We start from the raw sequence: 57,671 nt of genomic DNA, 5'->3' as shown, positions 1-57,671 counted from the left end.
AGGTGTATATCTCCGTGGTCTTGCTGGAGTTGTGACCCAAAAGCTGCTGAATATACCGCAGATCCGTACCCCCTTCCAATAAATGGGTAGCAAAACTATGCCGCAGCATGTGGGGATGAATGCGCTTTTTTATCCCCGCCTCCCTGCCATATTTACGGGTAAACTGCTGAATACTGCTGCTACTGTACCTACCTCCAAATTGTCCACCAAAAACGTATTCTCCCGATCCTGAGACTGACAGATACCGACTTAGCCTGTCCAACACCTGTAGCGGCAGTAACGTATAGCGGTCCTTTTTTCCTTTCCCCTGCCGGATCCGCAATAGCTTCCGATCCAGTTCCAGGTCTTCCTTTCTCAGTTGGATCAATTCCCCAACCCGTAAGCCGCCTCCATAGAGCAACATCAGGATCAGGTAATGCTTTTCGTTGACTTCACTGGCTTTTAGCAAGGCTTTTACCTCTTCCTTGCTCAATACTTTCGGAAGTACCTTTTCCTTCTTTGGACGACTGATATCGGAAAGTAGCAATTTACCCCTACCCAAATGGGTAAAATACAACCGGAGCGCATTCACCGACTGATGGATAGAGGCGGCGGACCCTCCCCGGGAGGACCATTCCTCGTGGTACTGGTTGATGTCAGACACGGTTACCTCACCCATATCCCGATCCAGCCATCGAGGATCATTGATAAAGCGCTCAATCATTTTCTTATACGTCACCAGGGTTCGCTCACTGTAATTGCGGGCCTGCATCATCTCCAGAAAATCCACCCGACAACTTATTCGATGGTCTCCCTTGTGCCACTGTGCCTGATACTGTTGGAGCAATTCCATGTCCCTGATCTCGATCCCTTTTCGGAAATTCAACAGGGCTATCCCCTTAAGTTCCCGAATGAGGACCTTGAAATCGCCGGAGTCGTTATTGCCCACAAAACTCCGGTATTGTGCACTCCATTTTAAGAAGGATTGGGCTTTAAGGAGTCGGTAGATGGGCTTGCTGTAGGAAAATGAATACTTGATCAGCGTATGCCCCTCGTGGAGTATGGGCATCGCCCATAACGTAGGTAAATCCATTCCATCTCCACCGGCCTGCTTATCCGAGACGGGTTTCAATACTTGGCAGCCCGATGAATAGGTCACTGGTTCACGGTTCAGGTAATACGTATTTACCAGGATATCGGGAAAACATAACTGTCTGAGCAGTTGAATACTGTGATCCGAATAGTCCATTTCCCAGCGTACCTGATCCGCCTTGAATTCCAACCAGGCATGACCGGTAACCTTGCTTCTTAGCGGATGGTCTGCCTTAAGCCGAAAATACACCCGGTCCTTGTTGCTTTCCTCGCAGAAATTCAAATAAACGTTGGCTTTCTTTTCCATCTTGCTCTTTTTTTGTGGTAAAAAAAAGAATCCTAAAAATAATTTCCGTATTATTACACGTGTATAAACGTTTATACACGTGTAATAATACGGATATGGATCGAAAATGCCCCGAATGTGGAGATGTTATCCATGGTAGAGAAGACAAAATTTTCTGCTCGGACCAATGTCGCTTTCAACGACATAACCGAAACAAGCGGAGAAGCGAAAAAACCATTTTGGATATCAATAAGATCCTGCGAAAAAATCGGCGGATCTTGCAAAACCTCAACCCAATAGGACTTACGGCTGTACGTAGGGAAATTCTTACCCGGCAGGGATTTGACTTCAATTTCTTTACCCACCAATACATCACCCAAAAGGGCAACTATTATTATTTTTGCTACGAATACGGCTACGCATATGCCGAAAAGGAAAAAATCAACGTGGTGACCTGGCAGGAATACATGAACCAACAGTTGGTCAGGTACCAGATTACCACCGTTGATCCGGAGACCAATCGGCCGTAGCTGCCCGATTCCCCCTACAAAAACCCCAGCACCTGCAGTGCCTCCAGCGTCAGCCCTTTTCTGGCCTGAAGAAAATCGGCATCACTGACTCCCGGTCCGGGGGCCAGGTTGCTGGCAAAAAAATACACCGCTCTCCCCTGCTCCAGATAGCCCACAAACCAGCCATTGTCTACCCCCTGATCCACTGACCAGCCGGCCTTGCCGCTGAGCCGGTAGTCTTCGGTATCTTCCATGACCATCATCTCCCGAAAAATCGACATGGTTTCCGCAGACAAGGGCAAATCCCGCCTATAAAGGCGTTTTAAAAAGCGGATTTGTTCCATCGGACTGATCCGGGAATCACCCCGCAGCCAAAATTGATCCAGGTTGTCGGCGCGCACATCCATCTGACCGAAATCAAGCCGACTCAGGTAGTCCTCCATCCGGTCCAGCCCTATTTTCCGGGCAATTTCCTGGTAACAAGGCACGCAGGACAGGTGAAAGGCCTGCTTAAAGGTCAAATCCCGCTCCCATTGGGACATGGCCCGGGCTTCCCCATTCCAGGGAAATTCCGTTGCCTCATCTTCAGCGATACCCAGTTCCAGGGCAATCAGGGAATGGGGAATTTTATAAGTAGAAGCGGGCAACTGACCTTTTTCGGCATGGTCAAAATCATTGGAATAATACCTGTCAGCTTCAGCGCTATACACCAGGATGCTCCCGCTGAGGCCTGCCTTATCCAGGATTTCCTGCAGCTCCGCAGACCGTACCTGCTGACCATAGGAGGATTCGGATAAATACCCGAAAATCAATCCCATCAAAAGGATCCGGAGAATGTAAAACCTGGTACTTTTGTTCATCAGCCCAAGACCTTATGGCGTTCAAAGGGTTTTTCCCGGTCAAAGAGGTACCGGTATGTATGGTGGGTTTTGTAGATGCTGGCGTTTAGTTGCTCACAGACCCGCATCATTTTCGGATTGAAATCTCCGATCCAGTTCATCTCAATGGTCTCGTAGGACAATTTCTTTTCGGCAATGTTATCCCGGTATTCGGTCACCATGGCGCTTTCCACGCCCTTTCCCTGAAACTCAGGCACCACCCCAAATACCAATCCCAGCATCTTGTCGGGTGGATTCATCGCTTTGTGCCAGAGAAATTTCAGTTTTCCCATCAGGTCCAGCTTTCCGTTGACGTACTTGAAGACCTGATTGATTTCCGGAATGCTCACAAAAAAGGAAATGGGTTCCTCCTTGTAAAAGCCAAAATAAACCAGGTACGGATCCACGATGGGCTTCATGTTTTTCAGGATCAGCCGGGCTTCCCTTTCGGAAATGGTCTTTCCCATATGGGCTGCCCAGGCCTTGTTATAGACCTTCATGAAATACTCCGGAAATTTGTCCCAGAGTTCCTTCCCCTTCAGGTAGCGGAAGGTGATATTCTTGTCTTCGCGGATGATTTTGGCCCGGGCTTCAATTTTGGGATCCATCACCACGCCCCGCACCTTGCGCATGTAGGTAAATTGCCGGAAATAAATCTGAAAGCCGTATTCCTCGAAAAAGGAGCGGTAATAAGGAAAATGCCAGTACATATTGTAGTTCGGCGGAGAAAATCCTTCCACCAGCAGGCCCCACCATTTGTCCCGCTCGCCAAAATTGACCGGGCCATCCATGGCCTCCATCCCCTGCGCCTGCAACCAATCCCGGGCCACATCAAAAAGCAAAAAGGCAGCCGCTTTATCGTGAATACATTCAAAAAAACCCATGCCTCCGGTGGGCTGCTTTTCTTTCCATTTGGGGTTGACAAAGGCCGCATTGCGGCCAATGGTATTTCCCTGATCATCCAGCAATAGCCAGCGGATGGCCTTCCCGCCACTTTTATACAATTTATTCGTTTCGGGATGAAACAGGTCCTCTATGTCCTTATCCAGGGGCCGGATCCAATTCTTCTCCTCCCGGTACAGCCGGACGGCCATTTCAATAAACTCCTTGCTCTGTGCTTGGGTACTTACTTCTACTACACGCATGAATGTATGTCAGTTTATGGTCAAAGAAAAAATAAATGCCTGGCTCCTGTGCTCAGACTACATCTCCATATAGGTCAAACTCCGTGGCTCCGGTGATCTTGACTGAAACAAAATCCCCCACCGGGCAATAAAACTTGCCGGCATCTATCAGGACCTCATTGTCTACCTCCACCGAATCATAGGCCGTTCGCCCTACAAAATGTCCGCTTTCCTTTTTATCAATGAGCACTTTAAAGGTTTTGCCTACTTTCTGCTGATTCAGTTCGAAGGAAATCTGTTCCTGCACCTCCATGATCCTGTTGGCCCTTTCCTGCTTCAGCGCTGCCGGCACATGGTCTTCCAGGGTATGGGCGTGGGTGTCCTCTTCATGGGAATAGGTAAAAACCCCCAGGCGCTCAAAACGCATCCGCTGCACAAAGTCCACCATCTCTTCAAATTCCTTCTCTCCTTCCCCGGGATGACCGGCGATCAGGGTGGTCCGGATCGCAATATCCGGTATTTTTGCCCTGATGGTTTGAATCAATTCCTCCTGCTTCTCCCTGCTGGTACCCCTGCGCATGGTTTTCAATACTTCAGTAGATCCATGTTGCAAAGGGATATCCAGGTAATTACAGATATTTTCCCGTGCGGCCATCACATCCAGTACATCCATCGGAAAGCCTGTCGGATAGGCATAATGCAAGCGAATCCATTCTATGCCTGCTACATCGGCAAGTGCGTTCAGGAGATCGGCCAACCGCCTTTTTTTATATAAATCCAACCCATAATAAGTGGAATCCTGCGCAATCAGGAGCAACTCTTTCGTCCCCTGGGCAGCCTTGTGCCTGGCTTCTTTCACCAGCTCCTCTATGGGCCGGGACACATGGCCCCCACGCATCAGCGGAATGGCACAAAAGGAGCAGGGCCGGTCGCAGCCCTCGGAAATCTTCATATAGGCATAGTGCGCCGAATGACTCAGTAACCTTTCCCCCACCAATTCATGCTTGTAATCCGCTTTAAATTTCTTCAGCAAAGCCGGTAAATCCCGGGTACCGAAAAAAGCATCTACCTGGGGGATCTCTAGCTCCAGGTCATCCTTGTACCTCTGAGACAGGCATCCGGTCACATACACTTTGTCCACCAATCCTTTGTCCTTGGCAGCAGCATACTCCAGAATAGTATTGACCGATTCCTGCTTGGCATTGTCGATAAAGCCGCAGGTATTGATGATGACGATGTTGTTGTCCCGGGCATTGGATTCATGCCGGGCATCAATACCATTTCCCTTCAGCTGGCTTAACAGCACTTCAGAGTCCACCAGGTTTTTGGAACAACCCATGGTGATGATATTGACTTTATCTTTCTTTATGGTTCTTGCTTTCATAATTTCCTGTAAAAGTACAAAAATAACCGTACACTGAGCCATCAATAAAGGCGCTTTCCCAGGATGTTACTGAATTATTAATATTGCACGGATTAAATAAAGAATCCTTAACGGTCAATGACCCGAACGAAAAAAAATAAAGGCATACTTTTGAAGCAGTAATACAGCGACAATTTTTTTATTACTCCTTACAACATTTTTACAAAAGGCTTCAGTGTCCACTGGGGCCTTTTTCTTTTCCCTGATGCCAATCCTGAAAAGAATGGATATAAAACTTTATCTTTGGAAAGGGAAAACGATGATCGATGATGACTCAAGCCGGTGAAAGGAAACAAAGCCTGAAGGAAGAATTTGCCAACAGCATTACCCACCTGATCGGGATATTATTCAGTATCGTGGCCATTGCCCTGCTGGTGGTTTTTTCGGTGATGAACGGAACGGCCATTCATGTGTTCAGCTGTAGTATTTTCGGGGCTACTATTTTGCTCCTATATACCTTTTCTACCCTCTATCATGCCATACCATCCGAAACCATCAAACCCCTGCTCCGGACTTTTGATCATATCAGCATTTACTTTTTGATAGCAGGTACTTATACCCCTTTCTTGCTGATCGGGTTGGGAGGGCTCAGCGGTTGGGTCTACTTTGGCATCATTTGGGGATTGACCCTGATCGGCCTGGTATTCAAAATTTTCCATACCCATCGGTTTTCCAAACTCTCCCTGATCCTTTACCTGAGTATGGGCTGGATGCTCTTGTTCTTTATCCGGCCCTTAATGGCCAATCTTACCCAGGACATCATTATCCTGGTGGCTGCTGGGGGCCTGGCCTATACCACCGGAGTGATTTTTTATGCCAACAAAAAAATGCGCTATGCCCATGCCGTCTGGCATTTGTTCGTATTGACCGGTACTGTGCTTCACTTTATAGCGATCCTATTGATGATCACCTGATTGGCTGTTTATCATTGGGGCTCGCTTGAAGTTTAGTCCCTTAGGTTTAGGTTTAATAAATGGTACCAATAAACTGGCTTTTCGAACATTTATTAGCTTTGATTGAAAGTCAAGGGTTGAGAAAAGCGAGTGGGCCGGCACAAAACCTGCCTGTCTTGAATTTTCTCAGGAGGGTGCGGGAGGATTGCGGGGGAAAGGATTTTTGTACCTTGACTTTTTGGTCAAGCAAAAAAGTACCAAAGGAATTAGCATTTACTACACCCACCAACCTACAAATCACCAAATTATTCCTTCATTACCTCCTCCCTCAGTCCCATTTTTTGGTCATGAATTAATGGCTGGTTACAGGGAGCGCTGTTCAAATTGGGCATTAGGGCTCGCATGAAGTTCGGTCTCTTAGTTTAAGGGTTAATAAATAACCGTCACCGGAAACCCGATAAGGACACCAGATAAAAGGGGATTTGTAATCCCCAAAACGGTCTCGAATTTGTTTTTAGCTGGGTGCAATTTATTCACGGGCACAACAGCAGGATGGCAAATCCTGCGTTATCTGAGTTCGACATTGCAAATGTCAAACAGCACGATCGATAAGAATACCTCCACGCAGGCGGACAATGTGACCATGGTCACCGTTCTTCTACCATAGATTCACTATCTTGAAGTTTCAACACCAAAAAACACATACTATGAACTATCACATGGATAAAATATTGGAAGCAAGTTCTATGGAGTCTGTCAAAGAAAAAGTAACGGCAGCCCTTAAATCAGAAGGCTTCGGGGTATTGACAGAAATCGATATCCAATCTGTCATGAAGAAAAAATTGGATAAGGATTACAAGCCCATGTTGATTCTTGGTGCCTGTAACCCTGTTTTTGCGGACAAAGTGCTCAGTATAGACCCCCACATGACGGCCATGCTTCCCTGCAATGTAACCATCAGGGAATTACCGGACGGGAAATTTGAGGTATCCGCAATCGATCCCGAAACCGCTATGGTGCCATTGGGCAATGAATCCATCAAGCCGCTGGCCAAAGAAGTGAAAGAAAAACTTTACCGGGCAGTAGCAGCAGTATCCTGAAAAAAAGGGGATTAAAAAACCCCCTTTTTATATTTTTATTGCTCAAAGACCAAAGCTTCCGGATTGGCTCCCAACTCTTTGAGGGCTTTATCTACTGCTGTCATAAATCCCTCGGGGCCACAGATATAAAAATGTTGGTTTTTGAAATCATTAATTTTACTTTTCAGATAAGCCTTATCGATCCTACCCTGGTCATAGGCAGTATCTGCCTGTTTTTCAATGATATTGTAAAACTTATGGCCCAGAATGGTCTTCAACTCCTCAAATAAAATGATATCCTCATTTGTTTTGTTGGCGAAAATCAGTTGATTGTTACCAATCTTATTCTTCTGCCTGAGGTCTCTGAAAATGGAGATGAAGGGCGTGACTCCTGCACCTCCGGCAATGAATACTCCTTCTCCCTTATATTCAATCGCACCCCAGGCATCTCCTATTTCTACCTGATCACCTGGCACGGCTTCTCCCAGCCTCTTGGTAACCCCCTCATGGTCATCGTATGTTTTTATGGTAAACTCCAGAAAATCGTCGGATGGTAAGCTGGTAAAGGTAAAGGGGCGTTTCTCTTCCTCCCACCCATCTTTGAGTAAACTCAGTTCCGTAGCCTGTCCCGGCTGAAACCTGTAGCCACCTGGTTTTTCAACTTTAAAAGAATAGGTGTCATGTGTTACTTGTTTTTTCTCTAAGATCTGCAATTGGAAAGTATCCATGTTTAAAAGATTTTTTTCTTGTTAAAACTGCTTTAGATTACTGCAAACATTAAACCAACAATGTAAATTTAGCTTTTTAATTTTAATTTTAGCAACTACCTGATTTTCATAATTCATGAGCGAAAAGAAAGAACTGGCCGAAAGGGTCTATGAGTGGATCACAGATGAGGGTGAATTACGGGTTTGTGATAAAATTTCAGCATCAGCCTGTAAAGAGACGCCCTTAAATTTTTTTAAAAACACCTTTAGTGGCTCCGTTTCCAAATTAGCGGAGCAGCTGGTCAGCCCGGGAACCACCCTTCCCTGGATTTTCTCGGCTTTGGGAGTGCCCAATGCCTTTACGGGGGCATTGGTTCCGATCAAAGATGCAGGCTCCTTATTGCCCCAATTGTTTGTCTCTGCTAAAATACGCTCCTTTCCCCGAAGGAAATGGTTCTGGGTGATCCCTGCCTGGATTCAGGCATTGGCCTTACTGGCTATGGCCTTTACCGTACTAAAGCTGGAGGGCAGCACAGCCGGTTGGCTGATATTGATTTTGCTGGCATTGTACAGCTGCTGTAGCGGAGTGGCCAGTATCGCCTTTAAGGATGTGACAGCCAAAACCATCTCCAAGGGAAAAAGGGGGCAAATGCTTGGCATGCGGGCTACACTCGGTGGGGTATTCACCCTCCTGGCCGGTGGGCTCATTCTCGCAGATCTATCCGGGGTAACCGATCGGAATCCCCTCTTTTTATTGGTATTGTCCGGGGCCCTGCTTTGGGTAATTTCGGGTTTTATTTTCAGTTTGATCAAAGAAGACAAAGGGGCTACATCGGGGGGCAGGAGCCCTGCAGAAGAGGTCAGAACTGCCTGGCAGTTTTGGAAAAACGATGCCAATTTACGGCGGTTTATCCTTGCCAGGGGACTTTTAATGGCCATTCCCCTGGCCCAGCCCTTCTTTGTCATTCTGGGAAAAGAGGAAATTGGAAGTGAGGTGGCCAACCTGGGCATTTTGGTCATCGCAGCCGGGCTGGCCAATGTGATCAGCAGTCCCTTTTGGGGCAGGTTTGCCGATAAATCCAGTAAAAAAATGATGGTGGTCGTGGGCCTGCTTGGTGCCTTAAATATTGTCCTCATGTCGCTATTCCCATTTTGGCCGGAGCCGCTGCAAAACAGCTATGTCTTTGCTTTTTTATTTTTAGTGCAGGTAATGGCGCATGGAGGTGCCCGGTTGAGCAGAAAAACTTACCTGATAGATTTTGCTCCAAGGGAGGAAAGGCCCTCTTATGTTTCCCTGGCCAATACGGCCATTGGCATTTTTACCCTGATCGGAGCAGGTCTGGGTGCCCTGGCCGGGATTTTGGGCGTACAAATCACCCTCTGGGTGTTTGCAGGATTACTCCTGCTGGCCAGCGGTATCGGCACTCGCTTAAAAGAAGTCTGATGGGCTTGGGCTGAAACTCGGGGAGAATTGGATTCAAACTGCCGAAGACCAAAAACTCCCCCGTTATTTGATAGATGAAATTATGAAATACAGGCCATGTTATTTGCATTTTATTATAATAATACAATGTTTTCATAATTTTATTTTATTATTACCAAATATTTGATTACTTTTCATTGTTTTTTAGTGCATTCACTAAATTTTAGGGCTAGGTAAAATTGATTTTGACATGAGGGATATTGCAATTTTGGGAGAAAGCAAACTGGCCAGGACTTTGGGAAACCGGTACATGGGCAGGGGCATCAATGTGACTTTTGGCGTTAAAAAAGGTTTTGAAATCACAGATATTGAATGGAAGATTTACAACAAACTTTCGGACAAGGTACTTCCATATAAAGAAGCCATCGAAAAGTCAGAAGTGGTGTTCATTTGTTGTGAAAACGATTGTTTGAAAACCATTTGCAACCTATTGCAACAGGCGGAAAGTCAAAAAAAGATGATCGTGGATTGCACCAATGGGGTATATGGAGCAGGGTTGGAATGCAATACCTCAGCCATAAAAAAACTTTTGGGCGGTAAAAATTTATTCAAAGCATTCAATAATTTAGGCCTGGATTATCCCAATTCTGATCCTTTGGGAATCATTCAGGAAACGTACTATTGTGGGGATAACAACGAGAATAAGCTAAAGCTCAAAAAGTGGATCGAACTGGCGGGATTTAAAGCCATAGATGCCGGAGCGTTTGAAAATGCCACCCTATTGGAAGCCTTTTATCACCTCAAAATGAAAATATCCCACCAGCAGGAACAAAGAAACAATTGCCATTTTAAATTGATATCGGTTTGAGATAAAACTTGCTTTAAACCTGAAAAAAGATTTTTATATTAACGAAAATTTATACTCAGGTTTATTTATTATAAGCAATGCATTATACCCTTAATCAGTTACAGGTATTTCTAAAAGTAGCCCAAACCCAAAGTGTAACCAAAACGGCCGAAGCCCTTCACCTTACCCAGCCGGCCATTTCCATCCAACTGAAAAACTTTCAGGATCAATTCGATATTCCCCTCACAGAAGTGGTGGGAAGGAAAATTTATATTACCGACTTTGGAAAGGAAATCGCATTGGCCGCCGAGCAAATCATCAATCAGGTCAATGCCATCAATCAGAAAACACTGCAATACAAGGGGCAGCTGGCCGGTAGAATGAAAATCACCATTGTCTCCACCGCCAAATACGTCATGCCCTATTTCCTATCTGATTTTTTACAACGCAATCCGGGAATAGAATTGCTAATGGATGTCACCAATAAGCAAAGGGTAATCGACAGCCTGGCAGACAATGAAGTGGATTTTTCCATGGTATCCATTTTGCCGGACAAGCTGCAATTGGAGCACATAGACCTGCTGCCGAATAAACTTTTCCTGGTGGGAAGTGCCAAAGCCCGTTTCGATGAAAGCCGCCCCCTGTCCGAACAATTGGGCGAATTGAATTGGATATACAGGGAAAAAGGCTCCGGAACCCGGCAAATGATGGAAGCCTTCGTGGAGCAAAACCACTGGGCCATCTCCAAAAAACTGGAGCTGACTTCCAACGAAGCGGTCAAACAAGCCGTTATTGCAGGGCTCGGGTTTTCCATCATGCCACTGATTGGAATCAAAAATGAGCTGAATAATGGTGACCTGAAGATTTATCCCATTCAGGGCTTGCCCCAATCCACCATGTGGCAACTGGTATGGATGAAGGGAAAAAATCACAGTCCGGTAACAGCAGCCTTTATCTCCTACATCAAACAGGAAGTACAGACTGTCATCGAGAAGAATTTTGAATGGTACCTCAAATACTAACGGGAGTTCGACCTATTTTCATAATAAAACCGCCATTCCGAGAATTATTTTTTTTTAACCCGGACCAGCCATTAGGAATCGTAATGAGCGCTTAAACGGCAAGAAAATCAGGCGGTTTGGTGATTGAGGCATAGCATCGCTATGGTGAAATCGAAAACAGCAGCGTAGCGGCTGATTTTGAAGCATTTTAAGGTCGTAATGAATAGGCTAATGCCTATTTCGGATTTAAACGCAAAAATCAAATCACATCCCCCAGCCCCCACCTGTTTTCTGAAGGGAGAGAGAGGGGCTTGTTAAAATCTGTCACCGGTAGGGATCCAATTGATCTCCGTAAGTCAATCATTTCTCCTACTTCCAAGTGCAAGAGGTACTCTATCAAAGTATTGGCATTCAATACCTTATAATACATCCTTTCTGATTCATAAAATTATTTAATCTTTTAGATAAGAATTATAAATTTTCATTTATGAAATACGGCCTTTATTTTCGCAGGAAACAAAAATAAAACTCCATGCAAAAAAATCTTTATTTAGTTTGTCCTACCCATCAGCTGGAAGCCTATATCCAAAGTAAATTTGGAAGTCACCATTTATTTTTGACGGCATTGGGAAGTGTCTTTCGATTCGAGGAAGTCCGCTTTGTCGAAAAAGTAGCCGATTTCCTGATGCAGGATGCCATAGATCGCATCACCATTGTTCATGACCTGAACTGTCCTTTTAAAAATAAGATCATCAACCACGAAAAGGGCCTGCACTCCTATGCCGAAGAGTATCTTTTTGAAATATACATTGATCACTACTACCGCATCAATCAATTCGAATCAAGGAAAGAAAAAGCCAGAGAAATGGCATTGATCCATTCGGAAAACCTGACCCATACCCTTTACCATCACCCCTTACTTGAAAAACCCATCCGGCAGAAAGGTATCGCCATCAACAGTTTACTGGTGGACTGGAAAACCAATCAGTTGGAAAAGGTGAACACAAGCTTTTCCACCGCTGGTACTGCCGCCTGACGATTGTCTGTTTTCAAACTCAATATTAGCAACTATGGATATAAAACTACTACTGGAAAGCCTTACCAACCCCGCTTTATTGTTCTTTTTTTTGGGAATATTGGCGGTTAAGTTTAAAAGTGATTTAAAAATACCTGAAAATTCATCCAAGTTCATATCCCTGTACCTGCTTTTCGCCATAGGCTTTAAAGGTGGACAGGAATTGGCGCACAGTGAATTCGGAATGGGCATATTGTGGGCGATCGCCTTTGGAATTGGCACGGCCTGCCTGATACCCATTTACACCTTCTTTGTCTTGAAAAAGCGGTTGGGATTGGAAAACGCCGGTGCCATTGCCGCCGCTTATGGCTCTGTCAGTGCGGTGACCTTTGTGACGGCAGCAAGCTTTCTGGAGATGCAGTACCTCCAGTTTAGCGGCCATATGGTAGCCATCATGGCCCTAATGGAAGCTCCTGCCATCATTATCGGCGTACTATTGATCCGCTGGTTTGGCAATGGAAAGAGCGGGCAAACCAGCTTATGGGGAATACTGAAGCATTCCATTACCAATGGCAGCGTATTTTTAATTATTGGTAGTCTGATTATCGGTTTTCTCGCCAATGAACATGAGGCGGAAGGTATCAAACCTTTTACCACTGACATTTTCAAAGGTTTTCTGGCCATTTTTCTGCTCGATATGGGTATCAGCAGTGGAAAAAAACTGAAGGATTTCCTGCAATCCGGTTGGTTTACCACTGCCTTTGCCATCGTTACCCCACTTGTAAATGGCGTATTGGTAGCTTACCTGAGCAGCTGGGTGAGCCCTGAACCCGGAGACCGCTTCATGCTGGCCATACTGGCCGCATCGGCCTCCTATATTGCCGTACCCGCTGCCATGAAGATGGCTGTACCCAAAGCCAACCCCGGTATATTCCTGCCCATGGCCCTGGCAGTGACCTTCCCGGTAAATATCACCATAGGCTTCCCCCTATATTTTATGGTCATCAATTTATAAGACAAGCCATGACAGGAATCTCCGTCCCCCGGGTAAGCAGTTAAGAAAAGCTTATCTGGATCCGGTGGCAAAGATACGGTTGACGTTAAAGCCCAACCTGAAACCTTCCCCTGGTACCCCATTACCTCCTGCGAGCAGGTATTGCTCATTCAGGGCCTGAGAAGTGACAAAATACATTTGAAAAACATGCCCCCCGGCTTCAATGTCTATTCCAATACCCACATTACTTCTCAGGTCACTGTTTAAATTAGGCATCCATTGCAGTGTCAGTGATGATTTTCCCGTCAGCTTAAATTTACCTGATATGCCCAGGGCCAGGTAAAGATTTTGCTCCCCTTCCATTAAATAGGCTGCCATCGGCGCATTGAAGTAAGCCAGGGAAGGGCTTAGCTGAACACTGATTTTATCGGAGAACTTTCTGGCAAGTAGCAGCTGGAAGGCAAAACTACTTCTTTCAGAAAAATCAGGGGCATCTTCCCGTAGAAAAGTGTAGTCGACCGTATTGACCCCTGCGGCAGCCACCAGGGACAAAGAAACCGGCACAGCCCCGCTTTTTTTCTGTCGAAATAAATGGTGCCTGCCATACAAATTGTAAAACTTATCCCTGCCGGACCGGGAGGCTCCCAGAGAAAACCGGTCATCGAAAGCATACTCGAAGCTGAATTGAATATTGGCTCCATTGTCCAGGCCATACAAGTTTCTAACGCCTTCTTTTAACGGCCCGAAGGTGTGCATGATGGCAAAATGAAGGGTTTTTTCCTCCAGTGGCTCTACTGTCAGCAGGTTGATCTGCCGGGGCGCATGAAAAATAAGCTCCACTTCCGGATCAGCCGTTACCAGTTTTCTTTCCAGCTGTGCCAGTGCATTTCCATAAAACAGCAACAACAGCAGGGGTAAAACCAGCCTTTTGACCATACGATTCACAAACAGTTGATCCATGATTTATTTTTTTAATTTAGCTTTGATTTTCACTTGCTGGGTTTCAGATAATTCGTAAAACATCACCTGGGGAATGGCGATATCAAAGTCACCCAGCTTCACTTCAAAATTGGCCTCAAGCAAGATCTCATTGGGGCCAAGCGGAGTTAGGCTGCCATCCACTTCCAGGTACCTTTCCTTGCCATGGATTTTAAAAACCCCCATGGCTTTGACTTTCTGGGTTTGATTTACTTCGAAGCTTACTGCTCCCTGCATTTTCCCCGTAAACTCAGCAAAGGGATATTTTTCGGTTTCCAGGTAATTGTCCCGCATGTGACGGTCTCTGAGGCCGATACCGGTCTTCAGGGTATTCAGGTCTACATAAAAATCAACCAGATTTTTTTCCGGGTCCAGCAAGCCATGGAGCTGGTCAGATTTCCCTGTAAATTCATTCAATGAGGCCTGCGACAAAAAGCGCACTTCTCCCTCAGTAGTTTTGAATTCCTGTGCCTGGACCTCCCCCACCATCAGCAGGTACATCAGGGGCAATAGCCATAACCGCCTCCACTTCATGACAGGCTGATGATCAGGTTTCCATTTTCTTCCGTGACGGCATAGGAGGTCAGGGGCTGGGTAGCCGGTCCATTGATCACCCCTCCCTGCGTATCAAACCTGGAACCATGACAGGTGCAGGTAAAAACCTGATTACCAAATGTCCAGTTCCTGTCACATTGGGAATGTGTGCAGACGGATGTAAGGGCGCTGTACTGATTGTCAAGGTTGACTACCAATAACCTGGCTTCCCGGATCAGCATCCATCCCCCCGAAGCCAGCAAACCTTCATTTTTGGCCAGGTCAATGGTGACTTGCTGGTTATTGACCAGGATACCATCTTCATTCTCCTGTTGATCATTATCGGGAAGCATGTCCTCCTCATTGCTACAACCGGTAAAGAATGCTGCCCCGAAGAGAGACATGATCGATAACGAACCGGCCCTGTTCAGGAAGTCCCTTCTTCCGGATTGAAGCCTGCCTTGTTGAATCTTTCTATTTGTTTCCATGCCCCCATTTACGCAACAAACCAGCGCAGTGGATTGCAGCCAGGTAAAAATTTATCCCCCTATGCCCCGGACTCCACTTTTAGCACCACTGTCTTTTCCATTAATTGATTTTTTGGTTGCAATTTTCCACAGCCAGACTTACTTTTCAGGACACAATTTGCTCCCTATGAAAAGCTCTTGCGCCTGTTTACTTTGGATATGGTTTCTTCTTCATCCGCTTCCTGATTTTGCTCAAAATGCCAGGTTGCCGAAAGTGGCTGATTTCGAGGTAGCTTTTAATGGCCTCGCAGCGTCCCCAGATAGAATCACTTTTACGCATAACCTGTCCTTTGATCAGCAGGGTGGCCATTTACAAGGCATTCAGCGCTACCGGGAAAACACCCTTTATTTAAGTGGCAGCTCGTCCAACTACAGTTACCTCATCAGCGGGGATCTGGAGCAAAAGCGCCTTACTGCAGTAGACACCCTCCTGCTCTCCCCGTTTCGGCATGCCGGTGGATTTCAAATTTATGATCGGTTTCTGGCAGTAGGCATAGAAGACAACCAAAAAAGAGACCTGTCGAAAGTAAAGGTTTACGACCTGGAAAAGGACAGGCCCTGGCAAAACCCTCTGGTGAGTCTGGAAAGAAAAGGTGCACCTGAAAGGGTGACTGCAGGTGCAGTGGGCTTTACCGCTTTCAAAGGCAAGATGTGGCTTTTGGTAGCCAACTGGGACAGCCGGGTGTTGGATTTTTATGCCTGTTCTGAGCAGGACTTTTATGACGGAAACATTGATTTCCGGTTAAAAATGAGTATGGAAATGAGCGGGCAAAACCGGCAGGACTGGGTCAACCCGGATTGGTTATCTTACCAGAATCTCAACCTTTTTACGGATGCAAAAGAACAATTATACCTGGCCGGAACTGCTCAAACTACAGATGGAAAGCAGGTAGCAGATCTTTTTCGATTGACCCCAGATCCGGACAATCCACTACTTATTAAAATCTCCAGCAAAACCTTTCTTCCCAGTGAAACGGTCAATTTTAAGGCTGCAGCAGGGCTACAAATCACAAGTGAAGGCAGGCTTTTACTTTTGGGGGCTCCCTACCAAATAGCTGATAAAACCGTTATAGATGTGTTTTCTCAAAGGAAATAAAGGTCCTGGCAATTACCCTTCCTTCCCCTGGATCACCTGGTGTTTTTCACAAAGTCCCTAACCCACCTGAAAGCCCTTCCAGGAGTATACAAAAACTGCACGATCATGGGCACATGTCTTTTGTTTTTTTGAATTCTAAAGTCAGGTTCAGGATCAAAACGGCGGTAAACCTCCATAAAGCGATCGGTTCCTTCCAGGATACTTTCGTAGGTTTTACCTCCCATTAAAAATATCATGGGAGGCATGTCCTCGTGTAAATAATAAATGGGGGATGTGGCTTTCCATACCTCAGGATCATCTGTAAAGGTCCTCAGATGCGAGGTTCCCGGGGCATCATTTTTTTCCCGGAGATAATGGTACATGTCCAGGCCGGCTGCGTCTATAAGTGCTGCCCCAGCTACCGGACTTTCCACTCCCAGGCTATCAAAATAAACATCTCTGACAGCCACCAAACTGGCCAGGTGCCCGCCCGCAGAATGGCCCGAAACCACTATTCTATCCGGATCTCCGCCATAATCAGCAATGTTACCTGAGACCCAATCCAGGGCTTTGGCTACTGCCAAGCCCATGGAGTGGATTTTAAAATCCGGACTCAGGGGGTAATCAATGATTACCGTTACTATTTCTCGTCGCGCCATCCTTCTGCCCAGAAACCCATACCGCTCTTTACTCCCGGACCGCCAACTGCCTCCATGGACAAACACCAAAACCGGTAGCAGTTCATTGCTTTTTCTGGGATAAAAAATATTCAATTGTTTTTCGGGCAATTTACCCAAAAAACCCTCTTCCATAAAGGTGATGTTTTCTGAAACCGTTATTCCCCTAAGGGAGCAGGAGCCCAAAATCAATACCGATAAAACCAATAAAACAAAATGCCGCATAATTGCTTTTAAATAATGTACGCTGTTGCGTCATGAATAGACCATTAGGAATACCTGGGTCAGAAAAACACTTTAATTCCAGTTTGCACTGCTCCATGCTTGCTTCGGTCCTTAAAGCTTGCCTAATTTAGCGCCTCAATTCATAATATCACGGTATGACTACCAAAAACTTCATCAAGTTTTTAGATCTGAATGCGATCAACAGGCGTTTTGAACCGCAGCTCAGCCAAACCATCCAGGAGGTGGTACAAAGTGGCCGGTACCTGAGGGGAGAACAAACTGCGGGATTCGAAAAAGAATTTGCTGCCTATATCGGGACTAAACATTGCATAGGGGTGGGAAACGGTACCAATGCCCTGGAAATTATCTTTCGAGCCTACCTGGAAATGGGGCTGCTCAAAAAAAATGATGAGGTACTGGTCCCTGCAAATACTTTTTTTGCCACTTTTCTAGCCATCATCAATCAGGGCTTGATCCCCGTTCCGGTAGAACCAGAACTCCCGACTTTCCTATTGAAGGCCACTGCCATAGCAAAGCTCATCAATCCCAGGACCAAAGCCATGGTGATGGTCCACCTTTATGGCAGAAATGCCTACCATGAAAACATCCATGCCCTGCTGAAGGCCAATGGTATCCTTTTGATAGAGGACAATGCCCAGGCCGTAGGAAGCCAATTCCTTGAGAGGAAAAGTGGTAGCCTGGGAGATGCTGCTGCCCATAGTTTTTATCCGGCAAAAAACCTGGGGGCTATGGGAGATGCCGGGGCGATTACCACCAATAATGACCAATTGGCGGAAATTTCCAGGGCCCTGGCCAATTATGGCAGCCTTACAAAATACCAATTCACCTATTCCGGCACCAACTCTAAAATGGATGAGATACAGGCTGCCGTATTACGGGTAAAGTTACCCTACCTGGAAGCGGACAATACCCTGCGTAACCGGATGGCCATGCGCTACATTTCTCAGATCAGTCATCCGAAAATTCAGCTACCTCAGCCAGCCAAACCCGCAGAACCCTACCAGCATACCTGGCATCTTTTTACTATTTTGGCAGCGGAAAGGCAAAGCTTAATGACCTACCTGAGAAAGTATGGAGTGGAAGCGGCCATACATTATCCCATTCCTCCACATCAACAGCCGGTATTGGAAAAATCTTTTCAAGGTAGCCTACTGCCCTTGACAGAAAAAATTCATAGGGAAACCCTCAGTTTACCGCTGCATCCAGCCTTGCAGGAAAAGGAGCTGGAATTCATAATTGACCTGCTGAATCGTTGGTAATTCAGCCCCATCTGTTGGACAAGGTATGTTTGGCCAGGATTCTTTATACACCAGCCCAGATTGATCTTTTTCACCCCAATCAAACCATTTGGCCAGCTAAAAGTTTACCATTAATGAATCCATTAAATCAGCTGACGGATAGAGAAAAGGACCGGATCATCGAAATGGCCTGGGAAGACAGGACCCCTTTCGATGCCATCTTCCACCAATTTGGCATACCCGAAAAGGTAGTCATCAAATTGATGCGCCGGGAGATGAAAGAAAGCGCTTTCAAAAGGTGGAGAAAAAGGGTTCAAAACCGAAGTACAAAGCATGAAAAGCTCAGAACAAACCTGGAAATAAACCGCTTCAAATCCTACCGGCAGAAAAGCATCAGCCAAAACAAAATTACCTGATCAGGGATTCAACCTTGCCGTCCAAGCCTATCAATCCTTCCTGAACTCCTTAAATGCATTGATCAATCCGTTAGTAGAAGCGTCATGTCCACTCACCTTTTCCGGTGCGGCCAATTCCGGCAAAATGGTTTTAGCCAATACTTTCCCCAGTTCAACCCCCCACTGGTCAAAGCTGTAAATGTTCCATATCGCTCCCTGCACGAAAATTTTATGCTCATACATGGCAATTAATGCGCCTAAAGTCGCCGGATTGATCTTTTTCACCAGAATGGAATTGGTAGGTTTGTTGCCATCAAAAACACGGTGCGGGGCAATTTTCTCGATGGTGTCGGGGGATTTCCCTTCTTTCTTCATTTCTTGCTGAACCTCCTCCAGCGACTTCCCATTCATCAAAGCTTCTGTCTGGGCAAAGAAATTGGACATCAGTTTGACATGGTGATCGCCTACCGGATTATGGGTTTGTGCAGGCGCAATAAAATCGCAGGGAATCAGTTGGGTACCCTGATGGATCAATTGGTAAAAAGCATGCTGCCCATTGGTTCCGGGTTCGCCCCATATGATGGGTCCGGTGGCATAGCCTACCTTATTCCCTTGCCGGTCAATGCATTTGCCATTGCTCTCCATATTCCCCTGCTGAAAATAAGCTGGAAAACGGTGCATGTATTGATCGTAGGGAAGGATGGTTTCTGAAGCTGCACCTAGAAAATTGGTGTTCCATATACCGATTAAAGCCAGGAGAACCGGTAGGTTTTTTTCAAAGGGTTCATTGGCAAAGTGCTTGTCCATGGCATGGGCACCTTCCAGCAGCTTACGGAAATTATCAAAACCCACGGAACAGGCGATGGTAAGGCCGATGGCCGACCATAGGGAATACCTGCCCCCTACCCAATCCCAAAACTCAAACATATTATTTAAATCAATCCCGAATTCCCTCACGGCATTGCCATTGGTAGACATGGCTACAAAGTGTTTGGCTACCTCACTTTTATCATGCGCATTTTCCAAAAACCAGTCCCTGGCTGTATGGGCATTGGTCATGGTTTCTTGCGTGGTGAATGTTTTTGAAGCAATAAAAAACAAAGTGGTTTCGGGATTTACCTGTTTCAACACCTCAGTGATATGAGACCCATCTACATTGGATACGAAATAGGCCTTAATATGAGGAAATTGGTAGGGTTTTAAGGCCTCTGTGACCATTACCGGACCCAGATCACTCCCACCAATACCAATATTCACCAGGGATTTTATGGGCTTACCCGTATACCCCTTCCATACACCCTTGGCCACTTTTTCAGAAAAAATCCTCATCTTCTCCAATACCCTGTTTACATCCGGCATGACATCTTTTCCATCCACATATACGGGGGTGTTGGACCTGTTTCTCAGGGCGGTATGCAGCACAGCCCTGTTTTCTGTTCCATTGATGAGCTTACCATCAAACATGGAAGATATGGCAGCCCTGAGTTCCGTTTGATCTGCCAGGTCCAACAAGGATTTGAATACATCTTCGTTGATCCTGTTTTTAGAAAAATCCAATAAGATATCTTTAAACCTGACGTGAAAATTGTCAAATCTTTCCGGGTCTTCTTCAAATAAAGTTTTGATCTCTAAAGGGGATTTTGAAGCAGCTATAAGTGCTTTCCACGCATCAGTGGTAGTGGGGTTGATATCCTTCATTGCATTGAGTTTTCAGGTACAAAACGTAAAGCTAAAAATAAAAATGCAAGCATCTAAATAACAATTTTATTTTGTCAACGGGGAAAGGACGCATCCAGGATCCGGGCAGCATAAAGAATAAATAGGTAAGAAATCCAAAACCCGAAATGAAGGAACATACCAACAATTTTTTACAACTGGTATACAATACTTTACGTTTATTAGCTTTATATATGAGGATGCCATGTTTCCATTCAGAAAATTCAAATACAAGAAAATCTTATTTTTATTCATTTTTTAACTGAAAATAGCTATAAATCAAACCATAATGAATAAATTAGCCTGTCCAGTAACAAGAGAAGATATAAAAAAAATACAGATCTTTTTGGTTTATAAAGGTTTAAAATTTCTTTACCAGGTTTAAATTTGTTATATTATTAAACTGATAGGTTTACGGTTCTGAGGATTTGAAATTCAAATTGAGAATACCTTTCATATTTGAAAAAATTATCAGAACAGCATCATTTTTGCAACAAAATTCACGTATTCAAACAAAAAATACGAAAAAACTTGAAAGTGTTTTTGAATTTCAATAAGTTTTTTTATGCTTCTGTACTTTTTGCAGTGGTATTGTTTTCTCATTTTTCTTTTGGTCAAAAAAGAGAAGTTGATTCGCTTAAATCAAGCATTCAGTTATTGGAAAGCAATGAAAATTTTTCTCCGGACAAGCCGTACATAGATCTGCTTAACCGGGCCGGAGAGTTGTATTACAATTTGAATCCGGACAGTACTTTTTTACTGGGGATGAAAAGCCTGGAAGCCAGTGAAAAGGTCGGATATAAAGATGGAATAGTAGATGCCTACAGGAACATCGGTGCGTTTTACAACATCCGGGGTGAATATACACAGGCGATGAATTATTTCAACGAAGGGCTCAGCCTGGCAGAGGAAAATCAGTATTGGCTGGGTATGGCCAATATTTACAATAGCATGGGCTTGAACCATTATGACAGAGGTAATTTTTCGGAGGCCGTAGCGCATTACCTCCAGGCTTTGGAAATCAAGGAAAGGCACCTCTCGGAAAATGAACAAAGCAAAACGCTAAGTAATCTGGGATTGGTCTTTGCCGACATGGATGAATATGAACAGGCACTGAATTTTCACAACAGGGCCCTTGAAATCCGCAAAAAGTTAAATAACAAACTTGGAATGGCTTCCAGCCTGGCCAATATTGGACTCATCTACAAGAAAAAGGGGGATTTGGAAGATGCCCTGGAAAGTTTTACTTCTACCCTGGAAATCGGTAAGGAGCTAAAAAACAACCAACTGGCTTCAGTAAGTCATTTCAACTTAGGCGAAATTTTGCTCTCGCAGGGGGACTATGAGGGTTCCCTGTTCCATTTTGAAGCCGCCCTTGAAGTGGACACTGAAATGGAGGACAAAGCAGGGATTAGCGATGACTTGCTGGGTATAGGAGAAGTTAAGGCCAAACTGGGAAATTTAGCAGAGGCCAGGAAATCCATTCAAAGAAGCCTTGACCTCTCCATGGAAAGTGGCATTAAAAGCAACATAGCAAAAAGTCACTTCTTGCTCTCTGAGATTTTTGAAAAGGAAAGGAACAGCAGGGAAGCATTGTACCATTTCAAATTGCACACGGCCTACAAGGACAGTGTCCTCAACCTGGAATCGGAAAAGCAAATCCAGGAAATCGCTGCCAAATATGAGTTTGATAAAAAAGAAGCGGCGATGCGGCAGGAGCAGCGGGAAGTTGACTTGGAAAATGAAAAATTAATGGAAAAGCGGCTCCGTATCGGCTTCAGCATTATTTTAGTCATTTTATTGATTGCTTTTTTTATAGCATTAAGATCGATCAGGTACCAAGTAAAAGCCAAAACCCTGGTTACCCAACAGAAAAACAGCCTGGAAGCCCTTAACAAAAAAATCCTACAGCAAAAAAAGGAAATAGAAGAGGTTGCCAAAAAGCTTTTTGAGGTCAATAAAACCAAAGACAAGCTGTTCAGTATCGTAGGACATGACCTTAAAAGCCCTATCAATAGCTTGAAGGGGCTGATGCAGTATGTTGTAGATGAAAAACTAAGTCAGGATGAATTTTTATTGGTTTCCACCCAATTAAGAAATGAGGTCGAGCACGTTCACTTTACCCTGATCAATTTGCTCCATTGGGCCAAAAGCCAGATGAAAGGTATCGTCACAGACACGGAAAAAGTATCTGTCAATAAAATATTGCAGGAAAACATTAACCTGTATAAACCTGTATCTGAAACCAAACAAATCCAGATCGAAGATCATTTGATTCCTGAAACCAATTGCCTTGCTGATAGGGAACAGTGTAACCTAATCATAAGGAATTTGTTAAACAACGCCTTAAAATTTACCAATCGGGGAGGAAAAATCACCGTATGCAGCAAAAAAATCAATGACACTCATTGGGAGATTTCTATTCAGGACAACGGCATTGGTATGGATAAACAAACCGTATCCAAGCTTTTTCAGCCTGTCATCAGGGGCAAACAAAAATATGGCACTGCCGGCGAAAAGGGTACCGGATTGGGCCTTCAGCTTACCAAAGATTTTATCTTGAAAAATGGTGGGGATATCCAGGTCACTAGCGAGCCAGGCAAAGGCAGTACTTTTTCCTTTACCTTACCCATGGCATAAGGCCTCATTTGAAATAATATGCCGGTTTCGGATTGGTAAAATGGTATAATTTTTCTTTATTTATGAAGCAGGAGTAAAGCAGGCTTTTCAAGGTAGGACAAAGCTGAAAAAGCCACCCGTAACCTGTCCATAAATAGTTGAGGCTTTGTTTAGTTTGCATGCAGAGCGGTAACCCATTTAAATTACCTAAAAATATGAAGGATCCGGATTTCAAAGTGTTTAAAATTAAAATCGCTATTGCTTTAAGCCTTGTATTGTTCTTAATATTTGCAAAAAGCCTCGTGGACAAAAGTAATGTAGATGAGTTGGAAGCCTCCTTCGTTACCGTGTATGAGGATCGGCTGGTGGTGCAGGATTATATCTTCAACATCACCGAATTGCTTTTCCGCATGCGCTTGCTGGTGGCCAATACTGAATCCCTGGATCAATACCTTTCCATCAAGAGCCAGGTAATGGATTACCATGACCAGATATTGAATATTATCTCAGATTTTGAAAAAACCCACCTCACGCCTAAGGAGTCGGATTACTTGCAGGAATTCAAAAGTCTGGTCCGGGATAAGCTTGAAATCGAAAGCTATTTTTCCGGTTTGGAAAAGTCTGATCGGAATTACCAAAGCAGCATGGAGAAGTTCAATACTGATTTTGAAAAGGTTTTCTATGACCTGCGCGAGCTTTCGAAAATTCAACTCCGGGAGGGAGAGAAACTCACCAACCTCAGCTACAGGATCAAAGCCCGTTCTGATATCTGGCTTCAATTTGAATATGCGGTGCTTTTTGTGCTCCTGATCATCATCAGTATGTTGATTTATTCATCCAGAGGAATAAGGAAAAAAGAAACCTATTCCAATTAAAATAGAGGTGTTCATTTCTTATTGGCCCAGGCCGAAAGCAAAAAACCTACCAGAAAAATAACCAGGGTACCAAATACAATGGTCAGGTTGGCATGGAAGGTGCTTCTGAATACTGCCCCTTCCTCCAAAATCACCGGAGATAAACTCATCCATCCTATGACCAAAACACCCAACACTACCCCTATGGCTGCATAGCTGCGTTTGATGTTTTTTCCAATAAATCCAAGCAGAAACAAGCCCAGGATACCTCCACTGAAAATTGCCGAAAGTGCCCACCAGGCATCCAAAGCACTTTTCACGCCATTGAAAGCAATGGCCACCACTATACTCAGCAAACCCATGGCCAGGGAGGCAATAACCAAAACCTTCATTTCAGCTTTCTCCTTTAAATCGGGTGAAATGTATTTTTTGAAATGATCCGTTAAAATGATAGTAGCCGAACTATTGATACTGGTAGATATGGTACTCATGCCTGCTGCAAAAATAGAGGCAATCAACAGACCGGTCATACCTACCGGCAGACCGCTAACTATGAAGAATGGAAACACCTTATCCGCCTGGTCTCCTTCTTTAAAAGCCTCCGGCAACAATTCCGGCATGGCCTGGTAATAGGCAAACAAGGCCGTGCCAATAAAGAAAAACAAAAGCGAGACCGGAACGTACAACAAGCTTCCCAACAGGGTGGATTTTACTGCTTCCTTGTCCGTCTTTGCACTGAGATACCGCTGTACATAATTCTGGTCCACACCAAAATTCTGCAGGTTAATAAAAAGGCCGTAAATCAAAATTACCCAGAATGTGGCCTCCGAAAGCCCCCATCCAAAACTTCCCAGGCTAAACTTGTCATGGGCGGCTGCAATGGTGAACACCTGACCCGGACCCTCTGGCATGGAAAAAAAAATAATGACCAGGCATGCCACTGCGCCTGATATCAGAATGATCCCCTGTATCGCATCTGTCCAGATCACTGCTGCAAAACCTCCCATAATGGAATATATCAATACACTGATACCAGTCACCACGATAATGACGGGAATGCTCCAACCAAACAATACATTCATGGGTAATGCCAGTAAATACATGATAGCACCCATCCTGGCCAGCTGGGTAAGCAGGTAACAAATAGAGGCATAGGTCCTTGCCCAACTTCCAAACCTGGTTTCCAGGTAATAGTAAGCAGAGGGACTTTTAATCCCCCTGTAGAGTGGTACAAAAAACTTCACCGCCAATATGGCAGCAATAGGAATGGATAAGCTGAAAACAAAGCCATTCCAATTGGACAGGTAAGCATTTCCGGGCAAAGCCAGGAAACTGATACTACTGACAAAAGTAGCAAATATGGACATCCCTATGGCCCAGGACGGAAGCTTTCCCCCTCCAGTGATAAAATCGGTAGACGAGCGTTTTTTATAATAAAAAGAGGCGCCGAATAAAACTATGGCCAACATGTAAACTAAAAAAACAATTAAATCAATGAGGGGTAATTCCATGCTTGTGATTTTTATAATATCCAACTAATTTCAGGCATATACCTTGTAAGCTTCTAATTCCTTTAAATTTTTCTCCACCTGCTTCAATTCGGCCTCTCCGAAGGAGCTCAGGGGGGAGGCCAGGTATCCTGTACCCAATCCCAATATTGCCATGGCAGCTTTCAATCCTTTTAGAAAACTGGACCCATAGCTCCCCAGGGCATAGACCTGAGCAGAAATTTCCATGACCATTTGCTGCAGGCGAGCCACTTCTTCTAAATCTCCCCTTTCCGCTGCAGTATACAAATCCACATAAAGCCTGGGAAACAAATTGGCACCACCACTGACTCCACCATGTCCGCCCATCAGTACCGCTGATGCCATCATTTCCTCAGGACCCACCAACAAGGTGAAATCTGACCTGTCTTTAAAAGCAAAAAGCATGGCATTAAAATACACTGCATTTCCAGAGCTATCCTTCAATCCCAGAATATTGGGATGCTCGGAAAGGGCAACTACGGCTTTTTGGGTGAGCGTGGTCTTGGTATGAGAAGGCATGTTGTACAGGTAAAGGGGCAATGGCAGCGCATCAGCCAGCTTGGTGAAATAGGCAATCAGTTCACTTTCTCCCAAACCAAAATAATAGGGCGGAGCAGCTACCACGGCATCGGCTCCTTCATCCGCTGCCACCTGGGCCAGAAAAAGGCTTTCGGCAAAAGATGTATCTGTCACTCCTACAAGCACCGGGACGCGACCATTAACTTCCTTGCAGGTCACTTTAATCAATTCTTTCCTTAAGCGGTAAGAAATGTTGGTACATTCTCCTGTGGTACCTAAAACAAATAATCCGTGAACCCCTCCTTTTAGCAGGTGAGAAATCAGCCTGCTTGTACTTTGATGGTCTAACTGATGGTCATCCTGAAGCAAGGTAGCCATAGGAGGTATGATCCCTTTCAAGGGTTTATTTTTTAAGTCTATTCGCATTTTTAAAGTTTATCTGTGCTGAAAAATAGGACCGGTAATGCAGGCTTACCATTATCCAAAAACCCTTTATATCTTCTCGGGATCAACGACCACATATTTGACAGTTTCCCTATTGTAGGTATAGGATATATGTACCCGTCCATCCTTGCTTTGAATGATGGCAGGATAGCTGTAACCCGCCTTATTGGGTTCGTTTTCCAATGTCATAAAGGGTTCCCAATTTTTACCATCTGATGAAATGGCCAGGTTTAGGATGTTCCTGCCCTTGGGTTCTTCCCCTTCTTTGGTACTGTGATTATAAACCAGGAGATGCCTGCCATCTTGCAAGGTAACCGCATCTGTACCAGAATTTGGATTAGGTAAGGAAGTGGCAGCCATCTCAGACCAGGACCGGCCCTGATCCCGGGACCAACTTTCTGAAATTACATCCTGCCTGGTCCTGCAGAGCACCTGCAATTCACCGCCATCATGTATCAGGATGCTTGGCTGTATGGCATCAAATGCCACCCCATCATTGATGGGCCCTACTACCTCCCAGGTCTTCCCGTTATCCTCACTGATTTCAAAATGCACTTTCCAGTAGGTCTCCCCGTCCTGTTCCAGCTCGATACTGGAAGGACTGATAATGGTGCCGTCTTCCAGCTGCTCCGGTTTGTTTTTTACCGGTCCTATCAGGTGACCGATGGCCGGATCTTCTCCTAATTTTTGCGGTGAAGACCAGGTCTTGCCTCCATCGGCTGAGCTGACCAACATCCCCCACCAGTCCCTAGGGGTTGGTCCAACTTTATAAAACAACAGGAGAGGCCCATCTTTGGGTTGAAACAATACGGGGTTCCAGCAAGGATAGCGTAAAGTGTCGTTCTGAACGCCATTGACTACCTCCTCCGGCCAGGACCATTGCCCGTTTTCCAAATGACTTACCCTGATGCCCACATCCGGATTCCTTTCGTGGGTTCCCGAAAAAAAAGCTGCCACAATTCCGGTAGGAGTCTCTACCAGTGTGGAAGCGTGCACCTGAGGGGTGGGCCGGTTATCCAAAGGATAAATCAGTTCAGCATGAACCAAAGCTCCCTCACCCACCTCGGCTTTTGGTGGCAGGTGATAATTTCCGGTAATATCATTATTAGCTTCCTGCTGATCACTATTGGATTGGTCGTTATCGCCTCCATTACCGCAGGCAGCAATAAAAAACACCAGGAAAATCTGGAGAAAATTTGAAATCGGGTTCTTACTTTTCATGTGTCTATAATTTTTTTTTAAGCGGCCACATAGCCTGTCCCGATACTAAATCGGGAGAATCTTTGACGATTAAAATAATCATTGCCCTGTGTGTTTAATGATGATTTTAATCGTTTCGATTTCATGTTTTAATATTAGCTTTTCAATGGTCAAAACTTGTCAGGAACTAAAGGCCGGGGTAGGCTGTCCCAATTCCAAAAGGGGAGTATCTCCCCATACTTTTCATCTCCCTGTCTGCGGATCTCATTATACCCGATATCATAGGCCACATAGGGCTGTTTTTATTCCCAATTCGTTCATGGCCGCCGCTTTCGCATAACAGGCCTCCAGGGCTTTTTCTTTATCGGTAGCATAGACTACCTGTATGTGGTTGGCCTTGTGCCTGGCCATCATCTGGTCACGGCTTACTCCCTCCAGAATACCATGCATGACCGGCCATTGAGGCGTCGTCATTTCCCATCTTCTCCGGGTTTCTTCTGGGGGGAGTGCTGCCACCCGGCCAATGCCCAAATCGCAGTGCAACTGATCATTCATAATAAACACCCTACTCCAAACGATATGGCCGGGTCTGCTTATACCCTTCAGGCTTCCCCCCCCCAATTTAAAATACATGGGGGGTTGCCTTTCACTACTGGCGCCAGCATAGCCGTCGATAAAATGAGAAGGAGGTGCTGCTCCGGAAATCAAAAACACCCATACAAAAACCTTCTCCCCATCTAACATAAAATCCTCTCCATACCTGAGATCATGTAGGGTATTGTCTCCGGATAAACCCAGTTTCTCCCATAAACGATAGGTGATCAGGCTATCCAATCCTGCGCATTCATCCACCTCATTAAAATGAGGTAGCGCCCTGCCCGGTAATATTTCTCTGCCTTCTTTTGTAAAGGCGGGTGGACGATCGGTCGTATTCAACAGGCCTTCCGCCAGATCACTGGCCACTGCCAGGTCCTTCAGGCCCTGCTGGTATTGAATGCCGATGGTATCACAGCCAAATTCATCAGCCAGCCTTAAAGCAGCCAGGTACATCTTACATTGTTCCAGGGTTTGCTCTCTGGTCAATTCGGATTCAGGGTCTTTCCCCCATTGAAAACTAACTCCCTTTTCAAGCAACCATTTCAGTACTTCTTCCGCCTCCCCATCCTGTATGGTTTGCATGGCTGCATAGAGCCCGGACTGGCTTAACCTTTCCTTAAAAATTCCGGTTAGATGCAAGAGTTGATCAGGTATGATGGCATTAAACATCCCCATACATCCTTCATCAAAAACCCCCATGATGGCCTTTTCCTTTCTGAATGACCGGGCAAAGCTCTCTCCTATTTCTACCGCATTGCCAGGGGCCTGCCGAGGATCAAAGTCCTTTACATGACTGAGATCATGGGTAATTTTGCCGGAATGTAACCACTCCCCGAGACCATGAAGAAAAAAATCGTCTGTAAAATCCTTACTCCAAAGGGTAGAATAAGTTACCCCAGCTTTGGTCAGGGAACCGTTGAGGTTGAGCATCCCTACCAGACCGGGCCATTGCCCGCTCCAATTGGCCAGGGTAAGTATGGGACCCTTATGAGTGGTAAGTCCGGGGAGAACATGGTGAGAATATTGCCACACGCTTTCGGCCACAATGATGGGTTTATGGGGGTCCAATTCCCGAAAGACCTGCATGCCCATTTTTTGAGAGTCTATAAAGCCATGCCCCTTATCTTTATCAAAAGGATGTGCCCGGGTGACCTTGACACCTAACCTATCCAATACCTCTTGCAGGCTGCTCTCCATTTCCTTTTGTGCCTGCCAGCAAGTCCGGTTGGCGGACAACCTCAGGTCCCCACTGGCAACCAGATAAACTTCTTTGATCATTATCTTTGGTTTATACTTAATTTATTTGAATTTATTTCAGTTTTAGCCTCCGGCAGTATTACTGGAAAAAGACGCTTTCAGGCCCTTACACCCTTCAAAAAAAATACTACCGGCCATTTACTTATTTTAGTGGATTTTCGTACCAGATGACTCCCAGCCCGCTCTTGCTTCCATCCTCAGCGGTTTCTTCCGAAGTCAATACATCCAGATCTCCGTCTCCATCCATATCTATCAAGGTTATGAAATCATACTTCACCCCATCCAGTCCACTGATATCCAGCACCTCAGGGGAAGCCCTTTGGAAATCCAGTAGGGCTATTACCCCTGATTTACCCAACGCACCTTCAAAGGAGGCCAGCAAGTCCTTGGTACCATCCTGATCTATATCTGCCACCCGCACAGATTTTCCCCTGTACCCGGATCCTTCGGGATAAGGAATGACTTCTTGCTGCCATTCTCCTTTCTCTCTTATAAAGTGTATCCATCCATTTACCAAATCCGGTACAATTATATTAGGCAAATGGCTGTTTTCATCTGCATACAAACCCATAAACATGGGCTCCCCCTCCTGCAGGCCAATAAAATGGTTTTTCCAAGGTTGATCAGCGGTACCAGGGCCTGGGTTTTCCAGCCACCTTAGCCCCCGCAAGTCTCCCTTCCGGTCTGTAATCAGCAAATCCTTTCGCCCATTATGGTTCATGTCTATCAATTCGATGGACATGATCCAACCCGCCTCCGAAATCTCATGGTACTCCCAGGCTTCCATGTTTCTGGGATCTTCGGGAGAAGCCAACCAACCTATGGTCCCGCTTGGATTTTTGGAACCCACTATCAGGTCTAATCCATTTTTGCCATCTATATCCATTGCTCTTCCAAACATCCATTTGGATCTACCTACCGTCTCGGGAAAATCAGCTGATTTCCAGGCCTGGCTGTTTATGATGTCACTTTCTTCTTTTGGCCCCCAATGAACCGTAACCCTTTGGTGATTGCCCTCAGAAAGTGTAATCAAGTCCTGCCGTCCATCGCCATCCAGGTCTATGGCAAAGGCATCCTCCACATCCGGAGCCTTCACCTCCACAAAAGGCCATGCTGCCTTCGCGTTTTCCGGCTGAAAATACAGCCTGCCAACTCCACCCTCTTCCCAACCCACAACTACATCCAATTTGCCATCGCCATTTACGTCTGACATTTTAGATCCATCCGCTCCAAGGGAGGTATTGTCTATGCGGTGCATTTTCCATGGGGTAGTGCCGCTGTTACTTTTCTCTCGCTGTCCATGAGAGATAAGGGGCATTAATAGCAAAATCAACAACTTGATACAGTTATTCATGATGAGCTTATTCTATTTCTACGTTGGCAAACCAGGCTTCTTCCAGTGTTTGAGGCTCATGGGAACAGATAAATATGCCCAGGAATACTTTTTTATCCATGTCCGGCATGGTTTGCGCACCAATGAGCTGATATTCTCCCTCCTTTTCAAGGGCACCTTTCAGGATGAATTCATTCCCCTTCCGCTCCAGCATAAGAAATTGGTAATGGCTTTCAGGGGCAAATATTTCATCTTCCGGATCCCGCATGGGCATTCCCTTTTTTGTTCTCCATTGCAATACGGTAAGTCCATCTCCATGAAGGGTGCCAGAGATATGCGCCGCATTATCAGCAACATCTTCCCTGACCATGATGCCAATTTTCCGGTGGGGATCCTTCCCTTCGCCGGTAAAACCCAGCTCAGTCTTGATAACAAAATCCCCCCGTTCCGCTCTGAAAAGGTAATGAAACTCATCCCTTTCAAACCAAATGTTATAACCGGAACCTTTCAAGGTATATTTTCGCTCCATCTGATCATAGCTGGAACTTCCTTGAATGGCTGGATTTCCTATATCCAGTGATTGCTGAAACAGGCCCAAATTGTTTTCCAGACAGCCCTGGGTGAGCAGGCCTATCAATGATAAAATTAAAATGGGTTTAATTTTCCCGGACGCCATATATGATGAGTTTTCAATCTGACAATTTATTCCCTGTTTATAATAAATCAACCTAAAGCTATGGATAAGGGATGCCTGTTCTGGCTTGTTCGCTACACCATTTATTTTTATTCTTTATCTGCGCCTCAAGCCTTGCCAGCAAGTTAACCTTTTTGAACGCGAAGTATGCATTAGCCTGTCTGTTACGATTCCCAATGCATAGTCCAGGTTAAACTTTCGCCAACCGGCAGGCCATCCAGCTGATTCCCTTGTTTTGGTCAATTGTCCCGGCTTTTCAGATAAAGGGATTTAAGACCAACGTCCCTATTGGCTTTTAAAATGTCCACCAATGCACTCGACCTGATGCTATTCAACAGAAGATTGGGTATTTCTGAAAAATACTACAAGAATTTGCCCTTTGAAAGAAAATCAGGTGAAAAGTCATTATTCAAACCAAAAAGTAATATGCTGAGGGATAAATTTTATATATTGACTGATTAAAACAGATAAACTCACTATTTCAATGAACCCTTTTAAAATCGACAGAAGAAAATTTATCAAAGGAGGCACCGCATTAATGGCACTTAGCAGCGTAGGCGTACAAGCCATGGATTGGCAGGCCAGAAAAGCTGCCTATAAAGTTGGTCTGATCGGCACCGGCTGGTATGGCAAAAGTGACCTGTTCAGGTTGATCCAGGTCGCAGAAGTTGAGGTGGTAGCCTTAGCAGATCCTGATCAAAGATTATTGGATGAGGCGGCAAAACTGGTCAGTCAACGCCAAAGTTCAGGCCATACACCCCAAACCTACAACCATTACAGGCAAATGCTCGAAGCGCATGATCTCGACATTGTATTGGTAGGCAGCCCGGACCACTGGCATGCCTTGCAAGCCATAGATGCGATTCAGGCAGGAGCACATGTCTATTTACAAAAACCCATCAGTGTGGATGTCATTGAAGGAGAAGCCATTTTGGCCGCTGCCAGAAAATACAATAAAGTAGTACAAATTGGCACCCAAAGAAGGAGCACCCCACACCTGGTGGAGGCCAAGAAAAACATTGTGGACAAGGGCTTGCTGGGTAAAATATCCCATGCCGAGATGTGCTGCTACTACCACATGAGGGCCAATGGCAGCCCTGAAATACAGCCTGTTCCCGATTTTTTCGACTATGACCTTTGGATAGGGCCCGGTCCGATGCGGCCCTTTGATGGGCTCCCCCACAGGCGATGGTGGCGGACCATGATGGAATACAGCAATGGCATCACCGGGGACATGTGTGTTCACATGTTTGATGCTGTCAGGTGGACCTTAGGACTGGGATGGCCAAAAAGTGTTTTTGCTACCGGTGGCATATATGTCCAAAAAGGAGGAAAGTCTACCATTGCCGATACCCAAACGGCTACTTTCCATTACGATGAACTGGATTGTGTCTGGACCCACCGGTCCTGGGGTACCGCTCAGGACCCAGAATATCCCTGGGCCTATAAGATTTATGGAGACAAAGGAACACTCAAGGCTTCTGTCATGAAGTATGAGTTTATTCCTCAGGGTGGCGGTGAACCCATCAAGGGAGATGTGGTCTATGAGCGGGAAAAATATCCCGAAGATCTCAATGAAAAAGACATTGAGCTCCATGCAGCACCCGCCACCAGGGACCACATGAGGGATTTCCTCCAGGCCATCGAACAGGGAGGCCGTCCGGTAGCAGATATAGAAGAAGGACATATTTCTACCGCCAGTTGCATACTGGCAAATATCTCCATGGAATTGGGTCGCCCCTTGGCCTATGACCCTGAAAAAATGATTGTCCGGGATGATGCGGAAGCCACCCGCTTATTGAGAAGGCCATACCGGGCTCCCTTTCAGCATCCTGACCCCAAATTTGTCTAGTAAATGCAACGGACCCGGAAATGCAGCCTATTTTGGTCCTTTTTATTTTGGTCAGAGCCAAAGACTGAAAGAAGGAATCATCCTCTTCAAGGCAGAAGACCCCGGCATCCACTGCTTACACGCTGATGGTTCCCGACCTGTTTTTGAAGACTGGCAGGCCTGATCCGAATTATAACCTGCTTTTTTCGACGTCCTCTACCAATCATTGGCTAAGGAATAAAAAAAACTCCACCAATTTTTTACCGGTGGAGTTTTTTTTTATTCTCTGGATAGGAGGTTAAACCCGAATTATGAATTAGGTTTCATCACGAAGGATGAAAATGCAAGAAAATCAGGCAGTTTGAAAACTAGCGCCGCTAAGGCGAAGCTGAAAACCGCAACGATTGACTGATTTTGAAGTAATTTCAATCTGCAATAGAATTCCTAATGCCTATTCGGGTTAAACTTTAAAACCTTCCCTGTAGGTCCTTCCTACAAACTGGTTGGCTTCTTCCAAATTGGTAATGCGCATGTTTTCGCCATCCCAAAGCAATTTTTTACGGCCAAAGAATTCCGCCTGTCCATTGCTGTTTTCTCTTCTCAACATGTAGCTTCGGATAGCCAGATTACCCATTAAAACTGTTTCAGTCATAGGCCCGGCATAATCAAATGAAGAGGTAAGTCCCTTATGTTCGGCACTGTTGTATCCGGCTTTACAAGCATCCACCCACTTGCGCTGGTGGCCGTATTCCGGCTCTTCATTATCCTCGACCTCCGGACCAAATTCTGTGGTGCCGTCGTTCAGGTAAAGTTTAGGCATCAAGGGGGAGCTATCATTGATGTTGGTGGAAATGATTCCTTTTTCTCCAATAATTAATACTCCGTTAGCACTATTTTTTCCTCCAATATCATCATCTGCAGGAATAATATCGGGGTGGGAAGGCCGGATTCCACCATCACTCCAGGTCATCTCTATCGGAGCCTTGCTTTTAGTGGTGGCATCAAAATGAAGGGTAATGAATGAAGCAGGCGGACAGCCCTTTGGATAATAATCAGCCGTCCACATATCGGTGTATATAGAGGCTACACTACATTCCGCATCAGTAGGATACTTCAATCCCAGCGTTCGGAAAGGAATATCAATCAAGTGACATCCCACATCTCCCAAAGCTCCGGTTCCATAGTCCCACCAGCCTCTCCAGTTAAATGGGTGAAGGTTTGGCGTGTAGGGAATATATTCGGAGGGGCCTAACCAGAGATCCCAATGCAGGTCATCTGGCTTTTTGGAGGGCTCAGGCTCTGGAAAGGGTATACCCTGAGGCCAGACAGGGCGGTTGGTCCAGACCTGCACTTTGGCCACCTTCCCGATTTTATCCTCATCAATCCAGTTTTGCACCATATCCAGTAAAGGATTAGAGCCTCCCTGATTACCCATTTGACTCACGATCTTATGCGTTCTTGCCATCTCGGTAAGCATTCTGGCTTCCCTGATATTATGGGTCATGGGTTTTTGAACGTACACATGTTTGCCCCGCTCCATGGCATAGGCGGCGGCCGGACCATGAACATGATCAGGGGTAGATATGGTTACCGCATCAATGTCTTTTTCCTTATCCAACATCTCCCGGTAATCATGGTAGCGTTTTGCATTGGGGAAATTTTCTACCGATCGGGATGCTGAGCCTGAAAAGTCTACATCGCAGAGGGCTACTACCCGCTCTCTTCCATTGACGGATGCATTTTTGATATCACTGGCTCCCTTGCCACCTGCACCGATGGCAGCCAGGTTCAACTGATCACTGGGGGCAGTGAAACCTACGCCTCCGAGCACATGCCTGGGAACAAAAATTATGGAGGAGGCTATGGCGGCATTTTTAATAAATGAACGCCTGCCCGAATCCTGCTTTTCCTTTTTTGGTATTTTCATGGTTATTTCGAGTTATTTAATTTGGTGAAATGATTATCCTGGCAATATACATGGATCTGAATAAATATTCCCTTCTTTTATATACTTACTCAGCCCGGTTTAAGGCAATCAAAAAAGGAAAAATTTCCTTTGGAGGTCTTAATGTACAAATCAAAATGCTTTTTTTCAGTTTATTGGATGATCAGGGTTTCTCCCTGCTTTTAGATTGCAAATACAATTCCTCCACTTTACTTCTCGCCCAGGGTGTTTTCCTCAAAAATGTCAAACTGGATTTGATCGAGGGATTATTGGTAAAACACCGGATAGGAATTTGATCTCCCAATGCTTTCCAGCCATAGGCATCCAGCAAATACTCCAATATATCTACCAATCTGATCCCATGTAGCGGATTTTTGGGTTGCTCTTCTTTTTCCATAAGGCTAAAATAAGGAAATTTCAGTTTTTTCTCTAATGAAAACCGTTGGCTTTCCGTTAAACGCCACATCCATCCCTGAGGCAGACTTGCCCTAGAACAAAAAAAAACCGGGCAAAGGGATCTGCCCGGTCTGAATTAGAATATCCAAACCTTGATGCCTTACCTGATAAGGGATGGCAAGGTTGGGTTCTTTTCAAAATCAAAGGTGATGGGTAATACCGAAAGAGAGGCTACCTGCACATTGTCAATGGCTGCAGGCTCCCAATCTCCGGAAGTTGCTTTCAGCGCACTTATGGCTTGCTGCTCCAGGTCCTCCAAATACATTTCTACAGAAGTATCGATATTGCTGGAGGTAGTAGCAAAAGGTATGGATCCATTTTCATCGACCACAAACTTGATAAAGATGGTGCCTTCCAGCCCCCAGTTTTTGGCCTCGTGCGGATACTCCAAATTGCTCAGAACACTGGTTTTCAGTGCCTCCTCACCACCTTTGAATTCCGCTTCTTCATCCACAGAATAGAAAACGCCCATCCGATTGGCAGTTGTTTTCATTTTGTTCCTGTTGCTTTTCAGGTCAAATAAGACTACCTCTAATTTTTTTCGATCCATGTCATTGTCCACTCCTGTGACCACTACATCCTGAAGTTTTCCATCATCCATTTTATAAGAATAGGAAAAAGCAGGGTAATTCTTTACGATCTCATTGATCTGGATCAGGTAATTCATGTTTCTATCTTCCAATCTCTCCAGTTCACTTTCTGACAAGCTTTCTCCTTTTTGTTGTGCTTGTAAGGGAGAAAACAGGATCAGCAAGATCAAGGCTGTTACCAGACCTGATATTGACTTGATTCGATTTAATCTCTCTAAAATATTCATGACAATTATTTTTTTTTAGTTTAATATTTGGTTCTTATCCATCTGCTGATGGAAAGAACACTTAAAATATTGAACTGCTTTAAATTCGGTAAGAAAAAGTCCAAACTGCATGCCAAAAAGACTGTAAAAATCTAAATAAAAGAATAATCCACGGAAAAATTAATTCCAACTTAAAATCCTACCAAACATCAAGGATTTTGATTTCCTGACCACGAAAATTTGACATGTCCCCCCTTTTTTTTCCAATCAGGGTTTGAATCAATGGGGAGTTGACCGATACCAGCTGGATCTCCCTGCCCTCCAGCTCAAGTTTCCCCAATGAAACAGCCACCCAGATCCAGCCCAGGTTTAATTCAATCAGTGCCCCCTCACCCACCTCCGTTTGAGGTTTGTTTCCAATTTTCCTCAACAAACCATCCCATTGCTTCACCAAGGCCCACTGTTTTTCCAGCATATTTCTGCTTTGGTTGATGCTTTCCCTTCCCGTTTCATATTTATCCCCAGCACTACTTTTAGTTTCTGATCGGCTGGCTTCCTGTAGTGCAGCCAACTGGGAATTCAAATCATCCATTTTTTCCTGAACCACTGCCAAAGCACTGCTTTGCAATTTTCCTTTCCATGCGCTTGCATCTGGTAAAGAATGGTCCTTATCCTTGATCGAACTCATCTCCGTAAGGGCTCAATTATTCGTTCATCAGGGTTTCGATTTCCTCCGGATCAATCGGAATATTTTTCATCAGGTCGCGATACCCGTTTTCTTCGATGACAATGTTGTTTTCCAACCTTATTCCCAAACCTTCCTCTAAAATATAAATCCCTGGTTCCACCGTAAAAACCATCCCTGCTTGAATCGGATCATGCATGGTACCTACATCATGCACATCCAGGCCCAGGTGGTGGGAAGTCCCATGCATGAAATATTTTCTGTAGGCAGGTTTTTCAGGATCTTGATTTTTGATATCTGTCTGGTCTATCAATCCCAGGCTTACCAGTTCTGCCTGCATGATCAGGCCAATCTCTTTGTGATATGCCTGAATGGAAATCCCCGGTCGTAACAGGTTCATGGCCTCACGCTGAACCCTCAACACCGCATCATAGACTTGCCGCTGCCTTTTGGAAAACCGACCGTTCACAGGAATAGACCTGCTCATATCCGCATTATAATTGCCATATTCTGCCCCGACATCAAAAAGTATCAGATCTCCGTCCTGGCAAGGACCATTGTTTTGGATGTAATGAAGTACACAGGCATTTTTTCCTGAGGCAATGATGGGCTCATAGGCAAATCCCCTGCTACCCTGTTTTACAAATTCGTGTAGGTACTCTGCTTCTATCTCATACTCCAGGACAGCAGGTTTGACAAAGGACAATACCCGTCTGAAACCACTTTCGGTGATATCACAAGCTTTCTGCAATTGTATGATTTCTTCAGGCTCTTTAACAGAACGAAATTTATGCATCATCGGCGCCACCCGGTGATACTGGTGCAGGGGGAATTTTTCTTTGCAATCCTTAATGAAACGTGCATCCCTGGTTTGCACCTTAACATCGGCCCTGAGGTGCTCATTGGTATTCAGAAAAACATGCTTACTCAAAGTCATTAAAGATTGAAAAATCAATTCAAAATCCGTGGTCCATTTGATATTAGTAATTCCTGAAAGGGCTTTAGCTTCCTCCTGGGTGAACTTATGACCCTCCCAGATGGCTATTTGCTCACTGGTAGGTTTGATAAAAAGCATCTCCCGCATAGATGGCTCAGGGTAATCCGGACAAATCACCAAAATGGTTTCTTCCTGATCAATGCCGCAAAGGTAAAGCAGGTCGTTGTTCTGCCTGAACCGCATGGTGCCATCTGCATTGGTGGGCAGGATATCGTTGGAGTGAAAAACGGCAATGGATTTGGAAGGAAGCCGCTCTATGACCTTATTTCTGTTTTTCTTGTAAAGGGAGGCGGAAGCTGGTTGGTATCTCATAAAAGCATTTTTATTTATGCAAAGGTAGAAAATATCCCCGCCTTGCAAATGTAAATTATAGGTGATTGTTCTGGTAAAAAAATGTGGATTCAAAAGCCAGCTTCCTGCAACCTGAAAGCGCAGTTTAAAACCTTCAGGCAGCACTCTGAAACAGGTTCTTTTTCAGGTATGAAATTAAATAATCCCCATTTAACAGGCTGTGATTTCCTGTCAGGACCATCTCAGCCGGGCTCATTGGCTCCAATCAGGAAAGACCTGCTTCTATTCAGGATCAACGCCAAACATATTGAAAACATCCCGGGTACCATCCAAAGTCAATGCATATTCTCCCGGGGGTAATGAAGGTATTTCCAGCAGGTACGAACTGCTTTGATATTTTGCTGCGCGAAAGGGTAGGAATTCAATAGCTGCTGCAGTGGATTTATTAAAATTCACAGTTCCGGTAACGATCATTCTTCTGTCTTTATCCGGATCAGGTTCCAGGGAAAAAAGGTTGATCACCTCCACCGGATCCCGGAGGTTATCATTGGCTTTAACAATTAACCTGATGCTATTGGTCTGATTCATTCTGACAGGACTTTTAGCTCCGTTGACAAAATTCATTCCTTTCGCTTTGGCGACGCCAAATAATGCCGCTCCTACGCTGGCTTTTGACCCGGAAGAGGCTTTTTGCTTTTCCAATTGCTCCCCTGATAGCTGGTCTCTGACAAGCAAGATGATTCCTGAGAAATCAGGCTCTGGAATTTCTATTTGCTGCGCATGAAGGGAATTCAAAAGAAAAAAGAACAGCAAGAAGGATAGGGCATGGCTTGCAGGCTTCATAGATGGGTAGTTTATGGGGATTGAACGACTTGTCCTGGTTCGTCTTACCCTGATCATACTACCACCCAAACCCGGATTCAAATGTCAATCCATCGATTATACCTCATAAATTTAAAATAAAAAGCGGATAATTGCAATAGTAGTGTCGACCAGCCAGCCGGCTACAAAACCTTAGCTGAGCCTTTGGCAAGCCCCCATTTAAGAAACACCTTCGAAACACTGACAATAAGCCCGGTGGTAATGGTCCAGGCCAATACTTCACTGAGAGAATTCTTCGGGTCATAGGAATTGGTAGGAGGTTCCTTGCCGGTCGCTTTTTCCCAGGAGTTTTCCAGGGCTCTTTTGATCAAAAATGATCCCAGTAAGGTTCCCCCGACCACCAAAAGGGATTGCAGGTCTTCTTTGTTTTTCTTTTTCATAGACAGCATGTAAAGGGTTTTTCACACAGAATACAAGGTAATAATCATGCCAAACTACCTAACTCCCTCATAAAGTTTTATAATCAAACCTTAATATACCATTTATTTTTATCCATCCACCAGCCTACCAGCCAAATGAGCAACATGAAACAAATCGCAAAAACCAAACTTGCGGCTTTGGGCGGAAAATACGGTACGAAAAGCCCCTGGTAGGCCCAGGATTTAAAAGCCTGATCTCCCACCTTTACCATCAGCATGATGCGAACCAATACGCCGGAAAGCACATATAAAATGAGGGGATTTTTCCCGAATACCTCGAAAAAATAGGCCCACTTTTTCCACTTTAAAACTTCCAGCACATACATGAGGCAAGCCAACAGGATAGTAGCATATCCGACACTAACCAGTACAAAAGAACTCGTCCAGATTTTTTTATTGATGGGAAACCAAACATCCCATAGGTACCCGAGGAATAATAGCCCTGAGGCCATAAGAAGTAAGGTGAAAACAGTTTTTACTTTACCCCCCTCTCTTTGTACCCATACACCGATGGCATAGCCCAAAAGCACATTGACCACAGCCGGAATGGTGCTCAAAACACCTTCAGGATCGAATGGAATACCCTCTCCCCTATACAGGTTGGCCGTACCGATCAACCAAAGATCCAACTTCCTGGCTGCATTGCCTTCCAATGCATAGGGATCTGCTCCCGGAGCTCCAAAAAAATACATCAGGAACCAATAGCCTATCAACATGCATGCACCGATGATCAGGCTTCCTTTAAGTTTAAAGAAATAAATCAAGGTGGCTGCTATACCATAACACAAGGCAATTCTTTGTAACACGCCTAAAACCCTGATTTTAGTGAAATCAAAAGGAATGATTCCTGCATCCGATAGCCTGAAAAAGGGGAAAGCCGTAAGTAAAAGACCTATTCCAAAAATAATGATGGTTCGTTTCATCACCTTTTGAAAATACTTTCCCGGTCCCTTATCCTGAAGTTTTGAAAGGCTAAAGCTCATGGCATTTCCCACCACAAACAAAAAGGATGGAAATACCAAATCGGTAATGGTCAGACCGTGCCAGGAAGCATGCAGCAGGGGTGAAAAGTTGGTGCTCCAGTCTCCCGGGGTATTGACAATGATCATCAAAGCCACTGTCAGCCCCCTTAAAACATCCAATGATTGGTACCTGGTCATTTGTGTCTTGTTAGCAGAAATCCTTGAATCTTGAAGGTTATTATTTTATTTAGAGGCCTTTTCATCAAACATCCGGACGAAGGTCACCCAAGGCTCCTCCACTTCATCCATTTTTTCTTTATTATCTGCCTGCACATAGCTCTCAAAGCCATCTAAGAAAGCGTCCGCTCCAGACCAGACGGTAAGCATTACCCCTTTAAACCTCTCTCTCATTTCCCTGGTTTGGTGGGTTCTGTAGCGAATCATATCCTCTTTCTGCCCTACTCCTACCTCAGGCTTTCGCCAGGAGCAGCTGATCACATCAAAGCCCTTCATGGCAAACATGACAGGAGTCTGGTCAGGCCTTTCGTAGTGCCAGTCACAGATAACCACATCCTTGGGAATCATGTCAATGGCCCTGTGGGTATTGTTCATGCTGGCTTCCCACATGCCGATCCCGGTGGTTTTTCCATCGATCAGCCGGTCACCCCAAATCCAGAGTCTTTTATCCTGCATTTTCAGGTGATTCCTGATCTTACTTACCTCTCCTGCAAATAGTTCGGCTTTATCCCTGCCGCCACACCGGGGACATTGGTCATCCCCTATGTAAAAGACCTCATCCATGCCGGCATGAAAGTCATCCGCTTCAAATACCGTCAAAATTTCGTCGACCAAATCAAAAACTACTCCATGTACCTCCGGGTGTAAGGGGCAATAGCTCTTGCAGTATAATCCATCCTCATTTGGCCATTCATAATTCTCCGGAATGGCTACATGGGGTGTTTCATCAAATTCGGGATACTCCTTCAATAAATTGCCCAGCGATGAAGCCCAGGATTGGTGACCAAGCAAATTGATTTGGGGAACGAGTTTAATCCCATGCCGGGAAGCACTCGATACTATTTTTTTGACGTCAGATTTGGATAAGACCTCCTCATTTCTCAACTCCGGATGGCTTTCATAGGCATAATTGAAATCCACCCGCAATACCAGCACATTTACGCCTCTGGGAGTCAATTCATCATCCATAAATTTTACAAACCTATCTACCCCATCTTTTTGAGGAGCAGCAATGGCAAAACCTCGCACAGGAAGATCGGTGAATGAAATTTGTTGGGACCATCCCCGAAATACTACCAGCTGGATAAGCAGGATGGCGCAAAACACCAAGGTTTTCGAAGGTAAATTTTTCATGATAGATTGAGTTTTGGTATCAATTTAGATTTTTAAACGGAGGTTTTTCTTTTCAAGTAAGCCGGTAATCAGGATAATGACCAGGGCATAAAGCATGGATTTAAACAATCCCAACAAGCCTGTTCGGAAAAACAGGGGCAACACCCAGCCGCTGAGTGACAGGAGACCGTAATGGATATAGGGCAATAAGTAACAGGTAAGGGTACTTGTGCCTGCAGGCTTTATCCATTTGAACCAGTCCTTATGTTTCTTTATTTCCACCAGCCAAATCAATAACCCAAAGGTAAGTATACTGATGCTGATGCAAATCAAAACCCAGGAGGGAGAGGATCCTATTTTATGGATCCCCCAAAGCGGTCGGCTGATAAAGCCTAAAATCAGGCCGGAAACTGACAGCAATGCCCAAATGATCCAAAACCGGGCCTGGCCACCGGATTTAAAGTAAGTACGATAATAAAGGCTAAGCAGCATACCGGAGATGGCCAGAGCTGGGGTGGCACCATCGTCAATTAACCAAAAATAGGGTTTAATACCACTTAGGAAATCAAGCATTCCCAATTTTGCAAGGGAGCTAAAGACCATGCAAGCCAAAAAAGCCAGCCAAATCCAGTTCCTGTTTCCCTTGCTGGCGATATAAACCAGAGAAGCGATCAGGTAAGCCCAACCGATCAATCCCAAAATGCCCCACCAGTAAACATCCATCCATTTGGGGTCAGCGGCATCCCCTCCTTTATAAACCAAAGCCAGAAAAACCAGTATGAACCAGCCCAGAGCTTTTGTCAGCACATTTCTGTTTTTACGATTGGATTTTGAATAATCCAACCATATCAGAAAAAAGGACAGGGTGAGCAAAATCTGCCAGACGGCCTTTGGCAAAAGGGCTGCCTCCTGCTGATAGTTTTCCAGGTTGACATGGAAAACGCCCATGATCAATAGTGCCAGGGATCTGGACAAAACATGAAACAAAATCTCCTGACTGGAACTGCCCTTTTTCCAACGGTTTTCGATGGCCAGTGGAATAGATAAACCTACAATAAAAAGAAAAGCAGGAAAAACCACATCCGACAAACCCATCCCATCCACCTCAGCGGGTACATGTTTCAGCCATTCGGGCACATCCCTCAATGTCCACAAGTCATTTACGAAAATCATGAGCATCATGGTAAGGGCACGAAACACATCGATGGCATGATTACGGGATGTTGGGGTAGTTGCCTGGGCCATGGTCAGCAGCGGTTATTTACGTTCAAAATCATCCTGAACGCGGACGATGTCACTTTCATCCGAGGGTTTGTCAGGATCAGTATGCATCCAGATTTCGGCTACTATTCCCCAATTTTCCAGACCTACCAAGCGGTGTCTTTCCCCTTGTTTCAGCCGCACTACCTGCCCGGTCCCCATGGCTTGCAAAGGACCTTCGGCATCAGTTTCACTTCTTATGATTCCTCCTTCACCTGCGATCAATTTCCAAATTTCAGCCCTACGGTGGTGGTACTGCCAGGACAAGCGTTTTCCCGGACCTACCAGTAATATCTTTGGGCTTAACTTGTTTTTCAATTGTTCGGGGGTTAATTCTACCTCAGGAAAAAACTTCTTCCGAAAGGAGTTGATTTGATTTTCATCGATTACAAAAAACCCACCCCAGGGTCGGTTCTCATCCTTACTGACTACCTTGAAACCTTCCCCTGCCAGGGACTTCTCAACAGTGCTAAAAACTTCTTCTTTGGAAAATTCTTTTTCTATTTTCATCGCAGATTTTATTAAACAATCAAACAAAAATTACTTTTTGGTCCATAAAATTTTCAAAAGATAATAAATTTATTTTCAGTTTTCACCATAAATACTTGCTGCACCAATCATAGCTGCCTTTTCTCCAAGCCTGCTGACAAGCAGTTCCGGATTGGATCCATTGTCCTGCAGAATGCTGCTGACTTCCGGTATAAATAAAGTTGCAGCCTTAGCCATGTTACCTCCCAATATCACCTTATCTATTTTTCTATGCTCCTGCTGCAGTAAAATCAGATCTGCCAGGTGCCTGGCAAACTCCTTGAGTTTTACCAATGTATCCTCACGGGTTTCTTTTTCAGCAAGCAGTGCTTTTAGTCCAGAAACTTCTTTTCCAAAATGTTGCCTGGCCCAATGGGTAAAATAGGCAGTGCTTAAATAATCTTCGGCTATTCCCCCTTTGAAAGGAATGGACCAAATGGCTCCATCCTCAGCTATTTTACCAGATTTAAAGGCCCCTCCCAAACCTGTACCCAGGGTGATGCCCATCAGGTGGTTCTCAGCTGACCAACCGGCTACATGCGCCTCTCCCTGTAAAAAAGCAGCAGCATCATTGATAAAAGCAATATGCTCCATGGGAAGCTGCAACCTTTCAGCAAGGGCAGCCTTTACATTTACCTGGTAAAGGGAACGGTATTTGCCTTGGTCTACCATCAATGAAATACCATTATCATAATCGAATGGGGCCGGCATGGCAATACCCAGCAAGGTATTCCCTGTAATACCCAATGCGGAAAGGCAATGGACCCAGGCGTCTAATATTTCATCTCTGCTTCCGGAAGAGTTGACCTGCTCTCTGGCCATATCAGCATCTGATATACTCATCCCATCTGTACTCAAAATACCTGCACTGATATGAGAGCCTCCTATGTCTACGCCCATTATCCGCTTCATTTTCAATCGCTATTTATTTTTTCCTAAGGATTTCTTTAAACTTTTCCTGTTCATGAAACAGGACAAATTCCCGGTCAGCAACAGCCCTGTTTCTTAAAAAATCACTTCTATTGACTGCCTTTTCCAGGTTTTCATACAGTTTTTCCATCTCACCATTTCGTGCAGCGACAAGGGCCAGACCATAAAATGGGTAGCCATTGGACATGTTTTGAATGGCGCTTTCTTCAAATTTTATGGTAGCGTTGTAATAATCCTTCGCCAGAAAATTGGCTAATCCCTGATTAAACAAGTTGATGGGATTGCTTTCCGCTTTGTTTAAATGAATGGCGGCCAGGCTATAATCTCCATTAAAAATCGAGACCGCTCCTAGAGCTGCCTCGTACGTTTTGGTCAGTTGGTCTGATCTGGTTAAGGCCAAAGACCTGTAAAAATTATTGTATGCACTGAATTTATCCCCCCAAAGCCAAAAAACCAAGCCCAGGTTGTACACAGCATGGGGATTTTCAAAAAAAGCATTGGAGCGGTTAAATGCAAATAATGCATTTTCCAACAACTGATTTTTCTCCCTGGTATCCGTCACCCGATTGGCCTGATTTAAAAACACCACCCCCAGGTTGTTATAGACAAAAGGGCTGGGATATACTTCCTCCATCGCCCTGAGTAGTTGCTCCTGTTCAGACCAACCTGGCTCCTTGCTGATGGCCACAGCCAATTCCTGTTCGCTCAGGGTATCAGCACTTACAGTCCCCTGCCTGATATTCCGGGCGAGGATGGAGCGTTGGATATCCGATATCCCCTCCCGTTTACTTTCAAATTGGGTATGATAATTGGTTTCATACCAGGAAAACACCTCCCGGTTCAATTCTACAAAATGAGGCAACCCCTCCATTTTCCACTTTTTATGACTCCAGTCACCTGGCCCTTTTAAAACTTCCAAAAAAGGCGTTTTTGCCGTGTAAGGCAGGTTGCTGTAAGCCGCAAGCATCTCCTCCACTACTTGCCATTGATCGGCTAGCATTCCCATGGATTCCGGACTGTCCATGGCGATATGGGTACCCAAGACAGGAATCATTTGCTGTCCCCTGTACTGTCCGATTTGTGCCAGGGAAGCAGTGGTAATGATACCCTGAGTCAGGGTAATTTCAGGTGCCCTGTCCTCAATTTCCTGCCTCCCATTGGTTATCCCTGATTGTAACTGCAAGGCTCCTTTTTCCATCCCTGCCAGAAAAGGCATACTAAACCTTCCACTAACCTCAATTTTAGCATGTGGATCAAGGGTGTCTCCACTTACCATTAAGCTATTGTTAAACTTATAACGGTTATTGCCATAGGTGAAAACGAGATTTGCTGCATAAAGCTCGTTTTTTCGGATACTTGCGTTGGGAAGGGACACCTTCAGGTTAAATTGAACGGAATCACCCAGGCGCTCCAATACTTTTGGTTCAATTTCTATTTTTTGGTTATCCGCTTTTTTTATAACTTGTGCCTGATTACAGGAATAGAAAAACAAAACAGCTAACAAAACATTTACAGCAACACTTTTTTTTATAACAATCATAGGTTAATCAGGTTATTATCAATATGTTGTTCTTTCAAATGGTTTCTGTACTTTAAACAAGTTAAACATGGAAAAGCTAAAATTATTCTTTCAGGAAAGGGCCTTCGGAGTTTGTTCAAAATTAGGTGAAAAGCTTCACTTCCCCATTGATAGCATCCGCTTGTTTTTTATTTACAGTTCATTTATCACCCTTGGCTCTCCTATTATCATTTATGTGAGCCTTGCCATGACTATGAAACTGAGGAAATATTTCCGTAGAATGAATAATCCCATTCTATTTGATTAATTCAATTGTGAGAATTTTCTTTTTCCAAGCAAATAATATTGGAATATAATAGAAAAGACAGGCCTTGGCTTTATTGATTCCAATTTATTGGTCCTGGCAATTTTACTACCTTTTACCTCGTCTTTTTTCTTTACAAAATCCAAATATGCTTTTGCTACAGCCTTACTATGAGGCCAGCCCTTGGTAAACAAGAGGTGTATCAAGGCTCCACCATCCAAAATAAATCTTAACCCGATCACCTTCAAAAACCCCGACACCGTTAGGTTGTTATAGAGCATGTGCAGGCTGTTTCTGAAATTGAGGTAGGTTTTGAAAGGATTTACCTCAGACAAGGTACCTCCCCCCAAATGGTAAACTTTAGCCTCACCGCAACAATGAACCTGAAAGCCATCCTTTCTCATCCTCCAACACAGGTCGATTTCTTCCATATGCGAAAAAAAGTAAGGATTAAACCCCTCATAATCATGAAAAAGGCCCGCTTTCACACAAAAACATGCCCCGGATGCCCAATCAACTGCAGTGGAATCGTTGTATTGACCCTGATCCTTTTCCAGGGTATGAAGCATCCTGCCCCTGCAGAAAGGGTATCCCATACTGTCCAGAAATCCGCCGGCTGCGCCAGCATAATCGAAATACCCCTTTTTGCTTAAGGAAAGGATCTTAGGTTGGCAAACCGCAACATGGGGTCGTTGGCTCATGTATTCAATCAATGTTTCATCCCAATACGCAGCCACCTCAACATCTGAATTCAACAAAATATAATACTCATAATCTCCCTTCAGGCTTTCCAGACCCAGGTTATAGCCTTTGCTGTATCCATGATTCTCCTTCAGAAGTACCAACTTGATTTCCGGAAAATGACTCAATAAATAATCGATGGACCCATCGCAACTCCCATTGTCTACAATAATTATCTCATAAACAGAATGCTGGTAAACCTGAGAAAGGTATTTCTTCAACATACCTTTCCCATTGAAATTCAAAATCACAATGGCCGCTTTTTTCATTATACCATATTTCCGAAATCCATGCCAGGAATATTCGGCATCATTCCAGCGGTGGCAGCACTCATCTTTTCTTTAATTTTGACGTCAATATTTTCCAGGGCTTTATTGGTGGCACCCACAATCAAGTCCTTCATCATGCCTTTGTCCTTTTCATTGACCAGAGAAGGATCTATTTCTATATCCAGGACCTTTCTATCCCCATTGACAATCACTTTCACCATTCCGGCTCCTACTTCTCCTTCAGCTCTCAGATGAACAAGTTCTGCCTGGGTCTCTTTGATCTTGGCCTGGGCTTCCTTGACCTTGTTCATCATGCTCATGATATCTAACATACGTGTTTTTTTTGTTTGTTTTACAAATATAATTTTTTTTGCAAGGGCCGTATTATATTTGAATAAAATTTAATTGTAAAAAAATAGGTATAATCAATATTTTATTCCAATAATAGTGCTTTTATAGAATATTCAAACCTTATTTTTGAATTATACGTAAGAATACCCATGAACCTTAGCTGTTTAACCCATTCATCATACACCTATGGAAACACTTGAGAAAGAGATCTTGATCATAGAAAAGGAGCAGGTCCTGGGACTTCGTTTTTCATCCTCCGAAGTATTAACCGATCCTGTTTTAATAAAACAGCGTTACTTTGATTTACAAAGGTCACAAATCCTGGGAAATACCTCCCGTGGCAAGGTTTGGATATATTTTGAAACAGCTGACAAACAAGTATTTAAAGTCTACACTACGATCTGGGCCGTGGGAGAGAAGTTTATTTCCCTAAAAAGAGGAATTACCATTCCCATTGCCTCCATATTTAAAATAGACTGAATTTATTTTGTCGTTGAATTTTTTACTTTTGAAATGACACTTTCCAGAGAAAGGGTTTCTTGCTCACCGCTTTTCATGTTTTTTAGACTAATGCTGTCATTGGCCAATTCCTCCGCACCCAGGATGCCTACAAATGGTATATTCTTTTTGTCCGCATAATTGAATTGCTTTTTTATTTTCACCAATTCAGGATAAATTTCCGCAGCCAGACCTGCTTCCCGAAAAGCAGCCAATATATTCAACCCTTTATTTCTTTCCTTTTCACCAAAGCAGGCAAGCATAATCTGTGTACTTTCCTTTTGTTGGACCGGAAAAATACCCAGGGCATCCAATACATCATAAAGCCTGTCAACTCCGAAGGAAAAGCCTACCCCGGATATCCCGGGAAGACCAAAAACTCCGGTAAGATTATCATAACGGCCTCCACCACTCACGGATCCTATCTGCACCCCTCCCACCTTTACTTCAAAAATAGCACCAGTATAATAAGAAAGTCCACGGGCCAAAACCGGATCGAAAACCACATGCGCTTCATCTCCTCCCATCATGGAAAACAATGTCAGTACTTCTTCCAATTCTTCCAGGCCTTTCATGCCGGTAGTGCTTTGAGCCAGGTATTCTTTAAAAAAAGTAAGCCACCCTTTATTATCTTTTTCTTGCATTTCCAACACCGGTTTTAACGCTGCTACTGATGCCTCTGAAAACCCTTTTTGGAAAAGCTCCTCACTAACTTTCTCCCAACCTATCTTGTCCAGTTTATCAATGGCCACACACAAATCTCCCTCCTTCCCCTTTTCACCAATCACCTCAGCCATTCCTGTGAGGATTTTCCGGTTATTGATTTTTATGGCATAATCCATTATGCCAAATTTGGCAAAAGCCTGATTGATCATCATTAAAATTTCTGCTTCACAGATCAAACTATCCGTTCCGACCACGTCTGCATCACATTGATAAAACTCCCTGTACCTTCCTCTTTGAGGTCGGTCTGCTCGCCACACCGGCTGCATCTGAAAACGCTTGAAAGGAAAGGTGATTTCATTCTGGTGCATGACCACATACCGGGCAAAAGGGACTGTCAAATCATACCTGAGTCCTTTTTCAGCAATTTTTGAAAGCACCTCTGGCTCCCCATTCCTGAAATCATCCATTGAAACTTTTTTCAGAAACTCTCCGCTATTTAATACCTTAAAAAGAAGTTGATCACCTTCATCGCCGTATTTTCCGGTAAGGGTAGACAGGTTTTCCATGGCCGGGGTTTCCAATTGCTGGTATCCAAACAGCTTAAAAACTTCCTTGATGGTGTCAAAAATATAATTCCTTCGGGCCATCTCAGTAGGATCAAAGTCCCTCATCCCTTTTGGTATACTTGGTTTTTGTTTGCTCATGCTCTGAAAATTTGTCCAAAGTTAAAAAATTAAATAAGGATATGGCTGTCGGAAAGGCCTTTATTGGTGCAATGCTTCAACTTCTTTTGCATTAAATTCAGGTTTTTTAAGGATATTTTATTTACCTTTGCCCTTCATTTCCAGGAACGAATTAAAATAAAAATAAAATGGCTGTTACTACATTAAAGAGAAAACTAAGAAGGAAAAGACAGGCTCAAAACGCCAGGGTATTGAAGATCAAGCAACTGAGTGCTAAGCCTGTGATCAAAAACGTGGATGTAGAGGAAATCAAAAAAGAGTTTTCCAGCAAAAAATAAGAAAATTTTAACCCAGCCCAGGCTGGGTATTTTTATATTTTCCCTCTTTTTCCCAATTCCAAAACTTTTAAATTTTTGATTTTCCCATCCAGTTCAAAAGTCATCATGGTTTTGACCTGGTGAAATCCCTGATTCCCTAAGGCCCCGGGATTTAAGTAAAGGCATTCAAGGTCTTTATCGTAGACTACTTTACATATATGGGAATGTCCACAAATAAAAATGTCTGGCCTAAGCCTTTTTATTTTAGCTTTTACTCCAGTGGCATACCTGGGAGGCTTGCCTCCAATGTGCAACATCAACACCTTTACACCACCTGAAGTAAAAAACAATTCTTCTTCAAATCTCTGCCTTAATGATGCATCATCAATATTGCCATACACCACCCTGTGAATGGGCTTTTCCGGAAGACTTAAGAGTACTTCCGGGACACCCACATCTCCGGCATGCCATATCTCATCTGCCTGCTCAAGGGCAGGAAGGGCATTTTCAGGCAACATGCCATGTGTATCACTGATCAATGCAATTTTTACCATTCAATATTTTTTTTTAATTAACGAAATTAAAATTCGGCTCCAAACCAGGAAGTGATTCAGGTGTCGACGACATGCAGACCGCATGAATACATTGAAAAATAAAGCTACATAATTACAATTAAACATCCTTATTGGACATCCAAACTTGGTAATTGATAGATTCCTTTCTATTTTTACGAGCATAGAAAATTTTGTATATAAATGAAAGAAATACAGTTCAGAGACGCGATCAGAGATGCCATGTCCGAAGAAATGAGGCGCGATAAAAACGTTTTCCTCATGGGTGAAGAAGTAGCCGAATACAATGGAGCCTACAAAGCCAGCCAGGGAATGTTGGATGAGTTTGGCCCCGAACGTGTTATTGACACACCCATTTCAGAGCTAGGCTTTTCCGGATTGGGTGTAGGGGCGGCCATGAATGGCCTCAGGCCCATTATAGAGTTTATGACTTTTAATTTCTCACTGGTGGCTATGGATCAACTGGTCAATTCTTCTGCGAAAATGCTGGCCATGTCGGGAGGACAATACAGTGTACCCATTGTATTCAGAGGTCCAACCGGTAATGCCGGTCAGTTAGGGGCTACTCACTCCTCAAATTTTGAAAACTGGTTTGCCAACACTCCAGGACTTAAAGTGGTCGTTCCATCCAATCCATATGATGCCAAAGGATTGCTCAAGGCTTCCATCAGAGATAACAATCCAGTCATTTTTATGGAATCTGAGTTGATGTATGCAGATAAAGGTGAAGTTCCGGAAGGTGAATACCTCTTACCACTTGGAATTGCAGAAATCAAAAGAAAAGGGGAGGATGTCACCCTTGTCTCTTTCGGAAAGATGATGAAAGTAGCATTTGAAGCGGCAGATGAACTTGCTAAGGATGGAATCAAAGCAGAAGTAATTGACCTGCGAACGGTAAAGCCAATAGATTATAAGACAGTGCTTGAATCTGTTAAAAAGACCAACAGGTGTGTGATTGTGGAGGAAGCCAACCCGGTAGCTTCTATTTCCACCGACCTGGCCTATAATATTCAGAGACATGCTTTTGACTACCTGGACGCCCCCGTGATGCGGGTAAATTCTATGGATATTCCCTTGAGCTATTCGCCAACTTACATTGAAGCTACGCTACCAAATGCAAAGCGTACCATAGAGGCCGTTAAATCGGTCACTTACCAAAAGTAATTTACCCTTCTTAAATATTTAAAAAGCAACCCTTGTGGTTGCTTTTTTTTTGAAAATATAATCCTGGTAAGTTGACTTTTTTATATTCCTATATTTTTAAATATTTTCTGAATATGTCATTTTTTTTGAGCCCTTTGTCATGGTTTTTGTAGCAGTATGGGTACGGGAAGGTTTTAACTTATAAAAGCGATTTCCCGCAAACCAATTATTCAAACTACTTAAAACCAAATGAACATGTATTTAAGATATTTGATTATAACCGCATTCGCCATCTCATTTACTGCTGCCTGTTCGGGTGATAATAAAGACCGGTATCAATTCGAAGAGGAAAGTGTGTTGGACACAGAAACTGGTGACGAGTATATTTTAAAAAATGCCGATACCATGACGGTCGTCCACATTGATGGTACTTCCGAACCGGTCACCGTGTCCAGTACTCCTTTTTATGAAAGCGAAGAGTTGAACGAAATGATGGAAACCTATAAGGCCAATCTGGAGGAAAGAAAGGAGCAATTATTAGCAAACGAAAAAGAAAGAATTAAAAACGAGCGGAAAGAACGCTATGCTGATTACAGTGATGAGGAGCTAATGGATCAATTCAATGAAATGCACGAAAATGAAGCCCCATTCGAGCAGCAAATGGATATCGTGGCTGAATTGGTCAATCGGGAAGTAATTCTTAAAATTGATGCTTCAGAATTGTTGGAAATCGATCCCGAGGATTTGGATTTTGATATAACCGTCGAAAATACGGAAGCCAGCGAATAAACCGTGGTAGTCAAATGTAGGGCGCACACCAAGGCCCTCATTTTATTGTCCAGCCGGGAATTACTGTATCCATGAGTTTTACTTCCGGTAAAAGGTATTCATTTAAATGGACAATCCATTCAAGAAAAAAGGGTGCCGCTCACAGAAGCGTTTCACCCTTTTTTTTATGGCCGTTTAAAGCCGAAATACTTGTTACAGGTAATTACCTTCTTTTCATATTTCCTCCCAAAGCACTCATTGCCTTTTGAGCTCCTCCCATTTTATTCATCTGCTTCATCATTTTTCTCATGTCTGAAAATTGCTTCATCAGATTATTTACTTCCTGAATCGTCCTGCCGCTGCCTTTAGCAATCCGCTTTCTCCTGCTACCATCAATCACAGCGGGGTTGCCCCTTTCCTGTGGCGTCATACTGCGGATAATTGCCTCAATGGGAATAAACGACTCATCGTCAATATCAAGTCCCTTGATGGCTTTTCCCATTCCCGGGATCATACCCAAAAGATCTTTGATATTCCCCATCTTTTTGATCTGCTCCAATTGAGAAAGAAAATCATCAAAATCAAACTGGTTTTTACGAATTTTGGCATTTAGCCGTTTGGCCTCATCTTCATCGAATGACTGTTGCGCTTTTTCTACAAGTGAAACAACATCACCCATGCCCAGGATACGTTGGGCCATCCGGTCTGGATAAAAAAGATCCAGGTTTTCCATCTTCTCTCCGGTAGAAATAAACTTAATGGGTTTATTCACCACATGTCGAATGGAAATGGCTGCTCCACCACGGCTATCACCATCTAGTTTGGTAAGGACCACCCCATCAAAATCCAGCCGTTCGTCAAAAGTTTTAGCGGTATTGACTGCATCCTGCCCCGTCATGGAATCTACCACAAACAAGGTTTCGGAAGGGTTTAGGTGCTCCTTTAGTTCCGCTATTTCATTCATCATGACCTCATCTACTGCCAATCTACCGGCAGTATCTACAATCACGGTTTTCTTACCTGATTTTTTTGCGAAATCTATGGCGTTTTGAGCAATTTGAAGGGCATTTTGGTTTCCTGGTTCCGCATACACTTCAATCCCTATCTGTGTACCCAAGGTTTTCAGCTGTTCTACCGCGGCAGGTCTGTAAACATCGCAGGCAACCAGCAATACCTGTCTGCCCTGCTTTTTTAAATAGGTACCCAGTTTTCCGGAAAAAGTGGTCTTACCTGAGCCCTGTAGACCGGAAATAAGGATTACAGAGGGATCTCCCTTTAGGTTGATTTCTTCCTTAGAGCCTCCCATCAGGCTCGTCAGTTCTTCCTGGGTTATTTTTACAAGGAGTTGTCCGGGAGATACCGCTATCAATACATCCCTACCCAAGGCCTCTTCCTTGATTTTATCGGTGACTTCTTTGGCCACCTTATAATTCACATCTGCGTCGATCAATGCCCTCCTGATTTCCTTCACGGTGGTGGCTACATTGATTTCAGTAATCTTTCCAGTCCCTTTTAAGGTTTTAAAAGCCCTGTCTAATTTAAAACTCAGATTGTCAAACATGTTATTAGTCTTTTGAATCCACAAAAATAGAGATTTTTTTTAAGCTTGTCAGGCATGAGGGATAAAAGTCTGCTCTAAAAGATAATTATACATTTTCTTGTATTGCTCCTTTTTTCTGCTAAATTTTGTTATAAAAAAAAGGCAAAAAGGTGTATTTAATATACAAAAATACCCAGAACAGGGTATTTTTTTGATGAAAAAAAAGTCGTTACTTACACATTCAAATGAATCATTTTCAACCCATTAAGTTTAAACAGTATTAAATGTAACCAAAAACCAAAAGATGATGATCAAAGACCAAATTCCACTATTTATTCCCTTAGGGAATTTTTCAGACCATTGTAATAGTCTGGATAAAAGAAAACTCATGCCTATTATTGATTTAATCCACGAAATGGAACTCAAATTTTATAAAGCTGAGAAAGTACTGGCCATTAGTGATATGAGTGAAATTTCACTTCAAACCCTGGGTTTGAGCGGTATTCATGTCCGCTTGCTTGATGCCATTCTCAAGTTAAGACTTGTCCCTCTATTTGACTGGATGTTGTGGAAAACTGAGGCTGAAAGGTATTATCAGAACCCAAAACAGCTTTATGACCTGGATACAGTGACCCTTGGAAAAATCACCACTGTACTGTTAAGGTCCCAAACCCTGTACGGCCCTTCCTTCCTTGAATCAAAAATTAAGGATAAATTCGTATTGGAACTTCTGAAAGCCATTGTTCATTCACTGGAGAAAAATCACAACGCAGGTCTCAATCAGGTCGAAAACCTGGATTAATCAATTTTAAATCCCTACAAATAAAAAATTGATTTAAATGGTTCAATGCTTAATCACCCCATTTACTTTCCCTCCCCATTAACCTGCCTACCTTTGATTTTTAATAATTAGCAGTATGCCAAAGTCTTTGCTTTAATATTTTAATAAAATATCATTATTTTTTTAAATCATATCTGCATCTTTGTTCGTTAATTGAGACGGAACAATTGTTATTACTCCAAACTTTTTCCAAATAATGGGCTAAGTGTAAACAAGGCTTTAATGAGTTTAACTATACAAGAAAATCGATTAAAACTAATCTCACCTGGATTATTTTTGTTTTTGATTAGCTGTTTTTTCATCATTTTTGAATCAATAGGCCAGGAAGAACCAGCACTGCTTGTCACTGTCAAAGACCCTTCCTGTCCGGGAAATGGAGAAATTTCCGTAAGCCTTGAAAATGTGGCAGATCCGGCTGACTTGCTCTACCAATTGTATCTGGCACCTGATCCATCCCCCATTGCTACTAATGAGACCGGTGTTTTTACAGGCCTGGCTGAGGGAAATTACAGTATTCAGGCCCAGTTTATGCTCGAAGATGATCAGCAAGAAATCTCAACAGAAGCCAGCCTGAACTCTACCTTTGAAACTTTATCTTTCAGTATTCTTTCCCAGGGGCTTTGCGAAAATGAATTGAGTTCCATGGAGGTGGAAATCAACCAAGGCAACCCACTCACCTATGAACTCAGGGGAGACCAGCAGCGTCCACCTCAGGAAAGTCCCTTCTTTGAAGAACTTCCTGCAGGTAGTTATACAGTGATCGTAACCGATGAATGCGGAGACCGTCTCTCTCAATCTTTTGAAATTCGAAAGACAGAACTGGTATTGGATGATGATGTACAGGAGTTTCAACCAGCGTTAAACAGTTGTGGGGAAATTTCCGTCGGTCACTTGCTGCGTTCTGCAGGAGCTGAAATAGCTTATCCCCTGGAAGTATTGTTTACCATAACCGGTCCTGATGGCACGGAAGAGGAAGTCTTTCAGGAAGTTTCCGAAGGAGGATCTTCTGAAGTGGCCATCCTGGGAAATATCCCTTTTTACCATGGCGAAGCCTACAGCTATGATGTTTTGGTGACGGATAATTGCGGGCAAACGGCCCTATTGGAAAACTTGCTTGTTGATCGGGCATTAGGTATTTCTGATGACTTGTTTTGGGGTGCAGGCCTCTGCGGGAAAAGAAGGTTATCCGTAAAACCGACTAATTTTGTGCCCCCGTTCCAAATCAATTTTGAATCCTATCCGGAGGAATTTGATCCTACTTTGTTTAATGAGGCTTACCCCGGACCCTTCGAAGAGGAAAATATTTTTTTTGGTTCGGAAGAAATGCCCATTCCTTTTGGAACCTATACCTTTTCCGTGGAAGATGCCTGTGGCAATATCGCCACCCTATCCCGGGAATTCAGGGATTTACTTAGCGGGCCTATTAGGACAGTATATAAGGGATGCGGACCCAACACAGGATCCGTACAATTGAACAGTTTTGATTTTGAGTTTACACAAATAGAAATGGTGGCAGGACCAGAAAGCTTTGAAGGCCAACTGCCTCTAGACTTATCCGAAAACATCAGTCAAAACGATCCCAGGAGGTTTTTTATGAACAACCTTCCGGCAGGTGATTATGAGTTTGTCTCCTATACCACTTGTGATACGGAACACGTTTCTGAGGTAAGGATAGAAGGTGCAAGCATTTTAACCAATGAAATTGACATTGATGAAAATTGTGGCTCTTTTAATCTAAACCTGAATCACCGGGACAATTTGGACGAGAACCAGACTACACGATTTGGCATACAAAAATTTGATCCAAATTCAGGAGAATGGGTTCATCCTGGCACTGGACAGGCCTATGTGGAAGGCGAAGAGCTCAATGATACCAACTCGGTTCCGATTGTAAATGGGGCCAATACCATTAATTTAGATTATTATGGTGAATTACGACTGGTGAAATCCATAAGGATATGGAAAAACGGTCAGGACATTGTCCCCAACCAGCCATCTTTTAACTTCTGCCTTGAAACCCTTAACGAGTTTGAAATCAAGGAACGAAGCACGTTTACCAGCATCAATACCTTTCAATGTGTAGAAGGAAATTATGAATTGTCCGTAAGTGCTTCAGGCTATCCTCCAATCAACTATAGAATTGTGGAAAAAAATGGGCTACCTTTTGAGATTAATAACGGTGAAGACCCTCTTTTTACAGACCTGGAAGCTGGTCGCTATCGCCTGCAATTGGAGGATAACTGCGGTAACCTGACCAATACCACCGTACAGGTCAGGGGTGAAAACCTGCCAATAATCATTCCGGAAAACCTCTGCGAAGGTGAACAAGGCAAGCTCTCGGTAAAAAACCTGGATTTCCTTAATTTTGAATGGTTCAATCTGGCCAATCCGGATGTCATTCTAAGCACTTCTTCCAGCCTGGAGTTCTCGCCATTTAACCTGGCC

Annotated in this window: 57 protein-coding genes (2 of these 57 cut by a window edge); 22 read left to right on the top strand and 35 right to left on the bottom strand. The window is 44.1% G+C overall.

All coding sequences use genetic code 11. The features are described 5' to 3' along the window. Positions 1-1,378: the 5' portion of a site-specific tyrosine recombinase/integron integrase gene (xerA, locus tag GL182_RS21000; protein WP_163381760.1), read on the bottom strand. 59 nt of this gene lie to the left of the window's left edge; only the first 1,378 of its 1,437 coding nucleotides appear in the window; it begins with the start codon at positions 1,376-1,378; the stop codon falls past the left edge of the window. Between the two features lie 95 nt (positions 1,379-1,473). On the opposite strand from xerA, the gene GL182_RS20995 reads away from it, so the two are divergent. Continuing rightward, positions 1,474-1,887, top strand: a complete 414-nt coding sequence (locus tag GL182_RS20995) for a hypothetical protein (RefSeq protein WP_205603703.1) — start codon at positions 1,474-1,476, stop codon at positions 1,885-1,887. Between the two features lie 14 nt (positions 1,888-1,901). On the opposite strand, the gene blaOXA is transcribed toward GL182_RS20995, so the two are convergent. The 3 genes from blaOXA to rimO are packed head-to-tail and all read right to left on the bottom strand — an operon-like array spanning position 1,902 to position 5,252. After that, positions 1,902-2,726, bottom strand: a complete 825-nt coding sequence (gene blaOXA / locus GL182_RS20990) for a class D beta-lactamase (RefSeq protein WP_163381759.1) — start codon at positions 2,724-2,726, stop codon at positions 1,902-1,904. Continuing rightward, positions 2,726-3,889: a hypothetical protein gene (locus tag GL182_RS20985; RefSeq protein WP_163381758.1), complete on the bottom strand. Its 1,164-nt coding sequence runs from the start codon at positions 3,887-3,889 to the stop codon at positions 2,726-2,728. Before GL182_RS20985 ends, blaOXA begins: the two co-directional genes overlap by 1 nt. A 52-nt stretch (positions 3,890-3,941) precedes the next feature. After that, entirely contained in the window at positions 3,942-5,252 is a 1,311-nt protein-coding gene (gene rimO / locus GL182_RS20980) for a 30S ribosomal protein S12 methylthiotransferase RimO (RefSeq protein WP_163381757.1), read from the bottom strand. Positions 5,253-5,557: 305 nt separating this feature from the next. On the opposite strand from rimO, the gene trhA reads away from it, so the two are divergent. Together trhA and GL182_RS20970 are read left to right on the top strand one after the other, a co-directional pair. Beyond that, positions 5,558-6,205 carry a PAQR family membrane homeostasis protein TrhA gene (gene trhA, locus GL182_RS20975; RefSeq protein ID WP_240469914.1) on the top strand — a complete coding sequence of 216 codons (648 nt, stop codon included), beginning with the start codon at positions 5,558-5,560 and terminating at the stop codon, positions 6,203-6,205. 686 nt (positions 6,206-6,891) lie between these two features. After that, positions 6,892-7,284, top strand: a complete 393-nt coding sequence (locus GL182_RS20970) for a DUF302 domain-containing protein (protein ID WP_163381756.1) — start codon at positions 6,892-6,894, stop codon at positions 7,282-7,284. A 35-nt stretch (positions 7,285-7,319) separates the two neighbouring features. On the opposite strand, the gene GL182_RS20965 is transcribed toward GL182_RS20970, so the two are convergent. Then, positions 7,320-7,991, bottom strand: a complete 672-nt coding sequence (locus GL182_RS20965; RefSeq protein ID WP_163381755.1) for an FAD-binding oxidoreductase — start codon at positions 7,989-7,991, stop codon at positions 7,320-7,322. 115 nt (positions 7,992-8,106) lie between these two features. Here GL182_RS20965 and GL182_RS20960 point away from each other — a divergent pair, with 115 nt between their 5' ends. The 3 genes from GL182_RS20960 to GL182_RS20950 all read left to right on the top strand — a co-directional run bounded on the left by GL182_RS20960 (position 8,107) and on the right by GL182_RS20950 (position 11,262). Beyond that, positions 8,107-9,414 carry an MFS transporter gene (locus GL182_RS20960; RefSeq protein ID WP_163381754.1) on the top strand — a complete coding sequence of 436 codons (1,308 nt, stop codon included), beginning with the start codon at positions 8,107-8,109 and terminating at the stop codon, positions 9,412-9,414. A 229-nt stretch (positions 9,415-9,643) separates the two neighbouring features. Then, on the top strand, positions 9,644-10,261 hold the full coding sequence (locus GL182_RS20955; protein WP_163381753.1) for an NAD(P)-binding domain-containing protein: 618 nt from the start codon (positions 9,644-9,646) through the stop codon (positions 10,259-10,261). Positions 10,262-10,338: 77 nt separating this feature from the next. Continuing rightward, positions 10,339-11,262 (top strand): LysR family transcriptional regulator, encoded by a 924-nt coding sequence (locus GL182_RS20950; protein WP_163381752.1) that lies wholly within the window; start codon positions 10,339-10,341, stop codon positions 11,260-11,262. Between the two features lie 238 nt (positions 11,263-11,500). On the opposite strand, the gene GL182_RS20945 is transcribed toward GL182_RS20950, so the two are convergent. Beyond that, positions 11,501-11,671: a hypothetical protein gene (locus tag GL182_RS20945; protein WP_163381751.1), complete on the bottom strand. Its 171-nt coding sequence runs from the start codon at positions 11,669-11,671 to the stop codon at positions 11,501-11,503. A 102-nt stretch (positions 11,672-11,773) separates the two neighbouring features. Between GL182_RS20945 and GL182_RS20940 the strand changes: the two genes are divergently transcribed. Beyond that, positions 11,774-12,277, top strand: coding sequence for a hypothetical protein (locus tag GL182_RS20940; RefSeq protein WP_163381750.1), 504 nt, complete (start codon positions 11,774-11,776; stop codon positions 12,275-12,277). A 34-nt stretch (positions 12,278-12,311) separates the two neighbouring features. Then, positions 12,312-13,271, top strand: a complete 960-nt coding sequence (locus GL182_RS20935; RefSeq protein ID WP_163381749.1) for a sodium-dependent bicarbonate transport family permease — start codon at positions 12,312-12,314, stop codon at positions 13,269-13,271. 51 nt (positions 13,272-13,322) lie between these two features. Here the strand turns inward: GL182_RS20935 and GL182_RS20930 are convergent, their stop codons facing one another. From GL182_RS20930 to GL182_RS20920, 3 genes are read right to left on the bottom strand one after another with little or no spacing between them, the layout of a single operon-like run. Beyond that, entirely contained in the window at positions 13,323-14,210 is an 888-nt protein-coding gene (locus GL182_RS20930; protein WP_240469913.1) for a DUF5777 family beta-barrel protein, read from the bottom strand. Between the two features lie 3 nt (positions 14,211-14,213). Continuing rightward, on the bottom strand, positions 14,214-14,762 hold the full coding sequence (locus GL182_RS20925) for a YceI family protein (protein ID WP_163381748.1): 549 nt from the start codon (positions 14,760-14,762) through the stop codon (positions 14,214-14,216). Beyond that, positions 14,759-15,250 carry a ubiquinol-cytochrome c reductase iron-sulfur subunit gene (locus GL182_RS20920; RefSeq protein WP_163381747.1) on the bottom strand — a complete coding sequence of 164 codons (492 nt, stop codon included), beginning with the start codon at positions 15,248-15,250 and terminating at the stop codon, positions 14,759-14,761. The genes GL182_RS20925 and GL182_RS20920 overlap by 4 nt, the downstream gene beginning before the upstream one ends. Before the next feature lie 166 nt (positions 15,251-15,416). Here GL182_RS20920 and GL182_RS20915 point away from each other — a divergent pair, with 166 nt between their 5' ends. After that, positions 15,417-16,385 carry a hypothetical protein gene (locus tag GL182_RS20915; protein ID WP_163381746.1) on the top strand — a complete coding sequence of 323 codons (969 nt, stop codon included), beginning with the start codon at positions 15,417-15,419 and terminating at the stop codon, positions 16,383-16,385. Between the two features lie 32 nt (positions 16,386-16,417). Here GL182_RS20915 and GL182_RS20910 read toward each other — a convergent pair whose 3' ends face one another. Further along, positions 16,418-17,266, bottom strand: coding sequence for an alpha/beta hydrolase (locus GL182_RS20910; protein WP_163381745.1), 849 nt, complete (start codon positions 17,264-17,266; stop codon positions 16,418-16,420). A gap of 155 nt (positions 17,267-17,421) precedes the next feature. Here GL182_RS20910 and GL182_RS20905 point away from each other — a divergent pair, with 155 nt between their 5' ends. Together GL182_RS20905 and GL182_RS20900 are read left to right on the top strand one after the other, a co-directional pair. Beyond that, complete coding sequence (locus GL182_RS20905; protein ID WP_163381744.1) at positions 17,422-18,546, top strand: DegT/DnrJ/EryC1/StrS family aminotransferase; 1,125 nt, start codon at positions 17,422-17,424, stop codon at positions 18,544-18,546. Positions 18,547-18,659: 113 nt separating this feature from the next. After that, positions 18,660-18,941 (top strand): TIGR03643 family protein, encoded by a 282-nt coding sequence (locus GL182_RS20900; RefSeq protein WP_163381743.1) that lies wholly within the window; start codon positions 18,660-18,662, stop codon positions 18,939-18,941. Positions 18,942-18,971: 30 nt separating this feature from the next. On the opposite strand, the gene pgi is transcribed toward GL182_RS20900, so the two are convergent. Further along, positions 18,972-20,618: a glucose-6-phosphate isomerase gene (pgi, locus tag GL182_RS20895; protein WP_163381742.1), complete on the bottom strand. Its 1,647-nt coding sequence runs from the start codon at positions 20,616-20,618 to the stop codon at positions 18,972-18,974. Positions 20,619-21,173: 555 nt separating this feature from the next. Here pgi and GL182_RS20890 point away from each other — a divergent pair. Both GL182_RS20890 and GL182_RS20885 read left to right on the top strand, forming a co-directional pair. Next, entirely contained in the window at positions 21,174-23,276 is a 2,103-nt protein-coding gene (locus tag GL182_RS20890; protein ID WP_240469916.1) for a tetratricopeptide repeat protein, read from the top strand. Between the two features lie 194 nt (positions 23,277-23,470). Continuing rightward, positions 23,471-24,130: an MCP four helix bundle domain-containing protein gene (locus GL182_RS20885; RefSeq protein WP_163381740.1), complete on the top strand. Its 660-nt coding sequence runs from the start codon at positions 23,471-23,473 to the stop codon at positions 24,128-24,130. Positions 24,131-24,141: 11 nt separating this feature from the next. Here GL182_RS20885 and GL182_RS20880 read toward each other — a convergent pair whose 3' ends face one another. The 6 genes from GL182_RS20880 to GL182_RS20855 all read right to left on the bottom strand — a co-directional run bounded on the left by GL182_RS20880 (position 24,142) and on the right by GL182_RS20855 (position 31,664). Beyond that, positions 24,142-25,620 carry a sodium:solute symporter gene (locus GL182_RS20880; protein ID WP_163381739.1) on the bottom strand — a complete coding sequence of 493 codons (1,479 nt, stop codon included), beginning with the start codon at positions 25,618-25,620 and terminating at the stop codon, positions 24,142-24,144. 30 nt (positions 25,621-25,650) lie between these two features. Next, on the bottom strand, positions 25,651-26,583 hold the full coding sequence (locus GL182_RS20875; protein ID WP_163381738.1) for a dihydrodipicolinate synthase family protein: 933 nt from the start codon (positions 26,581-26,583) through the stop codon (positions 25,651-25,653). 66 nt (positions 26,584-26,649) lie between these two features. After that, positions 26,650-27,822, bottom strand: coding sequence for a sialidase family protein (locus GL182_RS20870; protein WP_163381737.1), 1,173 nt, complete (start codon positions 27,820-27,822; stop codon positions 26,650-26,652). A gap of 258 nt (positions 27,823-28,080) precedes the next feature. Then, on the bottom strand, positions 28,081-29,676 hold the full coding sequence (locus GL182_RS20865; protein WP_163381736.1) for a fucose isomerase: 1,596 nt from the start codon (positions 29,674-29,676) through the stop codon (positions 28,081-28,083). A gap of 121 nt (positions 29,677-29,797) precedes the next feature. After that, the gene (locus GL182_RS20860) at positions 29,798-31,009 is read right to left on the bottom strand and encodes an FG-GAP repeat domain-containing protein (RefSeq protein WP_163381735.1); all 1,212 of its coding nucleotides are present in this window, start codon (positions 31,007-31,009) and stop codon (positions 29,798-29,800) included. A gap of 7 nt (positions 31,010-31,016) precedes the next feature. Continuing rightward, positions 31,017-31,664 carry a hypothetical protein gene (locus tag GL182_RS20855; RefSeq protein WP_163381734.1) on the bottom strand — a complete coding sequence of 216 codons (648 nt, stop codon included), beginning with the start codon at positions 31,662-31,664 and terminating at the stop codon, positions 31,017-31,019. 502 nt (positions 31,665-32,166) lie between these two features. Here GL182_RS20855 and GL182_RS20850 point away from each other — a divergent pair. Both GL182_RS20850 and GL182_RS20845 read left to right on the top strand, forming a co-directional pair. Next, entirely contained in the window at positions 32,167-33,534 is a 1,368-nt protein-coding gene (locus tag GL182_RS20850) for a Gfo/Idh/MocA family protein (RefSeq protein ID WP_163381733.1), read from the top strand. After that, positions 33,527-33,697: a hypothetical protein gene (locus tag GL182_RS20845; protein WP_163381732.1), complete on the top strand. Its 171-nt coding sequence runs from the start codon at positions 33,527-33,529 to the stop codon at positions 33,695-33,697. Before GL182_RS20850 ends, GL182_RS20845 begins: the two co-directional genes overlap by 8 nt. A 276-nt stretch (positions 33,698-33,973) precedes the next feature. On the opposite strand, the gene GL182_RS20840 is transcribed toward GL182_RS20845, so the two are convergent. The 13 genes from GL182_RS20840 to GL182_RS20780 form a co-directional block, all read right to left on the bottom strand. Next, on the bottom strand, positions 33,974-35,440 hold the full coding sequence (locus GL182_RS20840; protein WP_163381731.1) for a Gfo/Idh/MocA family protein: 1,467 nt from the start codon (positions 35,438-35,440) through the stop codon (positions 33,974-33,976). Positions 35,441-35,621: 181 nt separating this feature from the next. Next, positions 35,622-35,855 carry a VF530 family DNA-binding protein gene (locus GL182_RS20835; RefSeq protein ID WP_163381730.1) on the bottom strand — a complete coding sequence of 78 codons (234 nt, stop codon included), beginning with the start codon at positions 35,853-35,855 and terminating at the stop codon, positions 35,622-35,624. A 159-nt stretch (positions 35,856-36,014) separates the two neighbouring features. Beyond that, positions 36,015-36,731 carry an energy transducer TonB gene (locus tag GL182_RS20830; protein ID WP_163381729.1) on the bottom strand — a complete coding sequence of 239 codons (717 nt, stop codon included), beginning with the start codon at positions 36,729-36,731 and terminating at the stop codon, positions 36,015-36,017. Between the two features lie 178 nt (positions 36,732-36,909). Then, positions 36,910-37,398, bottom strand: coding sequence for a hypothetical protein (locus GL182_RS20825; RefSeq protein ID WP_163381728.1), 489 nt, complete (start codon positions 37,396-37,398; stop codon positions 36,910-36,912). A 16-nt stretch (positions 37,399-37,414) separates the two neighbouring features. Continuing rightward, positions 37,415-38,704 (bottom strand): aminopeptidase P family protein, encoded by a 1,290-nt coding sequence (locus tag GL182_RS20820; protein WP_163381727.1) that lies wholly within the window; start codon positions 38,702-38,704, stop codon positions 37,415-37,417. Positions 38,705-38,965: 261 nt separating this feature from the next. Next, positions 38,966-39,526 (bottom strand): hypothetical protein, encoded by a 561-nt coding sequence (locus tag GL182_RS20815; protein ID WP_163381726.1) that lies wholly within the window; start codon positions 39,524-39,526, stop codon positions 38,966-38,968. A gap of 161 nt (positions 39,527-39,687) precedes the next feature. Then, complete coding sequence (locus tag GL182_RS20810; protein ID WP_163381725.1) at positions 39,688-39,945, bottom strand: DUF4235 domain-containing protein; 258 nt, start codon at positions 39,943-39,945, stop codon at positions 39,688-39,690. Positions 39,946-40,028: 83 nt separating this feature from the next. Then, positions 40,029-41,144, bottom strand: coding sequence for an acyltransferase family protein (locus GL182_RS20805; RefSeq protein ID WP_163381724.1), 1,116 nt, complete (start codon positions 41,142-41,144; stop codon positions 40,029-40,031). 45 nt (positions 41,145-41,189) lie between these two features. Continuing rightward, a complete protein-coding gene (locus tag GL182_RS20800) occupies positions 41,190-42,317 on the bottom strand; it encodes a family 20 glycosylhydrolase (RefSeq protein WP_163381723.1) in 1,128 nt (375 codons plus the stop codon). 24 nt (positions 42,318-42,341) lie between these two features. Further along, entirely contained in the window at positions 42,342-43,541 is a 1,200-nt protein-coding gene (locus tag GL182_RS20795; RefSeq protein WP_163381722.1) for a DUF5009 domain-containing protein, read from the bottom strand. A gap of 12 nt (positions 43,542-43,553) precedes the next feature. After that, the gene (locus GL182_RS20790; protein WP_163381721.1) at positions 43,554-44,066 is read right to left on the bottom strand and encodes a cupin domain-containing protein; all 513 of its coding nucleotides are present in this window, start codon (positions 44,064-44,066) and stop codon (positions 43,554-43,556) included. A gap of 75 nt (positions 44,067-44,141) precedes the next feature. Further along, on the bottom strand, positions 44,142-44,996 hold the full coding sequence (locus GL182_RS20785; RefSeq protein ID WP_163381720.1) for an ROK family protein: 855 nt from the start codon (positions 44,994-44,996) through the stop codon (positions 44,142-44,144). Between the two features lie 13 nt (positions 44,997-45,009). After that, the gene (locus GL182_RS20780) at positions 45,010-46,554 is read right to left on the bottom strand and encodes a tetratricopeptide repeat protein (RefSeq protein WP_163381719.1); all 1,545 of its coding nucleotides are present in this window, start codon (positions 46,552-46,554) and stop codon (positions 45,010-45,012) included. A 67-nt stretch (positions 46,555-46,621) separates the two neighbouring features. Between GL182_RS20780 and GL182_RS20775 the strand changes: the two genes are divergently transcribed. Next, entirely contained in the window at positions 46,622-46,840 is a 219-nt protein-coding gene (locus GL182_RS20775) for a PspC family transcriptional regulator (protein ID WP_163381718.1), read from the top strand. On the opposite strand, the gene GL182_RS20770 is transcribed toward GL182_RS20775, so the two are convergent. After that, a complete protein-coding gene (locus GL182_RS20770; RefSeq protein ID WP_163381717.1) occupies positions 46,837-47,847 on the bottom strand; it encodes a glycosyltransferase family 2 protein in 1,011 nt (336 codons plus the stop codon). The two genes, GL182_RS20775 and GL182_RS20770, sit on opposite strands and share 4 nt — an antisense overlap. Continuing rightward, a complete protein-coding gene (locus GL182_RS20765; RefSeq protein ID WP_163381716.1) occupies positions 47,847-48,179 on the bottom strand; it encodes a YbaB/EbfC family nucleoid-associated protein in 333 nt (110 codons plus the stop codon). Before GL182_RS20765 ends, GL182_RS20770 begins: the two co-directional genes overlap by 1 nt. A gap of 205 nt (positions 48,180-48,384) precedes the next feature. On the opposite strand from GL182_RS20765, the gene GL182_RS20760 reads away from it, so the two are divergent. Then, the gene (locus GL182_RS20760) at positions 48,385-48,678 is read left to right on the top strand and encodes a hypothetical protein (RefSeq protein WP_163381715.1); all 294 of its coding nucleotides are present in this window, start codon (positions 48,385-48,387) and stop codon (positions 48,676-48,678) included. A gap of 2 nt (positions 48,679-48,680) precedes the next feature. On the opposite strand, the gene hisS is transcribed toward GL182_RS20760, so the two are convergent. Beyond that, on the bottom strand, positions 48,681-50,066 hold the full coding sequence (gene hisS / locus GL182_RS20755) for a histidine--tRNA ligase (protein ID WP_163381714.1): 1,386 nt from the start codon (positions 50,064-50,066) through the stop codon (positions 48,681-48,683). A 167-nt stretch (positions 50,067-50,233) separates the two neighbouring features. Between hisS and GL182_RS20750 the strand changes: the two genes are divergently transcribed. Then, on the top strand, positions 50,234-50,383 hold the full coding sequence (locus tag GL182_RS20750; protein ID WP_163381713.1) for a hypothetical protein: 150 nt from the start codon (positions 50,234-50,236) through the stop codon (positions 50,381-50,383). Positions 50,384-50,415: 32 nt separating this feature from the next. Here GL182_RS20750 and GL182_RS20745 read toward each other — a convergent pair whose 3' ends face one another. After that, positions 50,416-50,916 (bottom strand): metallophosphoesterase family protein, encoded by a 501-nt coding sequence (locus tag GL182_RS20745; protein WP_163381712.1) that lies wholly within the window; start codon positions 50,914-50,916, stop codon positions 50,416-50,418. 201 nt (positions 50,917-51,117) lie between these two features. Here GL182_RS20745 and GL182_RS20740 point away from each other — a divergent pair, with 201 nt between their 5' ends. Beyond that, positions 51,118-52,098, top strand: coding sequence for a pyruvate dehydrogenase complex E1 component subunit beta (locus tag GL182_RS20740; protein ID WP_163381711.1), 981 nt, complete (start codon positions 51,118-51,120; stop codon positions 52,096-52,098). A gap of 234 nt (positions 52,099-52,332) precedes the next feature. Beyond that, positions 52,333-52,866, top strand: a complete 534-nt coding sequence (locus GL182_RS20735; protein ID WP_163381710.1) for a hypothetical protein — start codon at positions 52,333-52,335, stop codon at positions 52,864-52,866. 202 nt (positions 52,867-53,068) lie between these two features. On the opposite strand, the gene ffh is transcribed toward GL182_RS20735, so the two are convergent. After that, a complete protein-coding gene (gene ffh, locus GL182_RS20730; protein ID WP_163381709.1) occupies positions 53,069-54,406 on the bottom strand; it encodes a signal recognition particle protein in 1,338 nt (445 codons plus the stop codon). A 283-nt stretch (positions 54,407-54,689) separates the two neighbouring features. On the opposite strand from ffh, the gene GL182_RS20725 reads away from it, so the two are divergent. Together GL182_RS20725 and GL182_RS20720 are read left to right on the top strand one after the other, a co-directional pair. Continuing rightward, a complete protein-coding gene (locus GL182_RS20725) occupies positions 54,690-55,187 on the top strand; it encodes a DUF6508 domain-containing protein (protein WP_163381708.1) in 498 nt (165 codons plus the stop codon). A gap of 261 nt (positions 55,188-55,448) precedes the next feature. Then, positions 55,449-57,671: the 5' portion of a gliding motility-associated C-terminal domain-containing protein gene (locus tag GL182_RS20720; RefSeq protein ID WP_163381707.1), read on the top strand. The gene runs 2,145 nt beyond the window's last position; 2,223 of the gene's 4,368 nt are visible here — the first part of the coding sequence; it begins with the start codon at positions 55,449-55,451; the stop codon falls past the right edge of the window.

Source organism: Cyclobacterium sp. SYSU L10401, assembly GCF_010993705.1.
In the GTDB taxonomy this organism is placed as follows: domain Bacteria; phylum Bacteroidota; class Bacteroidia; order Cytophagales; family Cyclobacteriaceae; genus Cyclobacterium.
The sequence above is the reverse complement of the archived record's forward strand: the minus strand, read 5'-3'. Positions and strand labels throughout refer to the sequence as shown.

Coding starts and splice junctions, on each gene's coding strand:
- GL182_RS20735 (WP_163381710.1), top strand. CDS start 52,333: ATGTATTTAAGATATTTGATTATAACCGCATTCGCCATCTCATTTACT.
- GL182_RS20780 (WP_163381719.1), bottom strand. CDS start 46,554: ATGATTGTTATAAAAAAAAGTGTTGCTGTAAATGTTTTGTTAGCTGTT.
- GL182_RS20985 (WP_163381758.1), bottom strand. CDS start 3,889: ATGCGTGTAGTAGAAGTAAGTACCCAAGCACAGAGCAAGGAGTTTATT.
- GL182_RS20800 (WP_163381723.1), bottom strand. CDS start 42,317: ATGAAAAATTTACCTTCGAAAACCTTGGTGTTTTGCGCCATCCTGCTT.
- GL182_RS20860 (WP_163381735.1), bottom strand. CDS start 31,009: ATGAATAACTGTATCAAGTTGTTGATTTTGCTATTAATGCCCCTTATC.
- GL182_RS20830 (WP_163381729.1), bottom strand. CDS start 36,731: ATGAATATTTTAGAGAGATTAAATCGAATCAAGTCAATATCAGGTCTG.
- GL182_RS20770 (WP_163381717.1), bottom strand. CDS start 47,847: ATGAAAAAAGCGGCCATTGTGATTTTGAATTTCAATGGGAAAGGTATG.
- GL182_RS20870 (WP_163381737.1), bottom strand. CDS start 27,822: ATGAAAAGTAAGAACCCGATTTCAAATTTTCTCCAGATTTTCCTGGTG.
- GL182_RS20905 (WP_163381744.1), top strand. CDS start 17,422: ATGACTACCAAAAACTTCATCAAGTTTTTAGATCTGAATGCGATCAAC.
- GL182_RS20900 (WP_163381743.1), top strand. CDS start 18,660: ATGAATCCATTAAATCAGCTGACGGATAGAGAAAAGGACCGGATCATC.
- GL182_RS20850 (WP_163381733.1), top strand. CDS start 32,167: ATGAACCCTTTTAAAATCGACAGAAGAAAATTTATCAAAGGAGGCACC.
- GL182_RS20805 (WP_163381724.1), bottom strand. CDS start 41,144: ATGACCAGGTACCAATCATTGGATGTTTTAAGGGGGCTGACAGTGGCT.
- GL182_RS20915 (WP_163381746.1), top strand. CDS start 15,417: ATGAAAAGCTCTTGCGCCTGTTTACTTTGGATATGGTTTCTTCTTCAT.
- GL182_RS20865 (WP_163381736.1), bottom strand. CDS start 29,676: ATGATCAAAGAAGTTTATCTGGTTGCCAGTGGGGACCTGAGGTTGTCC.
- GL182_RS20910 (WP_163381745.1), bottom strand. CDS start 17,266: ATGCGGCATTTTGTTTTATTGGTTTTATCGGTATTGATTTTGGGCTCC.
- GL182_RS20885 (WP_163381740.1), top strand. CDS start 23,471: ATGAAGGATCCGGATTTCAAAGTGTTTAAAATTAAAATCGCTATTGCT.
- GL182_RS20935 (WP_163381749.1), top strand. CDS start 12,312: ATGGATATAAAACTACTACTGGAAAGCCTTACCAACCCCGCTTTATTG.
- GL182_RS20855 (WP_163381734.1), bottom strand. CDS start 31,664: ATGGCGTCCGGGAAAATTAAACCCATTTTAATTTTATCATTGATAGGC.
- GL182_RS20795 (WP_163381722.1), bottom strand. CDS start 43,541: ATGGCCCAGGCAACTACCCCAACATCCCGTAATCATGCCATCGATGTG.
- GL182_RS20960 (WP_163381754.1), top strand. CDS start 8,107: ATGAGCGAAAAGAAAGAACTGGCCGAAAGGGTCTATGAGTGGATCACA.
- GL182_RS20825 (WP_163381728.1), bottom strand. CDS start 37,398: ATGAGTTCGATCAAGGATAAGGACCATTCTTTACCAGATGCAAGCGCA.
- GL182_RS20835 (WP_163381730.1), bottom strand. CDS start 35,855: ATGGAAAAAGAAGAGCAACCCAAAAATCCGCTACATGGGATCAGATTG.
- GL182_RS20725 (WP_163381708.1), top strand. CDS start 54,690: ATGATGATCAAAGACCAAATTCCACTATTTATTCCCTTAGGGAATTTT.
- GL182_RS20875 (WP_163381738.1), bottom strand. CDS start 26,583: ATGCGAATAGACTTAAAAAATAAACCCTTGAAAGGGATCATACCTCCT.
- GL182_RS20750 (WP_163381713.1), top strand. CDS start 50,234: ATGGCTGTTACTACATTAAAGAGAAAACTAAGAAGGAAAAGACAGGCT.
- blaOXA (WP_163381759.1), bottom strand. CDS start 2,726: ATGAACAAAAGTACCAGGTTTTACATTCTCCGGATCCTTTTGATGGGA.
- rimO (WP_163381757.1), bottom strand. CDS start 5,252: ATGAAAGCAAGAACCATAAAGAAAGATAAAGTCAATATCATCACCATG.
- GL182_RS20880 (WP_163381739.1), bottom strand. CDS start 25,620: ATGGAATTACCCCTCATTGATTTAATTGTTTTTTTAGTTTACATGTTG.
- GL182_RS20955 (WP_163381753.1), top strand. CDS start 9,644: ATGAGGGATATTGCAATTTTGGGAGAAAGCAAACTGGCCAGGACTTTG.
- GL182_RS20920 (WP_163381747.1), bottom strand. CDS start 15,250: ATGGAAACAAATAGAAAGATTCAACAAGGCAGGCTTCAATCCGGAAGA.
- GL182_RS20760 (WP_163381715.1), top strand. CDS start 48,385: ATGGAAACACTTGAGAAAGAGATCTTGATCATAGAAAAGGAGCAGGTC.
- hisS (WP_163381714.1), bottom strand. CDS start 50,066: ATGAGCAAACAAAAACCAAGTATACCAAAAGGGATGAGGGACTTTGAT.
- GL182_RS20840 (WP_163381731.1), bottom strand. CDS start 35,440: ATGAAAATACCAAAAAAGGAAAAGCAGGATTCGGGCAGGCGTTCATTT.
- GL182_RS20740 (WP_163381711.1), top strand. CDS start 51,118: ATGAAAGAAATACAGTTCAGAGACGCGATCAGAGATGCCATGTCCGAA.
- trhA (WP_240469914.1), top strand. CDS start 5,558: ATGATGACTCAAGCCGGTGAAAGGAAACAAAGCCTGAAGGAAGAATTT.
- GL182_RS20815 (WP_163381726.1), bottom strand. CDS start 39,526: ATGAAGCCTGCAAGCCATGCCCTATCCTTCTTGCTGTTCTTTTTTCTT.
- GL182_RS20970 (WP_163381756.1), top strand. CDS start 6,892: ATGAACTATCACATGGATAAAATATTGGAAGCAAGTTCTATGGAGTCT.
- GL182_RS20775 (WP_163381718.1), top strand. CDS start 46,622: ATGGAAAAGCTAAAATTATTCTTTCAGGAAAGGGCCTTCGGAGTTTGT.
- GL182_RS20995 (WP_205603703.1), top strand. CDS start 1,474: ATGGATCGAAAATGCCCCGAATGTGGAGATGTTATCCATGGTAGAGAA.
- GL182_RS20820 (WP_163381727.1), bottom strand. CDS start 38,704: ATGAGATACCAACCAGCTTCCGCCTCCCTTTACAAGAAAAACAGAAAT.
- GL182_RS20790 (WP_163381721.1), bottom strand. CDS start 44,066: ATGAAAATAGAAAAAGAATTTTCCAAAGAAGAAGTTTTTAGCACTGTT.
- GL182_RS20945 (WP_163381751.1), bottom strand. CDS start 11,671: ATGTATTATAAGGTATTGAATGCCAATACTTTGATAGAGTACCTCTTG.
- GL182_RS20765 (WP_163381716.1), bottom strand. CDS start 48,179: ATGTTAGATATCATGAGCATGATGAACAAGGTCAAGGAAGCCCAGGCC.
- GL182_RS20930 (WP_240469913.1), bottom strand. CDS start 14,210: ATGGATCAACTGTTTGTGAATCGTATGGTCAAAAGGCTGGTTTTACCC.
- ffh (WP_163381709.1), bottom strand. CDS start 54,406: ATGTTTGACAATCTGAGTTTTAAATTAGACAGGGCTTTTAAAACCTTA.
- GL182_RS20745 (WP_163381712.1), bottom strand. CDS start 50,916: ATGGTAAAAATTGCATTGATCAGTGATACACATGGCATGTTGCCTGAA.
- GL182_RS20940 (WP_163381750.1), top strand. CDS start 11,774: ATGCAAAAAAATCTTTATTTAGTTTGTCCTACCCATCAGCTGGAAGCC.
- GL182_RS20925 (WP_163381748.1), bottom strand. CDS start 14,762: ATGAAGTGGAGGCGGTTATGGCTATTGCCCCTGATGTACCTGCTGATG.
- pgi (WP_163381742.1), bottom strand. CDS start 20,618: ATGAAGGATATCAACCCCACTACCACTGATGCGTGGAAAGCACTTATA.
- GL182_RS20965 (WP_163381755.1), bottom strand. CDS start 7,991: ATGGATACTTTCCAATTGCAGATCTTAGAGAAAAAACAAGTAACACAT.
- GL182_RS20785 (WP_163381720.1), bottom strand. CDS start 44,996: ATGAAGCGGATAATGGGCGTAGACATAGGAGGCTCTCATATCAGTGCA.
- GL182_RS20950 (WP_163381752.1), top strand. CDS start 10,339: ATGCATTATACCCTTAATCAGTTACAGGTATTTCTAAAAGTAGCCCAA.
- GL182_RS20810 (WP_163381725.1), bottom strand. CDS start 39,945: ATGAAAAAGAAAAACAAAGAAGACCTGCAATCCCTTTTGGTGGTCGGG.